The following is a 56,623-nucleotide window of genomic DNA, read 5'->3' on the forward strand; positions in this document are numbered from 1 at the left end:
GCTTCTAATTTTGTTTTTAGTAAATATTTAGACATAAGAAAACCCCCGAATTGGAATCTTTGTCCAATTCCGGGGGTTAACTTCATTCGCAAGAAAGAATTAGGATTTTTTCTTATGTTAACAGCCAAACGGCACGACCAGAGTGCATTCTGCTGCATCACCGCCTATTAAAATTTAACCATGATAATCTAAATTAACGTAAACTAGCAAAGCTTGCCCCATCTTCTGTGTTTAACTAGCAATATACCTAGTTTTATTGAATTTTATTTTAAAAACAGTTTAGCACTTATTGCTATTTAACTTATTTCATTTATAATTGCATTAACTCAATTCAAAGAAGGTGTCTCAATGGAAAAATTACGTTATACTCCCAAATTTTAAATAAATTGAGGAGGATAAAAATGAAGTACATTACAACACAAAATATTAACCAAAAACAATTAATTAATTTATATAACAGCGTTGGTTGGACCGCATACACTAAAAACCCAACTGAGCTAGAGGCAGCGATTAACAACTCGCTACTAACCATTGCAGCAATTAATGAAGACAAACTTGTCGGACTAATTCGCGTTGTTGGTGATGGTGTCTCAATTATCTATATCCAAGATTTGCTTGTTCAGCCATCATACCAAAAACAAGGTATTGGCACACACTTAGTCAAGTTGGTTCTTACTAAGTTTCAAGCAGTTCGGCAAAAAGTACTCTTGACTATCGACGAACCAGAAACACGCTTTTTCTATGAAAAATGTGGTTTTAGATCGTGCGATCAAGGGCAGCTAGTTGCTTTTTATCAAGAATTTTAAACTAAAAAGGGTTGACCATTTATGGTCAGCCCTTTTTAGTTTAACATACTATCAGCATACGGTAATTCTAATGACGGATCAGCATTTAAAGTCAAGTCTGCAAATTGATGATCTTGGTATAAGTTGTAAGCTGCAGCACCGATCATCGCCGCATTATCACCGCAGAGCTTTAAGTCTGGCAAGATTACTTTCGGCTTGATGTTATGAGGCAAATTAGCAATTTCTTCCTCCATCCGCTCCCGCAATCCGCGATTCGCTGCAACACCGCCACCCATAATAAAGGTACGTGGCTGATACTGTTTAATTGCTCGGATGGTTTTATGTGCCAAAACATCAACAACGGCAGCCTGAAAACTTGCGGCTAAATCAAATTTATTTAATTCTTGGTGAATTTGGTCAGCATGGTGACAAGTGTTGATAAAGGCACTCTTTAAACCGGAAAAAGAAAAATCATAATCATCATCTTCCATCATTGCACGAGGAAAATGAAAAGTGTCATTACCCTGGTGAGCCCATTCATCAATCGTTTTACCAGCTGGATAATTCACGCCTAAAACACGGCCGATTTTATCATAAGCCTCACCGGCAGCATCATCACGTGTATCACCAACAATTTCAAAATGAGTCGGATCTTTCAATAAGACGATTTCAGTGTGACCACCAGAAACTTGCAGTGCAAGCGCTGGGTATTCAATCTCAGCAGTTAACTGTGCCGCCATTATATGCCCCATTATATGATCAACACCAATCAAAGGAATGCCCGTTGCCATTGAGGCCGCTTTCGCTGCGCTAACACCAATAAGTAGCGCACCAACTAGTCCTGGACCATAAGTGACAGCAATCGCATCAATATCATTCCAAGTTGCATTTGCTTTTTGCAACGCTTCTTTCGTAATCTGGCTGATTACTTCAATGTGATGGCGACTCGCAACTTCGGGAACCACTCCGCCGAAACGTTGGTGACTCTTAATCTGAGTAGCCACAATTAAACTTTCTACTTCACGGCCATTTTTAACCACTGAAGTCGAAGTTTCATCACATGAACTTTCATAAGCTAAAATACGGATATCTTTTTTACTGTCCAAAACTAATCACTTTCTTTATCATCAGGTGCCAAAGTAAGCACCATGTTTAACCCATCTTTATGTAAATCTTGGTAATAATTTGGTCTAACAAAATTAACGGTAAAGCCAAGACCTTGATACAACTTTTTAGCCACTTCGTTATCAATCCGAACTTCTAAAGAAATCGAATGACATCCTAATTTGCGAGCATAATCAATCATTAATTGCATCAAATAAGTACCTAGACCCTTTTTCTGCCAGGCGGGATCAACAGCAAGATTGGTTATATGTGCTTCAACCAAATTTAGCCTCATCCCAATGACCGCAATCAGTGCCGTCTTATGGTAGACGACTAAATATAAAGAGTCCTTTTTTTGCAATTCAAGTTGAAAAATTTCAGCTGCCCACGGCGTACGACCTTCGTAAGTTTTAGTCTCTAAAAAAAGAAGATTGGCAATATCACTTTCTTTAGCACGCATTACCTGCAAAACATGTTTATCTAGTGTAAACATAAACGGTCTAAATGTAGGTTGAACCAATTTATTGCCTACGCGAGAAAAATGGCAAAATTGCTTAAACCTCTTCCACATAATTACTGTCTGCTTCAAACGGCTTGCCAGTTTTCTTATGCCAATCTACTTCTGCTTGTGTACGCCGCAAATACCTTGGTAGCAACTGATCCGGCTCAACAGGCTGCTCATCAATTGCCAATTTGCCAATAACTCCTGCATGGATTACATTTTGCTCATCAGTACCAAAACTAACCGGTAAATCTAACTTATTGATAGCTTCTTCTTGCTTTTCAAAGCCCGTCCCGACAAAAACTACCTTTTCCAGTTTATGAGCTAGAGCATAATCCTTAACGGCTTTTAGTAATTTATCAATATGATAGTGACCGTCTTCGATAATATTAACTAATTGACCATTTTCTCTTAAATAAGCCCCTGCAAAAAAATTGTCATTTCGGGCATCAATACCTGCTACAATCAACGTATCTGTGTCTTGACAATTTGCCGCTAAAGCCTTCATAGTTGATACACCAACTGCTTGTTTGGCCAAAATGCTGGCAAACATCTTAATTGTTGTAACCCCAATCCGTAATCCTGTATAAGAGCCTGGTCCAATTGCCACCGCAAAGCGGTCAATGTCTTTGAGCTTAAGGTGATTCTCGGTTAAAATTTCAGCAATTAACGGATCAAGGTGTTCACTATGATTTCGTTTATCGTGTTCACTTTTTTCAACCATCACAGTAGTATCTTCATTTAAAGCTACACTTAACTGATTAGTTGCTGTTGATACACTTAAAATTTTCATTTCAGATCATTTATCCCTTTCTCAAAACTACCTTCTAATTTTAACACGAGAAAGAGCCCGTAAAACAAAGTAGGTAATAATCATTTCCAGCCAAGGCGCAATTGCTTCTTTAGGAACTCGTTGAATCAAAGCCACCTTGAAGTCCATGCCATACAAAAAGTGCAACCACAAGGTATTCATCCCTAAGTTAACTATTACCGTTACCAGCAATGTCGCCAATATAATCCGCCAGATTTTTACCGGTTTTTTATACAGAATTAAACCGTAAATAAGCGGGCCAACCATAGCACTTAAAGTGAAGCCAATAAAAAAGCCCCCCTGGTTAGCAAATAAGGCCGATGAAACTAAATCGCTAATTCCGCCACCGACTGCACCCCAAACGGGACCAAACATATAACCTAATAAAACACTACCAATAAAGCCCAAACCAATATGAACAATTGTTGTACCAATCGTGAACCGACTTAGCACAATTTTAATGGCAACAACAAATCCCAAAAGGACTAGATCACGCAATTCGACCTTAAACATTTCCTTTGTAGTCATTTGCAGCACTTTCTTTCATTAATAAACTTGGTAATAGTATACCATTATCTCATTATAACTTGCGCCAAGTTAGTTCACAAACGGCTTTATCCTTTTTATCTTCATCGGCAATTGTGTGGTAAGACTTAATCTCATCATCAGTTTCAACCAGCTTAACGCAGGCAAACGGCTTTTGACCGTAACGAACTTCGAGATTAAACTTAATGTCAATTGCACTGACTACATGATTTTTGAGAAAATCACGATCAAGCGTGTCAATAAACCAGTTAAAGTAATGACCGTTAGTCAAATGATGATTAGTATCTAGGTCATCATAACGAACACGGTACTGTCTCTTAATTGGATAATCTTCTTGCAACCGAATCCGCGGAAAACGGGGTAGTTTCTTTAATAATGGTACCCCAATTTTAGCCATCATTTCCTTGTCTGTCGAAACTAGCTTCCGCTTAGCTAAGTCAAATAAGACCCATTCACTCTGAGCAGTGATCAATTCATTACCTTCCTGATCACTGAACGAATAATCACGATATTCCAAAAAACGATTATAGCCAACCGGATCGGTTGTTAAGGTTATGTTTTCATTTGGCTTCGGCCAGCGCTTGATATCAATATGATATTGGGTAACTACCCATCCGAGTCCACGTTTATTCAACTCTTCAGTACTACCCGCACCATTATCCAATTGATGCTCGGACACGCTCATCATTAGATCAATCATTGCGGGTATTTTTAAATGCTGATTTTCATCACATTCATAAAAATTTACTTGATGTTGTTCACTATACTTCATTTTTTGCATCCCCATTATTTCTGATGATAACGATCATATAATTCATTTTTAGAAACTTGGTTTGCCTGCGCAACTTCTTTAATGGCAGATTTTTTACTTTCTCCCTGATCAACACGCTCATCAACGAGTTCAATTAATTCAGGCCAAGACAATTGCTCAGTTTGCTCAGTATTGGGCGAAACCAAAATAACGAATTCTCCTCGTGGCTGGTTTTCAGAAAAATATTGACTTACCTCTTGAACAGTTCCCCGAATAAATTCTTCGTGAATTTTAGTCAGCTCTCTGGCAGCAACAATTTCACGTTCTGGTGCAAAAACAGTTGCCATATTACTTAAAGTTTTAACTAATCGGTGCGGTGCTTCATAAAAAATAGAGGTGCCATGAGCTTGTTCCATTTGAACAAAATACGGTTTTTGTTCTCCAGCTTTTCGCGGTAAAAAACCATAATAGGTAAAAGGCTGCGCGTCAAAACCGGAAGCAATCAGTGCAGTTGTGAAAGCTGATGCCCCCGGTAACGGGACAACCGGGATGTCATTTTTAATACATTCCTGAACCAATACAAATCCGGGATCTGAAATAACCGGCATTCCGGCATCACTAATCTCAGCGATGACGGCCCCATCCTGCATCAATTTAACTAACTCCGGAGCGCGCTCTTTGGAATTATATTTATGAAACGACAGCATATGATTATGGACACCGATTTTTTCTAACAGAATACCACTAGTTCTAGTATCCTCAGCCGCAATATAATCTGCTTCTTGCAGAATTCTTTTTGCCCTGATTGTAATATCTTCCAAATTACCAATCGGAGTCGGTACTAAATAAAGTTTCCCCTCATTTTGAGCATAACTACTTTGCCGCTGCATTATATCATTCCCTTAATGTGCTTTCTTTTTTTCGCCAAAATTATCAAGAATATCCAAACAAAACATGCAATCCGAACTTGGATCACGGTGTGAGCCGTAATACATATTGCAAATATGATAGCCCGAATTATATATTTTGCGTAAAGACTCAAGACCGCTCTGCGTTTTGATTGCGTTATTATGTGCGTTATTCATCTTATCCATTTTTTCACGTAATAACTGATTTTCAACTTTCAGCTCTGTATTTTCTTTGAGCGTTTCTAAAATACTATTTTCTAAGCTCTCGATTGTCTTAGTCATACTGACCATTGAATCATGGAGCTGCTCTAACTTTGAATAAGAATCTACCATAAAAACACCTACCTTTTCCATTGCAGAGCAAGATAATCAAGCAGATTGCGAAAACCAACATTGCTATAGCGCATCTTGTCAACTTCCAGTAAATGCTTCAACATTCTTGCCCCCGCCTGCTGGCTACCATTATTTAAATCCTGTTGAGCCATCTTTTTTAACAAAAGCAAGAGATAATTTTGCTCCGCTTTCCCCTTAGCTAAATCAGCGAGCTTGTGCGCGCTAACAAGTGCTAAAGAATTATATTCAAGCATTTCTTGGTAAAAATACTTACCTGCTTTATCCAAGTTGGTTGTATCACCTAATTCAGCAATTTCTTCCTGGTTAAAGCCATTTGCTAATAAAGCCGCCGTCCTGCCATCAGCTTTTTGCCCAGCAGAAAAATTAATAATCTGTGTTCGTGACCGCACGGTCGGTAATATTTGATCTGCATTATTAGTAATCAGAATTGTTACCACCGGTGCAATGGGCTCTTCTAGCAAATTAAGCAGAGCATTTGCAGCTGATAGCGTTAATTTTTGTGCATCATTAATTATGAAAAAACGGACGCTGCTTTGCACGGGACTTTTGGCTAATTCTTCTTTTAAAACACGAATCTGATCAATCCCTAGGCTTTGTTTGCCCTCAGTTGTAACTAATAAGACGTCAGGATTATTACCAGAAATAATTTGCTGGCAATTTTGACACGAACCATCTGGCTTATTTTCACCCGTACAATTAAATAGACAGGCTAGCCAATATGCTGTATTTAGAGCCTGCAATTCGTTAGCATCGACAAATAAGTAGCTATGCGCTAACTTTTTTTGTTCGAATGCATGCCGTAAAAATTCGGCCTGTTTAACGCCTCTTTGTGAAATATCAATTTTCATTAAAACTGTTTAAACTCTTCCACTGATAGCACAAAACAGGTTGCTCCCCCAACGGTAATCTTAACGGGCTGACTGCTGACATCAAAGCCAGTCATTGCCAAGTTAGGGTTTAAGTATTCCTCACGCCCCTGTGATTCGCCCTTAATAATTCGCATTACTTTTTTGACAAATTTATCTTCAATTCCAATTAAAAAGGTAGTATTTCCTTCACTTAAGAATCCACCAGTGGTTGCTAATTTCGTTGCACGAATACTTTCTTTGGCAAAAGCGTGCTGCAAACGGTTAGCATCTTCTTTTTGAACAATCGCAATTATCAACTTCATTTTAAATCAGTCCTTTAGCAATTCTCTTGGTATACAATTTTCAATAATTCTAACACATGCTTTTACCACATCATTAACCGGTTGATTGGCATCCACAACTTTGATCCGGTCAGGATGACTCTGATTAATTTCTTGGTAACCCTGGTAAACTTTTTGATGAAAAGCTAGTTTTTCTTGCTCCAAACGGTCTTCTTGACCAGCTCGCTCTTTAGAAATCCGCGCTAACCCGACTTGAGGCTTAACATCCAAAAAGATGGTCAAATTGGGCTCAATCCCGTTAGTAGCAAACTCATTAATCTGCTTCACGGCCGCAATCCCTAGGTCTCTGCCTGCCCCTTGGTAGGCCAAAGAACTATCGACAAAGCGATCAGAAAAGATGACTTTACCAGCCTTTAAAGCAGGAATAATAGTTTCCTTCATATGTTGGCTTCGCGAAGCAGCATACAGTAATGCTTCAGTTTTTGCACTCATTTTTTCATTAGCAGGATCTAAAATAAACTGCCGAATTTTTTCAGCGATTACTGAACCACCTGGTTCACGAGTCACTAGATATTGTGTTTTCAATTGTGGTGCAATTTGGGCAACCACTTGTTCTAAAACTGTGCTTTTACCGGACCCGTCTGGCCCTTCGAAACTAATAAAATAACTCTTCATAAAACTCTCCATGAGTCTATTTTACAAGAGTTCGTCCTATATGAACACCCCAACGTACTTTTAATTTTTAGTGAAAATAAAAAAGCCCTTAAATAAGAGCTTTTTATTCTGAAATTGCATTGGTAAAACCACTAAATCTTGTATGTCGGTGACGGGCTTCTTGATACAAAAAAGCATACTTGGCTAGCAAAATTTCATTTGCAATAATATTTTCTTCTGACATGTCGAGCGTGGTAGAATTAAGATTTTTTTCAATTGCAATCTCTTCTTGCAATTTTTCAATCGTTTCTGTTAGCCACTCATCGCCCATTTTTTTAACTTGATTGTGCGCCATTAGATCGAAGTTCTCCCTTGCACTGCACGTTTTAACGTAATTGAATTTGCGTATTCAATATCACTACCCACAGCAAGTCCCGCAGCTAAACGGGTCACCTTAATTCCAGCAGGCTTAATCAACTTGCTAATATACATTGCCGTTGATTCACCTTCCGGAGTAGAATTCAATGCCAAAATTACTTCTTTCACTTTATCCTGTTTTTGTAAACGAACAATTAGTGACTTAATGTTAATTTCTTCTGGACCAATACCATCCATTGGTGACAAAACACCGTGCAGAACATGATATAAGCCACTGTACTCGCCCATTTCTTCAAAGGCCATGACGTCTTTGGGCTGCTCAACAACCATAATAGTTGATTGTTCACGACTTGGATTACTACAAATTACGCAGGGATCCTGCTCAGTAATATTACCGCAAATAGAGCAGCGGTGAAGCTTTTCTTTTACTTCATTTAGAGCAGTACTAAAATCATGAACATCTGTGTCTGGCATATCCAAAGTGTAGAAAGCCAAACGAGTAGCTGTTTTTTCACCAATACCAGGTAATTTCATATATGAATCAATTAAGTGCGCAATTGGTGCTGGATATTGCAATTAAATCATACCCTTCGTATATTTACCTAAACTTGCTTGAGTTGCTTGATCAATTTCTGACAAACCTTTATTAACCGCATCAATAATTAAGTCTTGCAACATATCTGGGTCATCAGGATCAATTGCTTCTTTATTAATATCGATCCCCTTAAGTTTACGATCTCCGCTGAATGTGGCAACAACTAAATCATCGGCAGACTTGCCAACAAATTCTTGCGCAGTAATATTTTCTTGCTCTTGCGCCATTTGCTCCTGCAGCTTTTTAGCCTGCTTCATCATCTGTTGCATATTCATGCCGCCCATTCCACCAAAATTAGGTCTTTTACTCATTGTTTTCTCCTCTTTATTTTAATCCTTTACGTTTACTGTATCACCAAATAGGTCTTTCGCTTTCTTAACAACCTCGTTTTCCTTGTCGTCTACTGGGTTGTCAGCACTAGAGTCCTGTTTACGCTTTAACATTTCTTCACGGTGTGTTTGCAAAAATTCTTTGCGAACCGTAAACCAATCGCTATCTGGTACCAAAACAATTTGGTAGTCACGTTTGGTAAATTTAGCAATCTGATCCGTCAGTATACCTAATAAATCTTCATCAGAACTGGCTTTTTCAAACCACAAAGCATATTTACACTTCATTACAACCTGATCGGAACTGGCAGCAACTGGTTCTAAAACGTCTAGCAGTGCCCGTTGCGAAACAGCTAAAACTGACTGCAAGTCAGGCCAAACATCTTTAATTGCCTGCAAATCCTTCTTGGTGGCATTTTCAAGCACATGATAAACCTGTTTACGATTTTGTTCATCAGCATGCTTATTATTTCTGACTTTCTTAGGTTTCTTTTTAGTTTTAGCAGTTTCTTGCGTAGCTTTAGCAATCTTGCCACCAGAAACTGCGTTATCAAGATGAAAAATCCGGTCACTATTACTTGTTTGTTTTTTACCTAAACGAGTAACCTTTTCCGTTAAACTAACGATTTGCTTCTTTAAAGCCGTAACTTCGGCCTGTAAGTCAGAACCGTTTTTAGCTTGCTGATTATCATTAGTTGCTGAAGCCGGTTCAGTTTCCTGAATAGTTGGCGCACTTAATTGCTGACTATCCGTACTTTCAACCAAAAAGACCTCTAACGGAATCTGCTGCTGGTTAGTATACCGCAAATCATTCAAAGCGGTATTGGCAGAAGCGATTAATTGGAAGTAACGCTGATCAGGCACGTCCTTAATTTTAGCAATAAAATCTTCTGTTAAAAAATTGCTTTGATTGTCACTGCCAGCTTTAACGATCATTAAAGCTGCCGTTGCCATATCAATTAATTCATCCAAAATGTTTTTTGAACTAGCACCATTTTTAAGCTCCGCTTGCGCCAAAGTTAAGGCTTGGCCAGCGTCTCTATCCAAAATCGCCAATAATATTTGCTCAATTTTTTCTTTTGCCGCAAAGCCAGTTATTTCAAGCGCAGCATCGTATTCGACCTTATCTTTTTCATAACTTAACAGTTGATCAAGGATGCTTAACGCATCACGCATTCCGCCATCGGCAACTTGCGCAATGACCGCAATCGCCTTATCGTCATAGCTGATTTTTTCTTGATCTAGAATATACTTCATTCGCTTCTCAAGGTCAGTCTGCGAAATACGTTTAAAATTATAACGTTGTGTTCGCGAAATAATCGTCGCTGGCACCTTTTGCAATTCGGTAGTTGCCAAGATGAAGACCACATGCTCTGGCGGTTCTTCAAGCGTCTTCAGTAAAGCGTTAAAGGCACCCATCGAGAGCATATGTACCTCGTCAATAATGTAAACTTTGTATTTACCCTGCGTGGGTGCATATTTAACCTTATCACGAATTTCCCGGATCTCATCGACACCATTATTAGAAGCAGCATCAATTTCCATAATATCGGACATTGCACCCTTATCGGCAGCAAGACAATTTGCGCATTGATTGCATGGTTCGCCATCCTGCAAGTTGGTGCAGTTTAAGGCCTTGGCAAAAATTTTAGCACAAGATGTCTTACCGGTACCACGCGGACCTGCAAAAAGAAAAGCATGAGAAATAGTGCCGCGCTTAATCGCATTTTTTAAAGTATTGGTAATATCTTCCTGGCCGACAACACTGTCAAAAGTGCGCGGCCGCCATTTGCGGTATAACGCTTGATAAGCCATTAATATTTCTTTCCTAGTAAAAAACTCTTAACTCTTCGAAAGAGTTAAGAGTTTGTAAATGTCTAATAAAAGGCACATGCCTGAGCGACCTTAGTGCTGCTACCTTCCGGTCCTGACACGCTTCAGAGGTCAAACATTGCCCAATAGATATACTAACTTATTTTGCAAAATTTTTCCACTAATTTGCGGAATCTTTTCCGATTTCCTGCTCATTTTTTAAAGCTTTTTTGGCTAATTTTTGTTTACGACGAATTGCCCGGAAAAATTCCTTTAACATTTGACTAGCTTCTTCGCGGTACAAGCCGCGAATAACCTGGGGATGATGATTAAATTTACTGACGCTAAACAAGTCAACCACACTGCCTGCCGCACCAGCTTTGGGATCCAAGGCGCCAAAGTAGACGTTTTTTATTCTGGAATTGATAATTGCTCCAGCACACATTGGGCACGGTTCGAGCGTGACAAACAAGCTACAATCGATTAATCGCCAAGTATTTAGCTCAGTGCATCCCTGCCTAATTGCCATCATTTCGGCATGTTGCGTAGCATCTTGATCAAGTTCGCGCCGATTATACCCTCTACCAATAACTCGACCATCTGGATCCACCAAAATTGCACCAATCGGAACTTCACCTTTTTCTTGCGCTTTATTCGCCTGCTCAAAGGCTAATTGCATGTACTTTTTCTTTTCTTCACTTGAAAAAGACATTAATTATTCACCGCCTGCAAAATATAGTAACCCTTGTCCCGGTCCAAGATAGTGCAATTGCCAAAAGTAGCTTTTAAAAGCTTACGTGCGCTTGGCTCACCCTGCTTTTTTTGGATGACAACAAGAATTTTGCCATCTTTAACCAGGTGATTTTTAGCACCCGATAAGATACTGGTAACAACACTTTTACCAGCACGAATTGGTGGATTAGTCACAATTAGCCCAAATTTTTTGTCATCTGCTATCTTCTCATAAACATTAGACTGATAAATTGCCACATTGCTTATTTGATTCATGGTGGCATTTCTCTTTGCTAGCGCCAAACCGCGCTCATTGACATCGGTCATCTCCACGGTTTGCTCTGGCCAAAATTTCGCAGCAAAAAGGCCCAAAGGACCATAACCTGCTCCGACATCTAAAATTCCTTTGGCGGGAAAAGAAACTTGGGCCATCTGCTTAATTAAAACGCCTGAACCATAGTCAACCCGCATTTTTGAAAAAACACCTGCATCAGTAGTGAATTTCAGGTCTATTCCAGCAACATGATAGTCAACTACGTGTTCATCATGCTCCGTAGTTGGATTAGCCGCATAATACATTTGATTTTTTTGCTCAGTCATAATTTTCTCGTTTCCTAAAACAGTCTGTTCTAGATAATTTTAGCGAACACAACGCTTTTTGCAAACAGGTTTACTTGATCAATAATAAAAAAACTAGTTGACTTATGCTTCTACGCCTAAGCAAACTAGCTAATTTTTTAATTTTTCTCATAACTGTTACTTTAAATAATAAAAAGAAGCCAATTACTCTATTCAAAAGCGATTACCCAATTGACGCTTCTGATAACTAAATTTTAGCTTTAATAAATTACTTTATATGTCAGTTTGTCCTAATTTACGAGCTTCATTATGATGACTAGCAATGCTATAATTGTTGTAAGTTAAATGCTAAAAAATATAACACAGTACTCATAAGAATTAGAGGATTGCTTGTTTGGCATAATGCAATAATTTAAAAATAAAAATTCAGTAATCTAGTTACTTCGTTGACAATTAAAGGAAAAAATAATAAGATGAATGAGAGAAAGAAAAGCGGCGGGATCTCTACGGGGACCGCTACGGAGACAAAAGCTCCTCATCATATTGGTGAGGAGCTTTCTCTTTCTAAACCTCACTTTAAGAACATTGATAAACAAATCAAAATACTTAAGCAAAGGGGTTTAACTTTTGATGATGAGAAAAAGGCCAAAAAGTACCTTTTAAGTAATAACTACTACAATATTATAAATGGCTATAGTAAGTATTTTCAAAAATCCCCCGATTCTGATGAATATCGTGAAAATGCACAGTTCGATGAAGTTTGTAATCTTTATTTTTTTGATAAAGAAATAAAACAGCTTCTTTTAAACGCTATTTTAACTGCGGAACACCATTTAAAATCAATATTGGCTTATAGATTTGCTGAAAAATATCCAGACAAGCGTTACGCATACTTAGACATAAACTGCTATGATTCGAAGCAAACACTTTGTGTAATTAAGACAATTTCTAAAATAACGAAAATTATTAATACACATGTAGCTATTGGTAAAAAACATAGGGGTAAAGTTAAAAATGATATAAAAAATAGAAAAGAAAAAGATATAAAGGTTGGTAATAATTCGATTTTTTACTACGTTGAAAAGTATGACGATGTACCAATTTGGGTTATTGTAGATTACTTAAATTTAGGTGATCTATATTATATCATTTATTGTTTACCTACAAATCTTCAAAATAAGATTGCATTTGATTTATGTGGTTTTATTAGTGAAAATATTCCTGATTTTAATAAACCTTTTCAACCTGAAAAAATGCTTTCTTTTATCCGCAATATAAAAGAAACAAGAAATATTTGTGCGCACAATAATCGCCTACTTGATTTTTATTGCAATGCAAGCTCCAAATACTTTAAGCCATTACACAGCAAATATGAAAAAGGTTGCAATATTAACAGAAAAAGCGTCTATAGTACATTTTTAAGTTTACAATGTTTCCTTAGTCAAACTGAATATAATATTTTGCATAATTCAATAAGGAAAAGAACTAGAAACTTAAAAAATAAGTTAACGTCTATAACGATAGATGAAATTATGCAGCTACTCGGCTTTCCTGATAATTGGTATGAAGGAAAAAAATTAGAACAAAAGCATTAGAACTTTTTCAACTTTCACTAGTTCACCAATTCAAGCTATTCTCATGCGTAATTTGATGTGAATTTTAACGTTAATATTTGTTAGTAATCTACTTGCAGCAACTTTGTTTTTAATCTTATACCAGCATTAGTTTCGGTTACATCGTCATTTTTATGATTCGTCTTCAATTTACGTTGCTTTCCTATTATTATATTTAAGTTGTTTAATTACCTTTTGATATTAAATCATGACGCACCACAAAGATTAATAAAAACCCCGGAGTTAGGACAACTTCGAGGTTTTTTATAATGGCTAAATTATGTTCAATATTGTTTAATTTTTTTCATGAACACTAACGGTTTTAGTTATTGGGAAAACCCGCTTAGCATAGTAATACCGTTTAAAGTTAGCTGGCCAAACCGTTACCCCAGCTCCTGGCCAAGAATGAAGAACTTTATTTTTACCAAGGTAAATCCCGATATGATAGCAAGCTGGCTTTGGCCGACCATAGAAAATCAAATCTCCGCGTTTTAAGTGCTTTAAACTCACTGTTTGCAAAGTCTTGCTTTTAACGAAGGAACGGCAACCCCATTCATGTGTTGCATGCCACCGCGGATTAGCTGGCGACGGATCAATTCCGGTTGCGTACATGCATTGCATAACTAATCCAGAGCAATCAACGGAAGTACCTGGCTGTTTAGTCGTGAAATTAACCCACGCAGTTTTCGCTTTCTTATACTGATATCCGCGCTTAATAAATGCCTTTACGTAATCCTCTCTAGTTGAAGCATAATTGAGGCTTTTGTCAAGGGGACTTGAGTAAAAGCCTTTAATGTGGAGATCTTTCATATGCAATTGACGATATTTAGCTGGAATTTGATAACGGCGAACTGTCGAAATCGTAATTTTATCACTTGTCGCTGCAGTTGCATCATTTGTTGCAGGAGCATATAAACGCCAAGTTGTCTTCAATTTACGATACCAGTTAGAAGGAAAAGTTAACTTAAAACTACCGGTTTCATCAGTTGTAAAAGTTTGGCAATTAACGTATTTTTTGCCGTTCCATTTTTGTAAATAAACCGTTCTTTTTTCTGGTGTATTTAGCATAACCTGATCAGTGATGTTGTCACCCGCAGTCCATTTATACTTAGTTGCTAATTGCTTAAACTCAGTCTCTTTGTTAGTTTCCTGATTATTGTTTGACTGCGTTGCGGACGGCTGATCATTGGCAGTTTCAATATCCGCAGCCATCACGGTACTTGTAGTCATGTTTGCTACTAAAAAAATGGCGGCTAGGCTGGCAAAAATACGTCTTTTATTTTTCATTTTTTCCTCTTTTTATTTCATTACTCTAACATTTACCAAAACCTATCATATCATAAATTAAGTATTTATAAGCTATGGTTTTAATAACTTAATGCCCGATAACCATCACCACGCCAATGTTTAATAAAATTACTTGTATTAATTGATGCTTTTTTTCCAGTCCATGGATCATTGTAATAAAGTCGTTTCTTATAATATCCAGTTAACGTTAATGCATGATTGGAAAACCCATCAATGCCACTAACCCACACGACGACTAAATGTGAGCGCAAAAGCTTATTCTTTATTGCTGTTAAACTTGCCCCAGTCATTACTTTTGCCGTTCCAAGATATTTTTTAACAACTCCTTTAATACCATTAGGCGCTACCCAATATCCTGCTGGATATTTTTTATATGGTGAGCCAATAAACCCTTTATTTGGATTACTGCTTCTCGGTGTTAAATTAGCAACTTCAGTTTTCGAAACAGGAACACCCGCAAAATTAAGCATCATTGTAACAGCCGTCATTTCACATCCAGTTGGTAATTGTGGTCTCTGCGATATTGCAGCTGCCTTGTTTTTTACACCAATAATATTGCCGTTTTTAATCAAATATTGGGTTTTAGGTGTTGCAATAGACGTCTCGCTTCTTTTGCCATCATCTAAATAATAACTGTAACTTGCTTTATGTGGTGTCTTTCTTACACCACTCAAGCGCTGACCGTTTTTATTGAACAAATAATATGAATTACCGATTTTAATTTGTCCAGTTACCTTTTTGCCATCTTGATAATAAGATGTTGCACCATTTTCCGTTACCCAGCCTTCTAAAGTTTTAGATGACTTTGAACCTAAATTAGCTTGTTTTTTTTGCGTTTTATTAGCAACTACCTGCGTTTTTGGCGCCTGAGGCTTATTTGTTGCGGCACTTACAGAGTTAGCCGTACCAAACTCAAAAGTCGTAATTGCTGTTAATAATAGTAGCCAAAATCCTTTTTTCATTTGTTTACGCTTTCTATTTATCTAAATTACTTACATTATAAAGGATGACCAATAGTAATTGTAGCTATGTAAATAAAAAAAGTAATTTTGCCTGTTACTCAAATTGATTTATTTGCTCTATTATTATCCTGATAAAGCTTGACGAAAGACTTGATTAGTTAAGTTACCAAATAGAAGAGAATGTTGGATTAATTGCATCTGTCTTACTTCCAATCTTTTTTATGAATTTGTTCTCGACAGTCAACTTCAAGTTCTGCCGGCGCAAGTAATCATTTTCTTTTTTCAGACGTTAAATTTCTGGATCCTGTTTGGTCATCAAAACGTAGCCTTTTCTGCTTCTTACTCGTTTTTGTGATACTCACGTAGTCAATTGTGGAGCATACCGCGATTTTAAAGCCTAAATCAAGCGATACTTGATAGGCAGTTTCATGTCAAATTAATATGCGCTGAAGAGCCTGTTTCTTAAAGTCATTAAGGTAATTAGTGTAAGGTTAGTCTAAAATTACTAAGCTGTAACGCTTAATGAGAACAAGTAAATATTTAATGTCAGCCGTACTAGTACCATAACGTTGACTGAATTTTTCAGGCCTGATAATTCCACCGAAGATTTAAATTTTATCTTGTTTAGATAATTTAGCCATAATAAAAACCTCGAAGTTGTCCTAGCTTCGGGGTTCATATCACTTAAAGCTGACTATCGAGAACGAATTTGTAAAAAAATTGTGCGTCTTAGTCGATCAGCGGACCAAGAACCGCAAGTCCCGGAAATAGCCCAGGCAGTTACTCAACTAGGACGTGAGCTTAAAGTCAGCGTAACTTTTATTCTTGCTACTATTAATGCCAATTCCAATCTACCCCATCTATCCCGTAGTAATTACTACTACACTTTAAAGAAGAAGGACAAAGATCGGGATAACCAAGAAATAATGGCTGAAATCAAAGCTATCTACGAAGAACACAAGCACCGCTATGGCTACCGGCGCATTACTGTAGAGCTTAGACGTCGTGGTTTATTAGCCAATCATAAAAAAGTGCAGCGCTTAATGAACAAACTGAAATTGTGTGGCATAGTCAGTAAACGCTGGCGCAAATATAATAGTTATCGCGGTACCCAAGGTCTAATTAAGCCTGACCTGATTAAACGTAGCTTTAGTACGATTTATCCCAATCACAAATGGTATTCAGATATAACTGAGTTTAAGCTCAATGGGCAAAAGACCTACTTATCACCGATCATTGATGGGTGTACCCAAGAAATTATTTCCTATACCATTTCTCGCAGTCCTAATCTTAAACAGACCATGGATATGTTAAAAAAGGCCTAGCACAAGTATCCAGCACTGAACGGCTTGATCTTCCATACCGATCAAGGCTGACAATATCAAAACTACAGATTTCAAGCATGGCTGGAAAATCATGGCATTAGCCAATCAATGTCACGCAAGGGTAATTCGCTTGATGATGGTTTAACGGAAGGTTTCTTCGGCATACTTAAACGAGAAATGTTTTATGGGTTTGAAAAGCAGTTTAAGAATCTCAATGAACTGGAAGACGCAATCAGAGACTACATTGAGTATTACAATCAAAAAAGAATCAAAATCAAACTAAAAGGACTAACTCCGCTTGAATATCGGAAGTTAGTCCTCAGTTAGCAGCTAATATAAAGTGTCCTAATTTTAGGGTTCACATCAAAGAGTGCTTATTATCTATTTTTCTTTAACATCATTCGAAATATAATTTAATAGTGAATTGCCAGCATCAGAAATATAGTACTCAGTTTCTTTTGGTTCATAAAAATTATTAAAATCCAAATTTGTAATTTTTTCTTTAATTAACCCGTTAGTTATATTATTTTGTAAAATATCCTGCTCACTTAGTTGAGTTGAATACTTTTTCTTTAGTTCTTCAAAATCCTTAGATAATGACTCGGATTTTTCTATTTTTCCTGATTTGCTATATTTTCTATATAAACCTAGCAATTCAATCGAAATATCAGGAATAAAGGTTAAAATGGTATTAAAAAAGCTGTTCTGTTGATAATCCTTATTTTTTAAAGTAGCGACATTTAATATAGCATTTGCTAAATATTCCCTTCTTTTTTTATAAGCAGCTTTCAAATATAAATTAATTAATTTTTCTAAGTCATCTTTTATTAGTAAAGAATCATCTACAGGAAGATTTTTTAATTTTTCCAGATCTTCCTCTTTGATATTTCTTAATTTTCTCTCTAACGGGTCAAACCTGTCCGAAATTTCTACATCACTTATAGTTTGATTGGAGGCTGCCAATATAGCTCCCCAAACAGGAACATAATTTTCCACAAATTTGTTAAGTAAGTTTTTTGTAAACCCACTTAAAATTTCTTTTTCTGATTTTTTGTTTTTCATATAAGAAAGTCTCCTGCATATTTGCTTTAGAATAATAAAAGTACAAAATTGCTTATTAAATATAAAAGTTATCTTGTCATTCAATTATATAAGAATATTTTTTAAAGTCAATTTATGACAAAGAAGTAAATAACCATTAGTTATAAAAATAGTATTGAATTAATAACTAATCCATATCAGCCCAAAAATTCCACTGGATACCATAAAATATCCAAAAGAACGTTACGGGAATCGAACCCGATGCTAATAGGTCTAATCCTATCTAATTAATTCTTTGATTTCCTTTTTAGTATGCTGTACCAAGAGCTTAACAACTTAACGCTCTGACACGCTCGCTACGTTTCCCGGGATGCTGGCACTCTTTAAAATCAACCCATAGATCATTGCATGTCTATTGCGGCGTCGGGAATCGAACCTAGCTACAGCCATTACCGCAACTATCGCCAATGATATCTACTCAAATTTTCACACACACATAAATGGGTGGTTTAATAATGATAAAAATTTTAGTTTTGCTGTCATTTCGGACGAAAACTTAATAGCTAATTAAGAATTAGCCTAATCTTTCGACTATATTTATTTTGGCATTTTTCAATCTTATTGCGTTCCTCAAGATTTTGTCAAATCTTCCTTGTAAATTCTTCCAGAATTTTTTGATATATTATCAACTTAACTTTATCATCAAAACCGAATTTTTCTTGTGCATTATTCCAGCTTTCAACAAACTCATACAGTGCTTTTCCCAATATTTAGAATAAGCATTATGACCGATATGAATGTCTTGTCTGACTTATCACTCTTTTTTAAGTTCTAAATACTTACTAATTAGTAATTGTGGAGAGACTCCTCTAGTATGGAGCATTGCATATTTAATCGCTTGCAGTGCAGTTAATGCAGCTAAGCTATTAACCATGCCTACTTCTGCGTGATTAACCCCATTAGTATGCATCGGAGCCTCTGACAATTGTGGGCTTGATAGACTAACACCAGCACGCAAGCTCAACTTTTGGCATTGCTTATAGAGAAATATATTGGCATTCTCCGCTGTAGCTTTAATATCTGGATCTGTCCAGAAACCCATTTGCTCCATCTAATCTAATCCTTTCGTGATAATCTTACGGTGTGAGATGTATTGATAACCATTTTCAAGCTTTCTCCACGGCATTAATTCTGGTAACCGTTCCAATTTATACCCTTCGTTTTTCAGATAACGTCTGGTATATTCAAAGCAATCACAGCCATGATGCATTAGCATGCCTTAATTTCGATAATTTCCAGAATAAATTAGCTGTCCTGTCTTGCTTACTATTACCTTATATTTGAAATGTGGTTTTGCGCTAATGTGTAGCTTTTTAGCTATGTACCGAACCTTTTTAATTGGAAGCCCAATTTGGCCAACAATTTTGTCAAAACCATATCCTTCATTCAGCATATCTGCAACTAATTTCTCGTCTATAATCAGTGAAAGCCGTTTACTTTCAGCTTCTGCAGCAAATATTAATTGCCTTATCTTTTTTAGAGTTAGATTACTCTCTGGCACATGAGTAAGCGATCCAAATTGGTTTTCTAATTGGTGAATTAGATTATAAAGTAATTGTTATTTTCTTTCTTAAACAAGCTCTTTAATTTATTCAACAAAGTCTATTTAATTAGCGTAAAGATAGACCAATTTTAGCAGGACTACACTTTAAAGCTGAAATAGATACAGGTTTGGGAGACGATACCATTTAAGTTCTATCGTTAGTTGCATATTTAACTCCCCATTCTTTTGTTAAAATTATTTATATGAAAGTAGGTAATTAAATGACTGAAACTATCAGAACTGAACGCATTCTTCTAAAAAAACTAGCCAAACGCAAAATAATAAAACCTAATGATCCAATAATTACGAAAGACCCTTATTTAATCAAAGACCTTCAAAATAAGGGGCTTGTTAAAATCGTTTCGAGTACAGCAATTAGAACCCTTACTACATATACGAATGATTACGCTTACGCTCTTACTCCTGAAGGAGAACACTATTTTCAAAAAAGGCATGAAGAAATTAAAAACTTTCTATTTAAAAGCGTTTTAGTTCCCATTGTTGTATCTGTTTTAACAGCTTTATTAACTACCCATTTAATCCCATTTATTTAACGTATATTACAGCCAAGTTAAGTAAAGTAGCGATTACGCTTACGAAAATTGGAATTAAATAATTACCAATAACTTTTCTATCAAACATTTTGATTTTCATCTAAGCTAATGTGTGATTCTTGTTTTTTCGACAATCTTAAAATTCGACATTATTTGTCACTCCATTCTAAACAATTGCTTCAAGCCACTTTTAATTGTCCACAACACCTGCAACATGAAACCTACGGTAATTTAATTTTTAAGAGAAATAAATGAGAAACAAACTAATAATGGCAACAGCTGTTGTTTTACCAACCACTAATTTAACAGCTTGTAGCGGAGCTAACAATGATACCCAAGGTGGCACTACAGTAACGAAAAGTTCGAAAAGAGCTAGCAGACTAAAAATTAAATTACTACAAAATTGGCGACACTATAAAAGTCAGCAAGTTTGAATATACGCTCCAATCTGCTGTTACTAGCACTGAGCGTAATCAGTTTGAAGAAAGTAAACCAAAAAATGTGATTAATATTACCTATCATGTGAAAAATGATGGCACGGAGTAACCTACCTATAGGCAGTAAAGTGGAGGCCTAAGGACCAGACAATATCAAGCTAAAGAGTTGCCCAGTTGATCACACATCTCTTGATTCAATTGCGCTGGGTAAAGAGGCCATTGTCTTTGAAGGATTTGGTTTGAAAACATTAGGTACATTTGAGTTTCGACTTAAGCCAATTGGGGATTTTGATTCTAAATCCGCAAAATTCAAAGTTAATATTAAATAGAAAATGCAAACAAAAAAGCTCTTAAGAACTGGTCTGGAAAATTCATTCTTAAGAGCTTAATGAAAGTGACTTCAGGTTTACGCCTTTAGTCTATTTAATTTTAATACAAACTGGGATAATTTCTAAATATGGCTAGAGCAAAACGATGCAAAACATGTCAAGCTCGTTTTTGAGAAAGGTAGTGCTAACATAAGACATAGCAAAACTAAAGATGGGTTCAAAACAAAAGCAGGAAATACAGACTAGATACCTGAAGCTAGATCTAAGCATAACTCAGGTATTAATATCGTTTAAAATCCCGTATTTGCATAATGTTTCTGAAATTGGTATAAGATATATTGAGAAAAATCAATCCGTCCAAGCACTAAAATGAAATACAGAGCCGCATATCATCATCTACAAAGATACTGGACTAATAAGAGTATTACTCGTAATGATTGGCAAAGGTTTATAAATCACTTAGATGAAACCATATCAGCCGGTACGATCAACAATAATTGTACTTACTATAAGGCTAGCGTATGAAAAGCCGTAAAAGATGGCTTATTTACAATTGATTTTACGTATGGCACTAAAATAGTTGGCAATAACAAAAACACTCGAAAAGACAAAACTCAAATTCTACCTATTTCAGAAATTAATGAAGTGAAAAAAAGAGAATGAACTAAAAGTTGAAGAGAAGTTGAATGATTTATTTTTTTAAAAAGTTGAAATACAAAAAACGCGCATCTGCAATTCGCAGATACGCGTCTTTTTATTTAGCTTGTCCAGTTGGACCGTAACTATTTCAAAGTTACTGAAGCACCAACTTCTTCAAGCTTAGATTTAATGTCGTTAGCTTCGTCTTCAGAAACGCCTTCCTTAACGTTCTTAGGAGCGCCATCAACAAGATCCTTTGAGTCCTTAAGGCCAAGTCCAGTGATGTCACGAACAACCTTAATAACCTTAACCTTTTCTTGACCAGCTTCAGTCAATTCTACATCGTAGCTTGACTTAGCAGCTGCGTCACCACCAGCAGCACCTGCAGCAGCAACTGGAGCAGCAGCAGAAACGCCAAATTCGTCTTCAATAGCCTTTACAAGGTCATTTAATTCAAGAATTGAAGCATTCTTTAAGTCTTCAATAATCTTTTCAGTATCTAAAGCCATATTTATATATCCTCCGAAATATTTTTATTAGATATAAATTACTATATTTTATTCAGCAGATTCATCTTTTGAATCAGCAACAGCTTTAACAGCGTATGCGACGTTGCGTACAGGAGCTTGTAATACAGAAACAAGCATTGATAGCAAGCCTTCGCGTCCAGGAATAGCAGCAAGAGACTTAATGTCTTCTTTAGAAGTCAACTTGCCTTCTAGCATACCACCCTTAATGTCGATTACATCAAAATCATCTTCATATTTTGAAACAATACGAGCTGGTTCTGTGATGTCATCAGCATTATCAGTATAAACAACAGCAGTAGGGCCAACAAAAGCGTCATCAAGACCTTCAATGCCAGCCTTAGCAGCAGCACGTCTTAAGTATGTGTTCTTAACAACCTTCATCTTAACGTCGTTTTCACGAAGTTCCTTACGCATGTTAGTAACTTCTTCAACAGTCAAACCAAGGTAATTAATTACTAAGATAGCTTTTGCAGATTTAAGTTCTTCAGCAAATGCGTCAACGAACTTTTCTTTTTCAGCAATAGCAGCTTTACTCAATCGAATTCACCTCCATAAAATTCATTAATAAATTCCATAAGGCCTAAAAAACTCCATGCCAAGCAAGACATGGAGCATTAAAATCTTCATTATCTTCCGGCCTCGGCGGGAAATTAAGGCGTTGTGCCACCCGAGTCTTAGGTAGAATTTACTTTATTAACTATAACAGGATTAATATTTAATTGCAAGACAATTATTCCTTTTTAGTCTTGCTATTTTTCTTAGTCGTTGCTTTAGCCTTAGTAGTTTTTGTCCTTTTTTTCGCTTGTGTTTTTTTCTTATCAGCACTAATTAGTTCAAAAAGTTCACCGGATGATTTGTAAATTACCCAACTTGCTAAGTTGACAATGTGATCGCTAATCCGCTCTAACAATCTAATAATGACAAAGTAACTGGCTGAGGCGACGGCAACATTTGGATCTTGCTCAACACCATCAATAATCATTTGCCGGGCTTTGCGGTAATCTTGGTAAACATCTTCATGTCCATTAAGCATTGACCGAGCAGTGTTTTCATCATCTTGAACATAGGCAGTCAAAACTTGAATTAACATTGTCCGAACTTGATGAGTCATGCCAGAAATGATTTTTTCAACTTCGGAAATCCGTGGGTTACCTTTAACACGAACAGTTTCAACCGCAATACTATTGGCATTTTCACCGATTCTTTCCAAATCAGTTGTGGCCTTTAAAATACTAATTACAACGCGAAAATCTGTAGCGACAGGTTGTTGTAATGCCATTAGGTCGAGTGCTTTTTTCTCAATCTTAATTGCTTCTTTGGCCACAACCTTATCTTCTTCAATCATTTCCTGCGCCATCTTTTTATCGTGATCGACGAATGACCGGGTTCCCTGGTCAATTAAATCATTAACTTGGACACCCATTTCCATAAATTGCGTGTTTAGCTTTTTCAGTTCGTCTAAAAATATTTCGTGCATAATCCACCTCCATAATTAGCCAAAACGGCCGTTAAGATAATTACTAGTTATTTCCTTTTCTGGTGCCAGGAACATCTGCTCAGTTGTACCAGATTCAATCAATTCACCATTCATTAAAAAGGCAACTTGATCAGATACCCGACTGGCTTGCTGCAAATTGTGCGTAACCATGATAAAGGTATATTTTTTCTTTAACCCCATCAAGGTTTCCTCAATTTCTGAGCTAGAAATTGGGTCTAGTGCCGAAGTAGGCTCATCGAGTAAAACCACTTCTGGTCTTACCGCTAAAGCCCGCGCAATACAGATTCGCTGCTGCTGCCCACCAGAAAATGCAAAAGCATTTCGTTGCAAGCTGTCTTTGGTTTCCTCCCAAATGGCTGCTTGTTTCAAGCTTTCTTCTACTCGCTGTTCAATCAGCTCTTTGTCTTTGATGCCAGCGACACGCAAGCCATAAGCAACATTATCAAACACCGAAAACGGAAACGGTGTTGGTTGTTGAAAAACCATGCCTACTTTTTTTCTTAAAGCCACTAGATCCAAATGAGTTCGATAAATATCTTGCCCTTCCAGCAAAATTTTGCCAGTGATCTTAATATTTTCAATATCATCATTCATCCGGTTCAAGCACCGTAAAAAAGTTGACTTACCACAACCCGATGGGCCAATCAGTGCCGTCAGCTTCTTAGTTGGAAAAGCAAGCGTAATTCCGTGCAATGCTTCAAAATCGCCGTAACTTAATTTAACGTTCTCGGCTTCCATGATATTTGTCATTTTACCGCTCCTTTAGCCAAAACTACCCTGAATATACTTCTCAGTGATCTCGCCTTGCGGATTAGTGAAAATGTTAGTAGTCGTATCGTATTCCAGTGCATGTCCCAAATGGAAAAACGCGGTATACTCACTAATTCTAGAAGCTTGCTGCATATTATGCGTAACCATCACCATTGTGTATTTTTTCCGCAACTGCTTTAACGTATCTTCAAGCTTAGCAGTTGAGACCGGATCAAGCGCACTTGCTGGCTCATCTAAAAGCAAAATTTCTGGTTTTAACGCAATTGCACGTGCGATACAAAGTCGCTGCTGCTGTCCACCTGACAAAGCTAAGGCACTTTTATCCAATTTGTCTTTAACTTCGTCCCATAAAGCAGCAGCCCGCAAGCTTTCTTCAACTATCTGGTCTAACTTTTGCTTGTCCTGTTGGCCATTTGCTTTTAAAGCGTAAACAATATTCTCCCGAATTGATTTCGGGAATGGATTTGGTTTTTGGAAAACCATCCCGATTGCCTTACGTAATTCATAAACATTAATCTTTTTCTGGTTAACATCAAGATCATGAAACATAATCTTACCGTCTACCCGAGCAACCCGGTCATTCATCCGGTTCAGAGAACGTAAAAATGTTGATTTACCAGAGCCCGAGGCACCAATTAAAGCAGTAATGGTATTTTTCTTAAATCCAAGACTAACATCAAACAACTTTTGAATTGTACCGCCATAAAAGACACTTAAGTCCTCTGTGTATACGGCACAATCTTCTTCAGGAAAAGTCTTAATGTAAGTCTTTTGCGTTTGCCAATTTTCCATAAAAAATTCCCTTATTTAATTTTAGCGGCCGTTAACCGATTATAGAGCCAATTACCAAGAGCCCGTGCGCCAAAATTAAAAATAATTACAACAATTACGAGCAAAGCTGAAGTGGCGGCTGAAACAACATTAACGTCGGGAATAATTCCTTCCGTATTAACCTTCCAAATATGAACAGCCAGAGTTTCAGCAGGACGCATTACGTTTAAAAAACTGGTTGGACTGAACATATTCCAATTAGAATAATCAACCGTTGAGCCACTTTGACCTGCCGTATAAATTAGGGCAGCCGCTTCACCGAAGACACGACCAGCACTAAGAATTACACCAGTAATGATCCCTGGAAGAGCAGCAGGTAGAACAACTCCACGAATTGTTTTCCAATTAGATAGCCCCAGTGCCCAGCCAGCTTCACGCTGCGTTTGCGGCACACCTTTTATGGCTTCTTCAATATTGCTAGTTAAAATAGGTAAATTGAAAAAAGTTAGTGCCAAGGCACCAGCAATAATCGAAAAGCCTAAGCCAAATTGAACTACAAACAGTAAATAACCAAATAACCCAACAACAATTGAAGGCAGTGAGCTCAAGATTTCGATTGTTGTTCTGATTAGTTGCGTTAACCAGTTATCAGCTGCATATTCGGCCAGGTAAATTGCTGCTCCCAAAGCAATGGGAAGAGAAATTATTAGCGTCAGCAATAGCAAATAAAGTGAATTAAATAATTGGTCTCTAATCCCACCGCCTGCTTCAAACGATGAAGAAACGGAAGTTAAAAAGTGCCACGATAGGTGCGGAACACCAGAAATTAAAATATTTCCGATAATACCGGCCAAAAGTAAGATTACGATGCCTACTAAAAAGTAAATTACACAAGTAGCAATCCGATCATTTCTTTTTGAATTCATAATGCCACTAACTCTTCTTTCCAATTAAGTGTACTAAAAAGTTGAACACTAACGACATAATCAAAAGCAGCAATGCCAGTGACCACAAAGCATTATTAGGTAAAGTGCCCATAACGGTATTACCCATTTGACTAGTCAGCTGACTGGTTAAAGTGGCAGCTGGACTCACTAGGTTATATGGCATTAATACGGCATTTCCGATTGCCATTTGAACTGCTAAAGCTTCACCAAAGGCCCGTGCCATTCCAAAAATAATCGCTGTCATAATTCGTGCGCGAGCAGCCCTTAAAACAACATGAAAAATGGTTTGCCATTGGGTTGCACCAAGTGCAGCGGATGATTTGCGCAATTCTTTTGGCACTGCCTTAAAGGCATCAACAGTTAATGACGTAATCGTTGGTAAAACCATTACGAATAAGATTAATGTTGCCGTTAAAATACCAAATCCAGTTCCACCAAAAATTGTCCGAATAGCTGGTACGACCACGGTTAATCCCAAAAAACCATAAACAACTGATGGAATTCCAACTAGTAATTCCATTACGGACTGAAGAAAGTTAGCCTTTTTACCAGATTCATATTCTGTCATAAATAAAGCAACGGCAATTGCAAAAGGCGTCGCAATTATTGCTGCCAGTAAAGTTACTGCAAATGAAGTAACAATCATTGCTGCCGCACCCACGTGCTCAGGACCGGCACTAGGATTCCAATCCGAAGAAAATAAAAAGTGGAAGATATTTACTTTATCTGTAAAGAAAGTGGCAAGACCATGCATTCCAACAAAGCCGATAATTGCCACAATCAAGACTCCGATTAAGACGATTGCCAAAGCGGTCAAGCCTTTGCCCCAGCGCTCCTGCCTAGTTTCTTTGGATGGCTTAGTCAAACGCGCAATATCGATATTACGGGGATTAATGCCCTTAATCTTAACATGAGGAACTTTTTGCTGAGCAATCGCTTGTTCAACAACCTCTTGCAAATCTTGTTCTTTTTTAGCCATATTAATTACCTAATTTCGTAATTTTATTTTGACTATCACGATAAACTTTCATTTCATGAATACTAAGATAGCCAATCTTTGGAACCAAATCTTTTTGGACCTTTTTGCTCAATACATATTTAATAAAGGCAGCCGTTGCTTTGTTAGGCTCTCCTTTAGTGTACATATGCTCATACGACCATAATGGCCATTTGTTAGTAGGAATGTTCTTATTAACTGGCTGTACATGGTTAATGCTAATTTTTTGAATGTTTTCATCATTAGCATACGGGAAGGAAATATAAGAGATGGTTCCCGGCGTCGAATTGACGATTTTCTTAACCGTACCGTTAGAATCCTGTTCTTGTGAATTAATGGCATCCTTGCCCTTTAAAATCAAGTCTTCAAAGGTAGTTCTAGTACCACTACCACGAGAACGGTTGATGACAATTATTGGCAGATTTTTACCGCCAACCTGGCGCCAGTTTTTAATCTTACCGGTAAAGATATCTGCTAATTGCTGGTTAGTTAAATTTTTAACCCCTACACCCTTATTAGCAATAGGTACAATCCCAACGATTGCAACTTGATAGTCCTTCAGTTTCTTTTCGTCGATTCCCTTTTGCGTTTCAGCAAAAACATCCGACGTACCAACCTGGACGGCCCCCGCTTGTACTTGACTAAGTCCAGTACCAGAGCCACCACCTTGGACAACAATATTACTGTCAAGATGGGCTAAATGATAGTCATTGCCAGCTTGCTCAATTAACGGCTGTAAAGCACTTGAGCCTACGATTGTGATTTTTTGGCGGTTTTGACTGCAACCAACTAAAAAAAGCGGCACAAACAAAAGGATTGCCAGCAATTTGCCCACATTATTTTTACGCATGATAATTCCCTCAATTAGACAATTGGATTATGCTTTAGTTTAACAAATCTTTTGCAATTGATAAATAATAAACATCAAAAAGTCGATAAAAAAAGCAACTCGCCTAAACGGCAGAGTTGCTCTTTAATTGTTATTTATTAGTCCAAGTTTAATGGATCAAGCTTGATCCCTGGGCCAAAGGTTGCAGCAACTGCAACACTCTTAATGTATTGACCCTTAGCTGCTGATGGACGTGCACGTAAAATAACGTCACGAAGTGCATCAAAGTTTTCAATTAATTGTTCATCAGTAAATGAAACCTTACCGATAGCAGCATGAATAGCAGCTTGACGATCAACACGGTATTCAACCTGACCAGCCTTAACATTCTTAACGGCCTTTTCAATGTCCATTGTAACAGTACCGGTCTTAGGGTTTGGCATCAAACCTTTAGGTCCTAATACACGACCCAAACGACCAACTTTAGCCATCATTGTTGGTGTTGCAACAACAACGTCAAAGTCTAAGTAACCATTTTGAACTTTTTCAACTAATTCGTCTGAACCAACTTCGTCAGCACCGGCAGCCTTAGCTTCTTCAGCTTGTGCACCTTCAGCAAAGACAATAACCTTTTGGGTCTTACCAGTACCGTTTGGCAAAACAATTGAGCCACGGATTTGTTGGTCAGCTTGCTTAGGATCAACGCTCAAGTTGTAAGAAACTTCAACTGATGCGTCAAAGCCAGCATATGAAGTTTCTTTAACAAGCTTCATTGCTTCAGCAACTGAATATAATTTCTTTGAATCTACTTTTTTAGCAGCTTCTACATATTTTTTACCATGCTTTGGCATGTGATTTCCTCCTTAATATGTGGTCAAGCGAGCCAATGGCTCTCCCACCTAAATTGTTATAAATAACAGGATTAGTCTTCGACTTCGATACCCATGCTTCTAGCAGTACCTTCGATCATCCGCATAGCAGCTTCGACATCAGCAGCGTTAAGGTCCTTCATCTTAGTTTCAGCGATTTCCTTAACTTGATCCTTGGTTACCTTACCAACTTTCTTGGTATTAGGTTCACCAGAAGCCTTGTCAATTTTAGCAGCTTGCTTCAGAAGTACTGGAGCTGGTGGAGTCTTAGTAACGAATTCGAATGAACGATCTTCGTAAACTGTAATGACTACAGGAATAATCATGCCTTTTTGGTCAGCAGTTCTAGCATTGAAGTCCTTAGTAAAACCAACAATGTTAATACCTGCTTGACCCAAAGCAGGACCAACTGGAGGTGCGGGTGTTGCAGCACCAGCTGGTATTTGTAATTTGACAACGTTAATAACTTTTTTTGCCACGGTCAAAACCTCCTTGATTCCGTGCGTGGTTAGAATGGAAAAGTTACCTACTTTTCCTCCCACAATAATAAAAGTACCTTAATATGGTACCATCGATTAATTAGATTTGCAATATCCGACGAAATTTTAGCTAATTTTCTTTACTTGATCGTAATCAAGTTCTGTAGTGGTTGCCCGGCCAAACATATCAACAGAAACAAACAACTTATACTTATCTGGTTGAATTTCCGTGATCTTACCTTCAACACCATTAAAGGCGCCGTCAATAATTGTCACGGTTTCACCAACTTCATAGTCAATTTGTGGCCGTTTAGCTGGCTCACCTTGTTGACGCAATAAGCGGTTAACTTCTTCATCTAGTAGAGGCGAAGGCTTGGAGCCACCACCATGTGAACCAACAAAGCCAGTTACATTAGGTGTATTACGAACAACAAACCAGCTTTCATCGGTCATGACCATTTCAACTAAAACGTAACCAGGAAAGATTTTTTCTTCGACTTCTTTTTTCTTGTCGTTAACTTTCTCGATTTTCTCTTGTTCTGGAACCATTACCCGAAAAATGTAATCTTGCATTCCCATGCTTTGAGCACGAGATAAGAGGTCAGATTTAACCTTGTCTTCATAGCCTGAATAAGTGTGAAGTACAAACCATTGCTTTTTAGTTGTTTCAACCATTACATAAATTCTCCTTTTAAATTTGGCAAACAAAAAAACCTCCAAGTAAGAGGTTCTTCTTAATTAATTTCATTATATCACGAATAGAAAATCATTGCTATTTACATAAACATCTGCGTCAAAATACTGAACAAGTAGTCCAGTAATCCAAGGAATAAAGCGAATAAGACAGAGGTAGTAATTACAATGCCTGTATCATGACGGTTTTGCTTAGCACTTGGCCAAGTGACTAACCGCATTTCATGTCCTACACTCTTAAAAAACTTAATCATTAATCTTTACCTCGTTTCCTTATGCACCGTCATTTTACCGCAATGCTTACAGAATTTCTTTAATTCAAGCCGCTGGGTGCGATTCTTGCTTGCGGTGATTGAGTAGTTACGCGAGCCGCAAATGCTGCAGGCTAATGATGCTTTTTTCACTGCCATAATCTCACTTCCAAACTATTGTATTTTAACAAAAAAAGATAATGTACGCAATTAAGTACAAATTAAAATTAAATAATTAACTAGCCATTTAGTCAAGATATCTGCTTTTAATGCAATTAAACAAAAACAGTTGCCCATCATCGGACAACTGCTTTTAAGTGGTCAAACAAAGCGTGACCACTGGGCGTAGAACATTGTATAGTCGGATTTACTTCTTAAGATTTTCATTTACGAAGGATTCGATTTTATCGTCAGAATAATCGAGAAACGGAAGCATTTCTTCTTCCGTCTTCATGGTATCTCTACCATTCTTTTCCATGAAGTAGTCCCAAAGGGCATCTCTAACTGGAATATCTGAATCACTCCAGTCAAAAACTTCTTTCATGTGACGATCTAACAATGCAGTCTTTATTTCTTCTGCCATCTTAATCTACCTCCTAAAATTATTCTACATTAAAGATTATATCCTATTTCCAAAGCCATAGCTATTAAAATATTATTTTAATAGGCTTGCGCGCATTTTTCTAACCAAGCGCGAACGCGCCCGAACTAAGGTAAGTTGACTTACTTTTAGATAGTTGATTACCTCTTCTTGCCGATATACGCCAAGAATAATTAATAAAGTCCATATTTCTAACAACGAGAGATTACTAATGGCTTCCTCTACGCTTTCAGATAATGGCACACAAGAAACTAAAACTGCTGGACGGCGAACAGGCTTCAGCCCATTGGTAATTGCCGTTTCCAGTGAAATTGCTTGTGTCGAAGCTCGTCTACGATATGCCATGTGATAACGTAAGACAGAGCGAACACGGTTAAGCAGACGAACTTTATAATAACTGCCGAATGTCCCTTTTCCTTCTTGATATTTTAGTGCTGCTTCGTGACACACAATCAAGGCTTCCTGGTTCCAATCCTGCTCATCATAATAACGAACATAATATTGCTGCTTAACATGGTTTATTAATGGGCGATATAAATTGTAGAGTTCTGGTAATGCATCTTGGTCTCCCGCTTTGATTTTTCTAATTAAAATTGCTTCCTGTCTCATTTTACTTGCTCAACCTTCATTTTGATTCTATTTTCAGAGCATTTAGTTATGCCCAAGTTCAAGAATAGAAAAAAATGGTCATAAACTTGACAGAACCTATGTTTATTTGGCACGAGCAAGTTGAAATGTCGAAAAGGCGCATTGCAAAAAAATCATTCTGTCATTTGCTAAGTAAAAATAAACAAAAAAAAATTCTACTATCTCAGTAGAATGCTTTTTAATTAATTAAGTGGATTACGACTATTGAGCATCTGGTAGAGCAGCACACCGGTTGCGACACTGGCATTGAGCGATTGGACGTGACCAACCATTGGCAAAGTTAACATTTGATCCATCTGTTCTTTAAGCAGACGCGAAATTCCTTTACCCTCGTTTCCGATGACAAGCACGGTCTTACCGTTACTGTCCCACCGACGATAATCCGTTCCCTTCATATCTGTTCCAAAAAGCCAGTAACCACGTTTTTTTAGCATTTGACTTGTCTGAACTAGGTTATTAACGCGAGCAACTGGCACGTGATCAATTGCCCCAGTTGAAGTCTTGGCTACAACCGAAGTTAACCCAGTCGCATGCCGTTTAGGAATAATGATAGCGTCAACTCCGGTAGCGTCGGCTGTCCGTAAAATTGAGCCCAAGTTATGCGGATCTTCAATTGAATCGAGCATTAACAGAAATGGCTCTTTTTCGTCACGATCAAATTGAGCAAGCAAATCATCTAAAGCGGCGTATTCAAAGCTAGCAACAGTTAGAACCAAACCTTGGTGATTGCCACCTTGAACCAACCGATCAAGTTTGTTTTTAGGGACTGTTTGAACAATAATGCCCTTCTTTTTCGCTAACCCAAATACTTCATTAGCAAAACTTTCCTGGACTCCCTGCTGTAAAAACACCTTATTAATGCGGTCAGCGTCTTGCGTTTTGAGAAAATCAAGCCCTGCATGCTTACCAAAAACAAAATCTTTATCATTTGAAGTCATATTGATCAATGCCACCTTCCTCTACTGTCTTAATGCACCATGCATTTAATTCGGCAATGCGGTCCGTTTTATTCAATAATTCCAAGTAGCCCCAAACAGCTTCAAAACCAGTGGACAATTGGTATGTAGCTAAACTAGTATTTTTGGCTTTAGTATACGTTTTCGAATTGCGTCCTCGCTTAAACGTTGCAATTTCATCGCTACTAAGTAAATTTTCATCTTGCAGTTTTGTAATTAATGCCGCCTGAGCTTTCGCAGAAACATAATGAGTTGCCTGCCGTTGTAAAACCTGCGGTTTAACAATTCCACCTTTAATTAGGTGCTGGCGGATTGCAATTTCATAAACTGCATCCCCTAAATAAGCCAGTGTTTGGCCATTTAACGTATCCGGATTCACAGTACTTTCGACTAACTTCTTTACTTTATTCACGTATCCACCTTGTTCCTTGTGGGGTGTCCTCCACTGTAATTCCCATTTCTTTTAATTGCGCGCGCAGCTGGTCGCTTTTAGCCCAATCCTTATTTTTCCGCGCTTGTTCGCGTTCTTTAATCAACGCGGTAATCTCATCTTCGTCTTCAGCAGCAGTTGTTGCGGTTAACTGCGTCGTTTCAATACCAAAAACCGCCAGCCAATCATGCAGCAATTGTTTTACTTCTTTTAAAGCCTCTTTATCAGCATTTTCTGCAGCAATATTAGCATTAACAACTGGCAATAAATCATAAATTGCAGCTAGCGCATTTTGCACGTTAAAATCGTCATCCATAGCCGTGATGAATGCCGTTTTCGTTTTCTTAATTGCTTCTTCTAAAGCAGCTGCCTGAACACTGCTCGTCTGATCGCTAAGTCGATATTCCAAGTTATTCAGTGTGTTTTTGAAGCGTTGCAAAATAATTTCTGCTTGCTGCAGGTTTTCCTTGGAATAATTGATTTGGCGGCGATATTGCACGCTAGCCATCAAGAAGCGCAGAACTTGCGGGTCAACTGTTTTCAGCAAATCATGCACCGTCACAAAATTATGCAGCGATTTCGACATTTTTTCTGCTTCTGCGCCAACAGTTACAAACCCATTATGCATCCAATAATGAACAAATTTTTTGCCAGTTGCGGCTTCACTTTGTGCGATTTCATTTTCATGGTGCGGAAATTCTAAATCTTGCCCACCGCCATGAATATCGATTGTCTCGCCTAAGTACTTTGTAGCCATCACGGAACACTCAATGTGCCAACCAGGGCGGCCTTTGCCCCAAGGCGAATTCCACGCAATTTCATCTGGCTGCTTCTGCTTTTTCCATAATGCAAAATCGATTGGATCCTGCTTTCTTTTTTGTTCCTCTTCGTTGATGTGCTCGGAGGCACCCTCTTCCAGTTCAGCGATGTTCTGACTGCTTAATTCGCCATAATGCGCAAATTTTTTAGCATGATAATAAACATCCCCGTCGGCCTCATAAGCATAGCCTTGAGCAATCAGTTGCTTAATAAAATTGATAATTGCCGTTATTTCATGAGTGGCACGCGGATTTTTGGTTGCTGGCTCAATATTTAAGGCTGCAGTATCTTCTTGATAGGCTTTAATGTACCGCTCTGCTAATTCAGGCACCGTGGTCTTTTCGCGCCGTGCTTCATTAATCATCTTGTCGTCCACATCGGTAAAGTTAGAAACAAAGTTAACGTGATAACCCCGATATTCAAAATAGCGTCTGATAGTGTCAAATGCAATGGCACTACGGGCGTTCCCAATATGAATGTAGTTGTAGACAGTGGGGCCACAGACATACATCGTAATTTGTCTAGGGCGAATCGGCTGAAATTCTTCTTTTGTTTTGGTCAGAGTATTATAAATTTTCACGATGGCCAGCTTGCCTTTCTAAAAAACATTTATCTTCATTTTAACAGAAAGTGGCGCATATTCTAGCATGGACTATGAGAAAATAGCGGATTGTGCCTGGCCAGCTTAGCTTTTTTACCTTCAAAAAACACGTAGTAACCATAAAGTGGCGCACTGCACACAAATTTGATGATGGCCCTCCTCCTTTTACCAACCTATTTTTTGCTAAATTAGACAAATGGTTCTTGCCTTCGAGTATGGTATAAGTCATAAAATAAAAAATAATCAAATTATTAAAGATCTTAAACTAACAGTAGCACTTCACATGCTACGCAGTGAATATTTGAAGGAGCCAAGATGGAAAAACAAGTAATGCTAGTTGTTGGTGCAGGGCAAATCAGTCTTGCGATTGCACGAAGATTAGGGGCTGATTACCAAATTATTGTTGGTGACAAGAACTTAGAACATGCCCAAAAGTTCGAACAGACTTTAACAGAAGCCGGCTTTAATGCTAAAGCAAGCGAAATGGATTTAGCATCACGAGATTCAATCAAAGAAACCATTAAATTTGCTACGACCTTTGGTGAAATAAAAGCTTTAGTTAATGGTGCCGGATTATCACCAAGTCAGGCCAAGACCGAAGATATTTTAAAAGTTGACTTGTACGGCACAGCGGTCCTACTTGAGGAAGTAGGCAAAGTTATTGCGAAAGGCGGCGTTGGGATTACTATTTCTAGTCAATCTGGTCACCGTCTTCACGCCTTAACAACTGAGCAAGATCGTCAACTCGCTACCACTCCAACCTGTAAATTATTGCAATTGCCAATCCTGCAACCAGAAAACATCGCCGATACGCTCCAAGCATACCAGTTAGCAAAAAGGTGTAATGAAAAAAGAGTGATGGCAGAAGCAATTAACTGGGCTAAAAGAGGGGCTCGACTGAATGCAATTGCTCCCGGAATCATCGTAACACCTCTTGCTCTAGATGAATTTAACGGCATCAGGGGCGACTTTTACCGAAAAATGTTTGCCCAGTCCCCTGCTGGACGTCCAGGAACTGCAGATGAAGTAGCGAATGTAGCGGAGTTGTTAATGACACAGCAAGGTGCATTTATTACCGGCTCAACTTTTCTAATTGATGGCGGAGCTACGGCAAATTACTTTTATGGCCAGCAAGCTGACAATTAATTCCAGTCGAAAACCAAATTACCGCTAAAACGCAAAAGCACACCACCTCGTTTCGAGATGATGTGCTTTTTATTTCTATTATAAGCCGTTTTCGCTCATTTGCTTCAAGGTTAAGTCCAAGTGCTGCATCACTCTTTGCTTACCTAAAAGTTCCATTGCTTCACCAATGCCAGGGCCAACCATTGATCTAGTGGTTGCAATTCTGATTGGCATAAACAGTCTTCTACCCTTAATGCCCGTTTCTTGACGTGTTGCTTGAACAGCATTCATGATTTGGGGAGAAGTAAACCGTGGAATCAGATCAACTTGCTTCTTAAATTCTTCGATTACAGGTCTAGCTTCGTCTTTGCGAATTTCATCGATTTCTTCTTCACTCAAGTTCTTCGGTGCATCAAAGAAAATTTCGGCCAAATCCACAATTTGCTTAGTGTATGACATTTGCACTGAGTAAATATTTACCAGTTGCCGAACCCATTCCATCTTTTCTGGATTTGGATCTTGTTCCACTAGCCCAGCTTCTTGTAAGTTATTCAAAGCCAAATCAAGCAAGGTGTCACGATCGGCCTTCTTAATGTATTGGTTATTGATCCACTCAAGCTTCTTTTGGTCAAAAGCAGCAGGAGAATTTGATAACCGTGCTGGGTCAAATTGTTTAATCAATTCACGTTGAGTGAAAATCTCATTTTCGCCCACAGGTGACCAACCAAGAAGAGTAATAAAGTTAAACATGGCATCTGGCAAATAGCCCATATCACGGTATTGCTCAATAAATTGCAAAACTGATTCGTCACGCTTGGAAAGCTTCTTACCAGTTTCAGAATTGATAATCAATGTCATGTGACCAAATTTTGGTGGTTCCCAGCCAAGCGCTTCATAAACTGCTAATTGCTTTGGCGTGTTGGAAACATGGTCATCCCCACGCAGCACGTGAGTAATTTCCATCAAGTGATCGTCAATAACAACTGCAAAGTTATAAGTTGGCATACCATCACGTTTTTGAATAACAAAATCGCCACCGATCGTGTCTGATTCAAAACTCAGATGGCCCTTAACAATATCTTCCCAGGAATAAGTTTCCATTTCAGGAATGTGAATCCGAACAACTGGCTTCAAGCCCTTGGCCTTAGCTTCTTCTTGCTTTTGCGCAATTTCGTCAGCTGTCAGGCCCTCATATTCATAGGTGTAGTGCGGTGCAATCCCCATTGCGCGCTGCTCTTCACGTTGCTCTTCAAGCTCTTCTTCAGTTTTATATGAATAATAAGCTTTACCTTCATCAATTAATTGCTTGATGTACTTATTGTAAATATCTTTACGTTCTGATTGCCGGTAAGGACCAAAGTCACCGCCCTTATCAGGACCTTCATCCCAATCAATTCCAAGCCAGCGAAGATTATCCATCTGAGACTCAGAGCCACCTTCAACGTTCCGCTTTTGGTCGGTATCTTCAATTCTTAATACAAAAGTACCTTTATTATGGCGCGCAAATAGATAATTAAATAATGCAGTACGCGCGTTACCGATATGCAAATGTCCCGTTGGACTTGGGGCATATCTTACCCGAATTTTTTGTTTTGCCAAAATTCATGCCTCTTTCAAAAAGTAAATCTCAATAAACTAAGTTTAACGGTTGAACCATAAAAGTTCAATGGTTGCTTATCCTAAAACCAATTTCAATGCCTGCGGGATGCTAGCCACTGGTATCACTTCAATGCCAAGGTTCTGCAGGCTAGCCCGCATGTTGTGTTTAGGAATAAAAATGCGCTTAAAACCTGTTTTAGCGGCTTCTTTAATGCGGGCATCGATTTGATTGACCCGACGCACCTCACCGGTTAAACCAACTTCACCAACAAAACAATCTGTCGGTAAAATTTCTTCATTTTTATAGCTGGAAGCAATTGCCATTACTACTGCTAAGTCGACAGCCGGTTCATTTAACCGAATACCACCAGTAGCTGTTAAGTAGACATCCTGGTTTTGGAGCATTAAATTGCCCCTTTTTTCTAGCACCGCTAATAATAAGCCAGCGCGGTTAAAGTCAATTCCAGAAGTTGTTCTTTTCGCATAACCAAAGGCTGTTGGTGTAACCAGTGCCTGAATTTCAGCTAATATTGGGCGAGTACCTTCTAGTGATACGACAATGGCCGAACCTGTTGAATTTGGCAAGCGCTCATCAAGAAAGATTGCTGACGGGTTGGTTACTTCTTGCAGCCCCTTATTGACCATTTCAAACATCCCGATTTCATTGGCAGCACCAAAACGATTTTTAACCGAATGGAGAATTCGGTACGCGTGATGCTCATCGCCTTCAAAATACAGAACTGTGTCAACCATATGCTCAAGAATCTTGGGACCCGCAATGGCACCTTCTTTGGTAACGTGCCCGATCACAAAAACCGTAATCGCATCCATTTTCGCTATTTTCATTAATTCACTGGTGACTTCACGTACCTGCGAGGCCGAACCGGTCATTGAATCAAGACTAGGTTCATTCATCGTTTGAATCGAGTCGATTACGACAAAATCGGGTTTAATGGTGTCAATCTGTTGCCTAATATCCTCCATATCAGTTTCTGGATAAAGCATCATTTCATTACCACTAAGACCCAACCGGTCCGCGCGCAATTTGATTTGATTAGCAGATTCCTCACCGGATACGTATAAAACCCGGTAGGTTGCGGACAATTCACTCATGATCTGTAACATTAAAGTTGATTTCCCGATTCCGGGATCTCCACCAATTAAGACCAATGAGCCTGGTACTATTCCACCGCCTAAAACACGGTTTAACTCACCCATGCTCGTTTTGATCCGCTCTTCTTTTTCAGCCTTAACAGCGGTAATCTTAACTGGTTCATTAATCCCAGTTTTCTTAATTAACCGGCTCGGACTGCCCTTAGTGGAACGAGCTTGGACTGTTTCAGTCTCTTTTTCAAACTGATTCCAAGCACCGCAATTAGGACAGCGGCCCAAATAACTGGCAGAAATATAACCACAGGAATGACATTTGTACTTAGTTTTAATCTTCGCCATTAGTCCTCCTTGTTTGTTGAACCAAATCCGTTTGCTCTAATCCGGCTAACTGGAAGGTCATCATCAGCTTTTTGGTATTTCATAAAAATCCCTTGGGCAATCCGGTCGCCTTTATGAATCTTAATCGGCCTAACCCCATAATTAATGAGCTGTGCAAAAATTTCGCCCTCGTTAGCTTCATTATTATAATAATCAGAATCAATTACACCAATGCCATTAGGCAAACTCAAGCTACGCTTAAAAGTATTCGATGAGCGGTTTGCCAGCAGCAAAAATTCATCTTCTGGCATGTAAGCTTTGACCCCAGTCGGAATAAGAAATGGTTTTAAAACCTGCTCCGCCATTTCATAATCTGGTTCATATAATTGGTGCCCGTTTCTAATTAAACGAAAAATCCGCACAAAATTCAGTCGCCAAATGCTGGGAATCACCATATCTTTAGCCGCCGCAAAATCATACCCAGCGCTCGCAATTGTCTGCCGCCTAGGCAAAATAATATTTTGATCTTGATACTTAGATACAACTTCAAAGCCACGTAATTTAGTCATTTTATCTCCTTTAAATCAACAAGAACTATTTTACCTTAATCGCAATGATTTATCCTTAATTTGCGTAAGTTCAAAGAATTTATTAACTTATTTTTTAAAAAGTGGTACCTAGCTATTTTAAATAATCCGTTAGTTACTCTTTACCTACCTAGTTGAGGCTGACCACCTAAACTTTTTGCTTTTTTTTAATGCAGATATTCTATAATAAGATACGCAAAAAAAATATGGTTGTTTTTTAAAAGGAAAATTTATGTTTAATGTTAATAACCCGCACCAATTCTTTCAAACCGATGATGATAACGGCGTTATGGTATGTCGCTGGACGATGGACAAAATCAAGCGCAAAGATGGCAAAGTTTGGTTAATGAACCACTTTTTTATCAATCCTAGTGCAAATAAAGCTGAAGTCTTAGATCAAGAAATGCGCATCGCAATGCTTGTTGCCCAAGAATCCAACTTAAAAATCTGGCCACTTGATCCTTTAATCATCGCATATTTTGCTGAGCATCCCGCATTTGACCAAATTTGGTATCACCGACCTTGTGCTAACTAATTAATGCAAGAAAAATTAAGTTGAACAAGCCAAAACTGTGCACTTTTTACTAATCTTAATTAGACTACTCTACTGAGTTAAGCTAAAATGGTAGTTATTAACTTAAGGAGGAATATATAATGACTAAAGAAATTACCAATGACGCTATTGCCAATTACACCGCTGATTTGGCTAAGCATCCTAGTTTTAATATTGCCAGTCATGCTGCTCAAGAAAACGGCATCTACAAGGCAAGTCAAAACCTGCAATCAAAGATTGATTTAAACCCAACTTTTTCAGTAGAAATTGAAACTGGTAAGCCAGCTGATCAAAAGCAATCCGGTCGTTGCTGGATGTTCTCTGCCTTGAACACCATGCGCCACCCATTACAAAAGGAATATAAAGTTAAGGACTTTGAATTATCGCAGAACTACACCAACTTCTGGGATAAATTCGAAAAATCCAACTGGTTCTTTGAAAATGTGATTGCTTCAGCTGATAAGCCACTTGGTGACCGTAAAGTTAGCTTTTTGTTCACTACCCCACAACAAGATGGTGGTCAATGGGACATGCTATGCGGTTTAATTGAAAAATATGGAATTGTGCCAAAATCAGTTTATCCAGAAACTGCTAACGCAACAAATTCTAGCGCTTTGAATGACACTTTAAACACTTTATTGCGTAAAGATGGGTTAGAACTGCGCGATTTAGTTAACAGTGGCAAGTCCGAAGATGAAGTTGAAGCACGCAAGAACGAATTCTTAAACGATGTTTTCCGGATCTTAGCAATTTCACTTGGCGTTCCACCAAAGAAATTTGACTTTGAATACAAAGATGACGATGGCAACTACCACCGTGAAGCTGGAATTACACCAAAAGAATTCTTTGATAAATACGTTGGCATGAACCTGGAAGACCACGTTTCAATTATCAACTCACCTACAGACGATAAGCCATACCACAAGGTCTTTTCTGTTGAATACCTGGGCAATGTTGTTGGCGGCAGACAAGTTCGTCACCTTAACTTAACCATTAACGAAATGAAAGACCTAATCATCAAGCAATTAAAAGCTGGTGAAGTTGTTTGGTTTGGTTCAAATGTTGGTAAGGATTCCGAAAGACAACTCGGTTTACTCGACACTAACATTTACAAGCGCGATGAATTATTCGACGTTGATTTCTCAATGACTAAGGCCGAAAGACTTGATTCTACTGAAAGCATGATGGATCATGCCATGGTCATCACAGGTGTCGACTTGGTTGACGACAAGCCAACTAAGTGGAAAATCGAAAATTCATGGGGTGAAAAGCCAGGATTTAAGGGTTACTTCGTTATGAGCGACTCATGGTTTGACTCCTTCGTTTACCAAGCTGTTATCAACAAGAAATTCTTGCCAGATGACATGAAGAAAGAATTTGACGACGGTGCTAAGAACCCAATTCAACTTCTTCCTTGGGACCCAATGGGTGCTTTAGCTTTTAAGTAAAATAAATGGTTAAAAAAATGCGTTACTGCAATTAGTAACGCATTTTTTATTTACCGTAAAAGCTTAATTCATGCTAAGCCAACCTCATTAACAAAACGCATGAATGCGGCCTGCCCAGCAGGTGTTTGCTTAAAAACACCTGCATCTTCTAAAACGCGAGCAAAAACTTGACCTAATTCATCTTGCAATATCTGGTTTACGTTAGCAGCCTGAATTCGCTGCCGTTCTTTAATTTCTTGTGCCCACTGCAGGTGAATCTGCTTAATAGCATTAGGCTGCCCTAAAAGATATTTCTTAACCTCGTTCATCTCTGGTACTAGGCGCGGTGGCAAAATCGCTAGTCCTAATACTTCAATTAAACCAATATTTTCTTTTTTGATGTGCTGCACATCGGGATGCGGGTGAAAAATCCCAGCCGGAAAGGCAGCTGAAGTTTGGTTATCACGTAAAACGAGGTCAAGGACATAATCACTGCCCTCTTTACGCGCTATCGGCGTAATGGTGTGGTGCTTTTCGCCGGCACTGACGGCACGCACATTAACCGTTTCATCCGAATATGTTCGCCAAGCAGTAAGAATTTTGGCAGCTAAAGAAACCAGTGCTTCCTTGTCTATGCCGCGCAATCGAATCACCGACATGGGCCACTTAACTAGTCCAGCTTTGACGGTGGGAAAGCCAGCAAACTGCAGCTTAGTTGTAATTGGAGCCTCATCCATAGGAAAACGGTGCTTGCCGCCTTGGTAATGCTCATGTGACAATATTGAACCGCCCACAATCGGCAAATCGGCATTGCTCCCCACGAAATATCCGGGAAACTGATCAACAATTGTCAATAAGTTATTAAAAGTTGATCGCGCAATTGTCATCGGTTCATGTTTGGCTGAAAGAAAAATACAGTGTTCGTTAAAATACGCATACGGTGAATACTGGAAGCCCCATAATTCACCATTAAGCTTAAAGCGAATAACGCGGTGATTTCTGCGCGCCGGATAATCCGCACGGCCCTCATAACCCTCATTTTCCAGACATAATTGACATAACGGGTACCCAGTTGATTGTGTTTTGGCTGCTTGCGCAATCTTCTTCGGATCCTTTTCAGGCTTGGCCAAATTAATGGTAATCTCTAACTTGCCATACTTACTAGGCGTAACAAAATAGCTATTTTTAGCAATTGCTCGCGTCTTAATATAGTCGCAGCGTTTGCTCAGTTCGTAAAAATTGTTAATGGCTTTACTGGCAGATTTTTGGTAAGTCTGCCAGAAACGCTTATTAACGACGCTAGGTCGTGGTGTAAGCAAAGCCATTAGATCGGCGCCAATAATTGCCCGTTCAGCGCTATCCCCTTTACATTTACCATTTGCCTGTGCAATTTGAACTAATTCATCTTTTAAATCAAGCAAGTCACTTTTGCTAGTTACCGCGCTGACAGCAGAATCGCCCACAATACTTAAAATTTGATTCCGTAAATATATTCGATCTAAGTCAGTATAATCGCTATTGGCAATTACCTGCGTAATAAATGCTTCAACTAGCTTTTGTTCAGCCATTTTTTATCCTATTCATGTAAAATCTTGGTGCCATCAGAGGTGGCAGCTAAATAAAATGATGGTGCATAACCAATTTGGTGCTGGTAGACCGCTGCCACATTTTCCTGAAAGGCTGTCACTTGTTCCTTAGCTACGAGTGCAATCGCACAACCACCAAAGCCGGCTCCCGTCATTCGCGCACCTAACACGCCAGGCTGCTTCCAAGCAGTGTGAACCAGTGTATCCAGTTCCTTGCCAGTAACTTCGTAATCATATTCGAGTGAAAGATGCGAAGCATTCATTAACCGGCCGAATTGAGCTAAATTGCCTTTTTGTAAAGCCTTTTCTGCTGCCAGTGTCCGCTGATTTTCCCATACAGCATGTCGGCACCGCTTTAACAGCATTTCATTAGGTAGCAAGTAGCCGTATTCATCAAGTAAATGACCGGTAAGTTCCCCCAAGGCTCTGATATTAAGTTCTGTTTGAAGTATTTTTAATCCTTCTTCACTTTCCTTACGCCGCTCATTATATTTGGAATCCGACAATTCCCGCTTCTTGTTAGTATTCATGATAACAATTAGATTGTTATTTAACTTTAAGGGCACCATTTTATAATGCAATTTACCAGTATCAAGCAAGATAGCCTGATCACGCTGCCCCATTGCAACGGCAAACTGATCCATGATACCTGAATTAACCCCGATAAAATTATTTTCGGTTTTTACGCCAAGCTTGACTAGCTCTAAACGGTCAATGGTTAAATTAAACTGATCCTTCATTATGAGACCAATTAACATTTCCAGCGCTGCCGACGAAGAAAGACCGGCTCCATCAGGAATGTTGCCACTAATGTAAATGTTTAATCCGTGATCAAAGTGTGCACCACTTTTAAGCAAATAATGCAGCATCCCCTTGGCATAATTAACCCAGGAATCCTTTTTGACGTATTTTAGCTGTGCCAAATCGACCGTTACAATACCAGTTTTAGCAAAATTAGCCGAATAAAAGTTAAACTGTTGATCTGTTCGCGGACTAACTGCGCCATAGATGCCTAACGAAATCGCACACGGAAAAACATGACCGCCATTGTAATCAGTATGCTCGCCAATCAAATTAATGCGCCCAGGAGAAAAATAACAGCCTGAGGGTTGGTCATGATAAATATTGGCAAAATCTTGTTTTAATTCTTCAATTTTCATTGCTCCCGCCTTCGCCAAATAATAAAGCGTTATCATTTTTACATTCTAATTATACGGTTTTCCGTTGAGCTCAACAAGTGAATTAATTAGCACAACATTTTCATTTATTCACCACTCAAATACCAAATAAAAAACGACTTTGCTGTAAGTTGCAAAATCGTTTCTTTTGTTTTTACCAAATATGTAACAGCCGGTCGGGCTGCAGTTTGGTTAAATTAAACTGGTGAACATGCTGCGGTTTACTTTGCGGAAATATTTCCATAAAATCGGCCAGATTCACTAAGCCGGTCGAATATGTCCACACACCCTTTACCTTTTTTATTGGATCAAGCATTTCGTTCCTGATTGGACAAGCAGAAATTAAGAAATGCTTGTGATGAAATTTAAAAACAAAATACGGTAACCGAAAGTCATTAATAATTTCTTCTTTTGTCTTACCAATTGTAACCACATTTCGGTATGTACCATACATTTCAGTAAAACGGTCATTAAACGAAAAATAAAAATTTGAAATGTGAACATGCGGAAAATCTTCTTCCGCTACCTGGTCAGGAACTGCAACAACGTGAGCAAAATGATCTAAATTACTTTCACGCTGTGATAATGCTTTCCCCAATTGGTTAGGACTAATAACGTGTGCCCATTCCGGAACCGCCAAATTTTCCTGATAATTAATATACATTTGCCTGACCACTTCAGGCTTAACCCAATCATATTGCCTGCGAATTTCATTGCGGTTCAACAAATTGCGCAAGTTCTTATGATACATCAAATCAACGATAAACAATTCATAGCGATAGCACTCAACCCACGGCTTATAATGCTCAATGCTTTCTTCAACGATGTGGGTACTATCGACAATTACTGTTTCGCCACGTTTCATCTTCTCTTCTACGAGGTAGTCCACCACTTTTTCCGTTTGTTCATTTGCATATCGCGGAATTACTTGATGTAAGCAATCGGTATCTTCTTCATAATAGTAAGTTAAATTCGCCAATAATAGCCTTATTTGATCACGACTAATCGCATAGGGCTGCAAGTGATGACGAGCAATAAATGAAGATTTTCCGGAGCCGGGTGCGCCTCGTAATAAAAATATTTTACGCATACCTATTCTCCAAACTAAGAATGTAAAAACTCTATTTAGTATCGTAATAAATTTTAACATACATCTAGAAGATTCCTCACATCTAACTAAAAATGCGTGGAAATTTTAGCGCAAAATTTCTTTTTTCGTGATTTGTAAATGCTCATCAAAGGTGTAAATAATTGGCTGTGCATTAGGTACTTCAAGCTTAAGAATGTCATGATTGTCAATATACTCAAGTTTTTTAATTAATGCCCGCAAGCTTGATCCGTGAGCAACAATTAATTGATCCTCACCCTTTAACAACCGGCTTGCAACTTGATCATGATAATAAGGCAGCAACCGCTTTTGCGTCTGGTAAAGGCTCTCAGCCCGCGGCAACCGTTTCCGATCACATTGATCATAGCAAGCCGCTGTTACCTCATCACCTGCTGGCGGAACTTCATAAAACCCGCGGCGCCATCTTCGCACTTGTTCTTCGCCAAAGATTGCCCGGGAAAGATCTTTATTGATCCCCCGCAATTTACCATAATGCCGTTCGTTTAACCGCCAAGTCTTGGTAATTGGCAAATATAAAAAATGACAAGTTTCCGCCACAATATTAGCGGTAATAATTGCCCGTTGCAAAACCGAGGTGTGAATGTGGGTGGGGTAAAAGTCGGGAACCTGCTTAAGCAATTCTCCCGCCGTCTGAGCCTGAATCCGCCCCTTGGCAGTTAATGCAACATCATTCCAGCCCGTATAAACATTAGCAAAATTAGCGGTACTTTCACCGTGTCTAAGAAGCACCAATTTGACCATTTTAGCCCATCCAATGTCTAATTAATAAAAAAATACCAAAAACCGTAAAGATAATGCCTAAAATCATAAAGGGGCCAAAACTACGGCCATTATTTTTATACCGGCGATTAAAGGCATAAGCCATATCATATAACCCAACGATTAAAACAATAATCGCGGTAAATAAACTCACTTCAAACTTCATTTGTTATTCTTCCTCTTCTTGATTGCGATCCGAAACAATCATCTTGTTGTTACGCCCACGCTCACATTCAACCTGAAAGTTGGTGTGATTAATGCCCAAAACCTGCAATTTTCGGCTAATCTGCTGGTTAATCTGTTCAATCTGCCTAGCTGTTAAGTCAGGAGCAACATTTACGTGAGCATCCAGCATAACGTAACGGTCGCTATAACGCCACAAATGAACGTGATGAATGTTCTTGATTTCGGGAAAAGACAGGACAATCTTATTAACTTGGTCAAGATTAATATCAGGATTAGATTCCATCAAGACGTTAGCGGCCTTCATAGTTAACTCCCAAGCCTCATGAAAAATAAAGAGGGAAACTAGTAAAGTCATTAACGGGTCAATCCAAGTAATGTGCCAAAAGTAAATAAAAATTGCACCGACAACGACCGCAACACTAGATAAAGCATCACTCATCATGTGAATAAAGGTGGAGCGGACATTAAGATTCTCTTGGCCGTCTTGGTGCATAACGAGCATCGAGATCACGTTGGCCACTAAACCGATAATGGCCACAACCAACATAATTTGCCCACTAATTTCCGTTGGGCTCCAAAAACGTTCGATTGCCTCAATAAATAAAACAATGCTGATGAGCAGTAAAACGATCCCATTGGTAAAAGCAGCGAGCGTTTCAGCGCGATCATAGCCAAAGGTCTTTTCTTTGTTGCTACCCCGATTACTAATTAAATGCGCCACAAAGGAAATGATAATTGCACCGACGTCACTTAAATTATGCACCGCATCAGATAACAGTGAAAGTGACCCGGAAACAAAGCCACCGATAAACTCCGCAGCAGTGATAATAACATTAAGTGCCGTAACGTAGGCATAACGCTTAGTTGTGTGATCTTTCATATGTTTTTTTCCTCATGTAATAGTGTAACAAAAAGTCCTACTTTTGACAGTAGGACCTTACATATCTTCTGCGGCAACATTATAATCGATTATTTCGAATTTGCCATTATTATAGAGTATGCCCCTAGTAACGCTACCGTTATCAGGGAAAATAATATCATGGAGCCCATCGCTTTGGTTCCAATATTTAATTGCTAAGGTTTTAATGAAATCACCGTGCGAAACGATTAACACTCGCTGTTCGTTTCTAGTTAAATCGCCCAAAACCGAAATTGCCCTGACCATCCGGTCATCAAGTTCTTCCTTGTTTTCAGCTAAATGACGGGGATCAGCCTTTTTAGTTGCTTCCCGAAATTCATAGATTCCAACTTGGTTAATAATCTTGGTTACATCCTTTTCGGGACCAATTCCGGCGGCTAAACTAACCTGTTCCCAGGTATTTTGAATATCATCGCCTTCAAAAGAACCGAAGAAAACCTCCCGAAACTCGGGTAACTTTTTTATTTTACCGATTTCTGATACCTGATTGGCATCCTTCATCAAGTGGACTGTATCAATCGCACGTTTTAAATCGGAAGAATACATATTGTCAAAACGAACTTGACTAAGCGCCTGCGCTGTTACCTTCAGGTCATTAATACCCTTAATTGTTAATGGGGAATCACACCATCCCTGCACTTTGTCCAATTGGTTGAACATTGTTTCGCCATGACGTACTAAATAAATCTCTGTTGCCAACTTGCATTCTCCTTCCATTTAAATAATGTGCATAAACTATAACATATATGCCTTATAAAAGAAATAGGCAGCCTGAATGAAAGCCAGTGCAGCAATGAAGACGCGGACATATTTGGCCGGAACAACCTTCAAAATATCCATGCCTAAATAACCGCCAATAAACATACCAACTGCAAGTGGAATTGCCTGCAGCCAATAAATATGCGAAGTAAAGGCAAAGACGATTAAAGCGACCAAGTTAGCTAGACCACACACCACATTTTTAATTGCGTTTACCACAATAAACTTTTCATTAGTGATATATGTTAGCAAAACTAGGACGATTACGCCACCAGCAGCTCCGAAATAGCCCGTATATACGCCCATTGCCAGCAAGGCAGCAATATAAAAAATTTCCTGCCAAAGTGGCCGTTTGTGCGGTTCTAAATTATGGTGCTTGGCAGAAACAATGACCATAACGCCAGAGCCGGCAATAAAAAACGGAACGACTTTTTCAAATACTTTGGAGGGAAAGGACAATAGCAAATAACAGCCTAAAATTGACCCTAAAACGGTGAACATGGCGTAAAAGGCAACTTGTTTCCAATGACCTTTGAGTTCTTTGAGTGAAGAAATTGTCGAACCAATCCCGGTCCAAATTAAGGCGGCGTCATTAGTGACATTGGCATACACTGGCGGAATCCCAACCGCAAGCAGCACGGGATATGAAGCCAGTGACGCCATGGATGCAACTGATGATAATAAACCGCCAGCAATTCCGCCAAAGAAGATAAAAATTATGGTAAAAAAAGATAACATTTAAATTAGGACTTCCTTTTTAGCATTGATATCTATTATAATGCAATTAATATCAAATTAAGAAGGGATTTTTAAATATGGGAAAATTTGACTCTTTAATCTTTGTACCTGAGGGAGCTATCCTCAATGAAGGAGTTGCTGAAAGGAATGCTCTCCGGCAAACATTAGATGAAGTCGCTAGCGGTTTTGGACCAAAACAAAGGATCCAATATGCTGAACTGCTCAGCCAAATCAAGTTTTTAACATTCAGTGATCGGATTGAACTAGTTTTACAGACTTTTTGTCGCCACGAATTGTATTCAGCAAGAAAAATCTTTTATCAGAAGATGAAAGAGCAAAAGCAATTAGTCAAAGATGTTGGGCTATTTCTTGGAGAATTAAGTGATATGGATGATCAAATCAAATTAATTCTGTGCTCCAAGGAAGACCGGGAAACAATCTCCTCGCGCTTGGACGAAAGTGAATTGCTCAATTGCTTTTCAGCTGTTTACACTCAGGATGACTTTGTGCAAAGGTTACCGAATGAAGAGGTTCTAACGACAATTGTTCAGGAACAAAATCTTGATCCTGCTACTTGTTTGGTCATTGGAACTGATCTTGCTGATGACATCCAAGGCGCAGAAAATGCTGGTTTAGCTTCTCTTTGGATTGCACCAAGAAATATTAAAACGCCAATTCATCCTAATCCTACTATTCACTTAACCACATTAAGTGATTTGTTGTTTTACCTTGAACTAAGCTAGTTTATAATAAACAATAAAACGGATTGTGAGGTTGCGAAAAATGAAAAAAGCTGCTGTAGTTTTTGCCGATGGCTGCGAAGAAGTCGAAGGCTTGAGTGTCGTTGATGTTTTACGCCGACTAGGCGTTCAAACTGATATGGTTGGACTTACCAGTAAACAAATTAATGGTGATCATCATATTCTATTGACTTGTGATCAAGTTGTAGATGAGCGCCTGCTTGACTATGATGTAGTTGCATTTCCGGGTGGTAAAACTGGGGCTGAAAACTTACGGGCTAGCGAACAATTGCGCGACCTAATGGTTAAACGGCACGAAAACGGCATGTGGGATGCAGCAATGTGTGCCGCTCCCATAGCTCTCGCAAAATATGGTGTCTTGGATGATGCAGATTATACTTGCTATCCTGGCTTTGATGAACAAACTAAAAAAGATGCCCCAACTGGACATTTTAAAGAAACGATCACGGTGACAGATAATAAACACAAAGTTATCACTAGCCGTGGTCCAGCAACGGCCTGGGCATATGCCTATGCGATTGCTGAAGCACTGGGAATTGATACCCACGAGATCAAAGAAGGCATGTTGTATAATTATTTAGCTGCAAATATTTAAAATTGCGACTAGTTAAAGACGGAACTGAATAGTTCCGTCTTTTTTTATAATAAAATTGCCAAGCCCCTACTTTCTAACTGTTTAGTAATTAATAACCGCAATTTCTTTTCAGAGCTAGCGTTAAAATATGCTAAGATTTACTTGCACGTAAAAATGCAAATAACTAAGCAGGAGGTAACAAAATGTGTACGAGTATTGCTGTGACGGCAGATAACGGAGATGTATTTTGGGGAAGAACAATGGATTTTACCTTTGATCCATTTAAGCCAAGTGCTGATAGCAAAATGACGGCTTATCCCGCAGAATATGAATTAAAAGGATTGCACCAAAGTTGGACAACTAAATATGCGTTCATGGGCATTAATGTTAATAACTCGCTCTTTTTTAACGATGGGATTAACAGTGCCGGTATTGTTGGCGATGCCCAGTACTTGGAAGAAGCTTCCTGGGACACGGCTTCAAACCTTGAAAAACGTGGTTTAAAACCGATTATTGGTGAAGAAGTCGTGAGCTACGTCTTGAGTAATTTTGGCTCTATTGCCGAAATAAAAGAGGCTTTCACTCATTTAGGTCAGGAAAAAACAACTTATCCTGATTGGGAAGAAGCCGATACCGGCATCCCTACCCCAATTCCCATGCACTATACTTTTAGTGATACTGAAGGCCATAGCGTTATTTTAGAACCGGTAAAACAAGGTGCATTTAAGATTTATGATGGTATCGGGGTCATGACTAATAGCCCAGAATATTCGTGGCACCTGGATAATTTGCGTAATTATTTACAGTTGACCAACCATAATTTGGGCCACCAACAACTGACTGAAAAGCTAAATATTAAGCAAATTGAGAGTGGTTCCGGCTTAATCGGCTTACCCGGCGATTATACTGCGCCATCGCGTTTTGTACGCGGAACCTATCTTTCCAAGTTTTTAGCGCCATTCCATTCTGATCAGGGTATTACCCAGCTATACAATGTCTTTAAAGCGGTGATGATTCCCCGTGGAATTGAACATCTACAAGAAAATAGCACTAAATGTGATTATACGGGCTACTGGGCAGGTTACGACGTCACTAACAGAAGTCTATATGTCCAGCCTGAAGACTGCCCTACGATGACAAAGTTTACCCTAGATCCAACAATCACCACTAAGGTAACTGAGCCTATTCAACATGATTTCCAGGTTTTAGAAGCTAAAAAATAATCGCTAAACCCCAAAAATAGCAAAGGAAAAAGGATTAATAGTCACAATTGACTAAATACTAATCCTTTTTTGCTTGCTAAAAATTAATTGCATAATAATTAATGACCAGCTATATTATTAGTTAACCGTCTACTTTTAATTAACGGAAAGAAGCTAATTTTATGCTAACAGATGCTCATTGCCATTTAGAAAATAATCAAGAACTGGCAAATTTGCTCGTCAAAAAACAGATTACAACAATCGTTAATTGCCAGACACCAGAGGAATGGCACATTAACCAAAAACTGACCCGGAACATGGAGCCCCTTAGCTTTGGCATACATCCATGGGATGCTAACAGACTAACCCTGCAAGAGGTATTGCCCTATCTTGAGCAAGCTGATGTTGTAGGTGAAATCGGGCTCGATTCCGTTTGGACAGAAAATAGCTTGGACTGCCAAAAGGAAGTTTTCACCGCACAAATTGAGTGGGCCCAAGCATCCAATCGCCCAGTTATTTTACATACTAAGGGATGCGAAAAGACCATTTTAGCTACAATCAGGCAATTTCCCAATCGCTATTTAATTCATTGGTACGATTGCAGTAATTACCAGCGTGAATATGTCGATCTTAACTGCTATTTCAGCTTCTGCCTAGCTATTTTAGACGATGCTAACGTAGTTAAGCTGGCAAAAAAGGTCCCCTTAAACCGCTTGCTAATTGAGACAGATGGCTTAAGTTCGGTTGAGTGGTTGGAAAATAAACCAGTAAAAGTCGAAGACTACCCTCTTATTTTAGACCAAACACTAACGGCCTTAGCGGACTTGCGTCAGGTTGATAAAAATATGCTGGCAAAGCAAGTCGCCGCTAATTTACAACACTTTTTAGGCAAGTAATAAACTTGCTTCATTAACTTCGAATTATTGTTTCAGACTTTTTCTGTTGGAACCGATCAAGAAATAAGGTAGCCACTAACAGAATTAAAGTACCAAGAAGCAAGGTGATTAAACCATGAGCAAAATTAACCCGCATATTATTAAGATCGTAAGCTGTAGAACCAGAAATAGCTCTGAGCGAGTTAAGGTAAGTGGTAGGTAGCCAAGCTGCAAGCGCCCTAATTGGCTCAATAATTACCGTCGCTAAACTGCCCACGGCAACGAGGAAAGTCGCCACCAGCATTGTCGGGAATAAATGCCGAAAAATTCGTGCCAGTAAGTTGACATAAACAGTAATCAGTAAAAATTCAAGTAATTGAATAATAATCGTCTGCGGAATTAGCTTAACTGCTGGAACAACATCCAGCACAGCTTGCCCATTTGTCATTTTGTGAACAATATAAGGATAGTTCATATTGCCCATCCCCAATATTAGGGATGAAACTAAGAATACTACTAGATTGAGACCAAGATAAATCAAACTGACGAGCAGTAAGCCCACCCCAATATTAGTTAAGAACTTTTTACCAGAACTAATAGGAATAATGGCGGAAATATCATCACCATCTTTATATGAACTAGTAAACAGATATGACAAAACAAAAATAATGACTAAATTAAATAAAACAGGCCAAAACTTATTATTTAGTTCTAGTAGAAGCTGAATACCCGTCATGTCACTTAAGTCCTCATGTGGAATTGGATGTTTTCCTAAATTTGCTAGAAATTGTTTGGTTTGTTTAAGCCAATCTTTTTCTTCATAATTGTTTTCACTCAGTTTTAGCTCATCAGAATCATTATTTGATACTTCATAAACCTGGTGCCAGTGTTTAGCCTGCTCATCCCTAGCTAGCCGGGAATCCTTAGTCGAAACTCTGGCTGCATTTTTTGATTGAGGCTCGGTTTTAGCCTGGTGAGACTTATTTTGAGCTTCTGCTGTTGGCTTGGAGTCATGAACGACAACGTGATTAGCACTGACGACGCAATTATTTTGTCCTTCAAATAAGGCGCCATTTGTCAGAAAATTCAGATCAAGATCAAGAAAACCAAAAAGCACAATTAACAACACACTAATAATGATTGTTTTGAGATTCTGTTTAACAATCTTTTTGAATTGAAATGAAAAGTACGAGTTCATTTCACCACCTCGTATATCATTTGCTTTTGAAAGACCATCTTATGCAAGTTCGAAACTTCGATGCCGCTGTCTTGATGTGAAGTAGCAATCACACACTTATTTTGCTCACTAACTTCTTCGTCAAGCCGCGCATAGACCTTCAAACAAGTTTCTTGATCAAGGTGATTAGTGATTTCATCCATTAAATAATAAGTAGCACCACTAATAAAATACATTGTAATCAGCAATTTTTGCTTCATTGCCTGCGTATATTTGTGAATAGGTACTTTGGCATATTCACTTATCCCTAAAAAAGCTAATTCATCGGTCAAATTGGCATGAGATTGCCACTGATGTTTAACAAACTTCAAATAATCCAAGCTATTAAAGTTTAAATTAAACCAATCGCAGCTTTCAAAGAAAAATACTTTCTCTTTTGCCACAGAGTATGGCTGTTCATCAATTAAGACCTCCCCTTTTGCAAAAGGGGTAATATTGGTTATTGCCCGCAAAAAGCTGCTTTGGCAAGTATAATTTTCGGATGTGATTTGATAAAACTGCCCTACTTGAAACTGATAGCTAAAATTAAGTAAGATTGGTTGCTGATAGTCAATTGATAAGTTATTAATCGTTAGCATTTAGGACTCCTTTAAAAGTAAAAATGATTGGAATAATAACTTGTCTTAGCATCAATTACTGTATTTAACGTTCTAATCAGTTAGACAACTTAAAATTACTTTGTTTTAAAATTTCCAAAGCATTTTTACTAAGTGCTAAAATTAATTGTAACTTATTAAGCAAATATAATCTGCAAAATTATCGTTTTTTCAAAATTTAATTAATAATAAAGTAATTTATTTATTAAATTTGATAGCAAAGATAGAAAGAAAAAAATGATATTTTAGACGTAAATATTATTATTCCGCTAATCATAAATTAAAAATAACAGTCTTAACTAGTAGGATTAGCTTATATTGCTAGAATATCAAAATTTCAAATTTCAGAAAAAAATCGTTCACTCTGTTGAACAAGTTTGGCATGAATTAGCTATAAGTGTACCATTAATACTGGTTTAGATTACTTTTTTGGAGTAGATCTTCTTAATCCGCTTAAAACTCTTTTTTAAGTCGGCTGCTAGTTGACCAATACCGAGATAATCCAAGCAGGGGAAGAAAACTTGTTGCATTCGAGTTTCATCACCCGTTTGGATGTAAAGCATAACCTCATGAGCAAATTTAAGACGAACTTTTTCAAACGTAAAGGAATAGCCCATATTGATGGTATCAAGTTCTGTAACTAATTTCTTTACCTTGGCAAATTTCCGATAAAACAAAGTGAAAACAGCATTTAAGCATGTATTCCATGCAGAATGCTGCCACTGGTCATAGGCTTTTTGCTGGTTTTGGCTAAGCTTCTTGATTAGTAACTTGGTCAAACCGTATATGCGGTTACTGGGGAGCAAGCTTAAAGTATTGCCAAAATTATAAACGTCTTCGTAATACCATTCATCAATTTGTGACAGCAACTCTTCGAGTTTCTCCAAATCTTGGGATGAAAATAGATTCTCACCTGTGGCTGCCATTAGATGATGGCAGGCAATTGCGGCTCGGATTAACTCACGCCGACTTGTTGGGCTTTTACGTCTTATTGTTAAATATTTTTTAGCAAGTGACCTTAGGACATCATAATTATTTTCTAGATAAGCAGTACTAATATCACTGATATCTAAGTATGCGTTCAGGCTATTTGCTAAGAACTCCTCCGGTCTGATATGCAACCGTTCAAGCATTTTAATAACTTTACTAAACGACATATCACCCATTCCCTTTTCCCAATAATAGAGTGATGATTTTGAAGTAATACCCCGAGAAGTAGTTTCTAAACTAGATCTTTTTTCTTCGCGTAATTGTTTAAATTTTTTACCGTATATTTTATCGTACATGGAGGGACCTCAGATGAAAAAGAACTTATTGAAAAAATTTGTAATGACGATTTTAATTGGTGACTCAGTTGTTACGATTCCAGCATTAATTATGCATGCAATCGCAGCTAGCAATATCTTCTTAGGCTAATTCAAGCTAACATCTAATTTTTAACAATGTTTAGGCCATTTATGTACTGACAATAAGCCTTTTGGAATTACCTTTGAAGTATAAATTGAAAAATCAGACATTAATTAAAATCAGTACAAATTTACTACACGATTCCGTTAACTTAAGGAATCGTGTTTTTTTGTAATTATTTCAATAAGCTAATTGATTAAAAAGTTTTTCCTAACTAATTATTATGTCATAAAACTAGGAGTTAAACATGTTAGCAGTCTGCCTGAAATGGCTCTAGAACAGCAAATTGAGCTAATACAAACAAAAAAGCCCTATACTTGGGGCTTTTTAATTTAGATTAAATTTTTACCAGATTTTACACCTACTAACAAATGATGGTCAAATAGAGAAATAGTAAAAAAAACTATTAAAGGCGCAAGATAATAGAATCGGTAATTTTTCACGTCTAACTTGAGTAAATAACTGTCCGATTAGTTTGTCTTCTTTTTATCTATATAGCACTTAACAAAAAAGATTTAGCGTTAATACCTGGGATATTCACCGATCAAAAGGGCGGGAATGTCTTTATATTCCATTGCACCTAGCCATTTCTGCAACTCCTTAACAGAAGTTTGGCCAATTGCCTTATCAGTGCCAGTTAGCTTGTTAGCAATTTTAGTCACTTTTTTCATCTGCTTTTTGGCTGCTTTCATATTCATAATATCGGCATAATCCATTACCTTAAGCTCGGCTTTAATTAATGGTCGCAGGCTCTTTTTCTTTGAATTAATATTGTACAGATCGCTCACAATATTAACCCAGCCTTGATGCTTGCCAGTCTGATCTACTAAATGAACTTGAACGCCATTACGTAAAGAACTAACTTGGTCAATTTTAAATAATACTCGGTCATTAATCAGTTGCTTTACTTCTTCTTTCGGCAGCGTGGCTGCCTTATGTGCATGAAGAGAAATCCTGGCATCTTGATTAAGACGAAAGACATAACCGGCCTTAGCCAATCTCTTTGAAGCCTGCTTATCAGTCTTTCCTTCCTGCTTTTGTTCAGTATTAGATGACGCATCAACAACCGCAGTAGCAAGTGCCCCAGTCGCAATTGAAAATAGTGTTACGGCAGCGGATATTCCAAGGAACTTTACGCCCTTTTTCATTAATAATTTCCTCCGATAAGTAAAAAATAGTTCTTACTATTGTAACATTTATCCTACAAATTCATTAATGAATTTTATTAATAAATAAAAATTTCGTACATAGTGTTAACTAAGTCCGCTAATCCTTTCGATGCTATTCCAGCCATAAGACTTTAAGAAAGAAATAAAAAAATAGTTTCTAAATCTAACATAATTTAGAAACTATCATTATTAATAATACTTATTGAGCATTATTTAGTTCAGCTTGTTTCATTGCCACGCGCTCCGAAATCTTGATAAACGGAATATAAAATAGTGTACAAACAGCCAAGATAATAATTTGTACTAAAACCACTTTCCAATCGCCACCACTAGAT

At 38.2% G+C, this 56,623-nt stretch carries 66 protein-coding genes, 1 other RNA gene, 1 pseudogene and 1 other annotated feature (1 of these 69 cut by a window edge); of the genes and pseudogenes, 12 read left to right on the top strand and 56 right to left on the bottom strand.

Going from position 1 to position 56,623, the window contains the following annotated elements:
- Nucleotides 1-401 precede the first annotated feature (401 nt).
- Complete coding sequence (locus J3U69_RS08740; RefSeq protein ID WP_220232177.1) at nt 402-806, top strand: GNAT family N-acetyltransferase; 405 nt, start codon at nt 402-404, stop codon at nt 804-806.
- A 35-nt stretch (nt 807-841) separates the two neighbouring features.
- Here J3U69_RS08740 and tsaD read toward each other — a convergent pair whose 3' ends face one another.
- From tsaD to J3U69_RS08825, 17 genes are all read right to left on the bottom strand, one after another.
- Entirely contained in the window at nt 842-1,891 is a 1,050-nt protein-coding gene (gene tsaD / locus J3U69_RS08745) for a tRNA (adenosine(37)-N6)-threonylcarbamoyltransferase complex transferase subunit TsaD (protein WP_220219988.1), read from the bottom strand.
- A 2-nt stretch (nt 1,892-1,893) separates the two neighbouring features.
- Nucleotides 1,894-2,460, bottom strand: coding sequence for a ribosomal protein S18-alanine N-acetyltransferase (rimI, locus tag J3U69_RS08750; RefSeq protein ID WP_220219989.1), 567 nt, complete (start codon nt 2,458-2,460; stop codon nt 1,894-1,896).
- Entirely contained in the window at nt 2,444-3,184 is a 741-nt protein-coding gene (gene tsaB / locus J3U69_RS08755) for a tRNA (adenosine(37)-N6)-threonylcarbamoyltransferase complex dimerization subunit type 1 TsaB (RefSeq protein WP_267413742.1), read from the bottom strand. The genes rimI and tsaB overlap by 17 nt, the downstream gene beginning before the upstream one ends.
- Before the next feature lie 27 nt (nt 3,185-3,211).
- Nucleotides 3,212-3,730 (bottom strand): folate family ECF transporter S component, encoded by a 519-nt coding sequence (locus tag J3U69_RS08760; RefSeq protein WP_103752475.1) that lies wholly within the window; start codon nt 3,728-3,730, stop codon nt 3,212-3,214.
- Between the two features lie 52 nt (nt 3,731-3,782).
- Nucleotides 3,783-4,520 (bottom strand): acyl-[acyl-carrier-protein] thioesterase, encoded by a 738-nt coding sequence (locus J3U69_RS08765; protein WP_267413743.1) that lies wholly within the window; start codon nt 4,518-4,520, stop codon nt 3,783-3,785.
- Between the two features lie 14 nt (nt 4,521-4,534).
- Nucleotides 4,535-5,389, bottom strand: a complete 855-nt coding sequence (gene rsmI / locus J3U69_RS08770) for a 16S rRNA (cytidine(1402)-2'-O)-methyltransferase (protein WP_267384214.1) — start codon at nt 5,387-5,389, stop codon at nt 4,535-4,537.
- 12 nt (nt 5,390-5,401) lie between these two features.
- Nucleotides 5,402-5,740, bottom strand: coding sequence for a DNA replication initiation control protein YabA (gene yabA / locus J3U69_RS08775; RefSeq protein ID WP_103752472.1), 339 nt, complete (start codon nt 5,738-5,740; stop codon nt 5,402-5,404).
- 8 nt (nt 5,741-5,748) lie between these two features.
- Nucleotides 5,749-6,609 carry a DNA polymerase III subunit delta gene (locus J3U69_RS08780; protein WP_220232181.1) on the bottom strand — a complete coding sequence of 287 codons (861 nt, stop codon included), beginning with the start codon at nt 6,607-6,609 and terminating at the stop codon, nt 5,749-5,751.
- A complete protein-coding gene (locus J3U69_RS08785) occupies nt 6,609-6,932 on the bottom strand; it encodes a cyclic-di-AMP receptor (RefSeq protein ID WP_103752470.1) in 324 nt (107 codons plus the stop codon). Before J3U69_RS08785 ends, J3U69_RS08780 begins: the two co-directional genes overlap by 1 nt.
- Before the next feature lie 6 nt (nt 6,933-6,938).
- Nucleotides 6,939-7,586: a dTMP kinase gene (tmk, locus tag J3U69_RS08790; protein ID WP_220219994.1), complete on the bottom strand. Its 648-nt coding sequence runs from the start codon at nt 7,584-7,586 to the stop codon at nt 6,939-6,941.
- A gap of 103 nt (nt 7,587-7,689) precedes the next feature.
- Complete coding sequence (locus tag J3U69_RS08795; RefSeq protein ID WP_103752468.1) at nt 7,690-7,920, bottom strand: YaaL family protein; 231 nt, start codon at nt 7,918-7,920, stop codon at nt 7,690-7,692.
- Nucleotides 7,920-8,519 (bottom strand): recombination mediator RecR, encoded by a 600-nt coding sequence (gene recR / locus J3U69_RS08800; protein ID WP_103752467.1) that lies wholly within the window; start codon nt 8,517-8,519, stop codon nt 7,920-7,922. The genes J3U69_RS08795 and recR overlap by 1 nt, the downstream gene beginning before the upstream one ends.
- A complete protein-coding gene (locus J3U69_RS08805) occupies nt 8,520-8,849 on the bottom strand; it encodes a YbaB/EbfC family nucleoid-associated protein (protein WP_103752466.1) in 330 nt (109 codons plus the stop codon). It lies immediately after the preceding gene.
- Nucleotides 8,850-8,867: 18 nt separating this feature from the next.
- Complete coding sequence (dnaX, locus tag J3U69_RS08810; protein ID WP_267413744.1) at nt 8,868-10,682, bottom strand: DNA polymerase III subunit gamma/tau; 1,815 nt, start codon at nt 10,680-10,682, stop codon at nt 8,868-8,870.
- A gap of 53 nt (nt 10,683-10,735) precedes the next feature.
- An RNA gene (gene ffs / locus J3U69_RS08815) (signal recognition particle sRNA small type) lies at nt 10,736-10,835 on the bottom strand.
- Between the two features lie 25 nt (nt 10,836-10,860).
- Nucleotides 10,861-11,391, bottom strand: coding sequence for a tRNA adenosine(34) deaminase TadA (tadA, locus tag J3U69_RS08820; RefSeq protein WP_267413746.1), 531 nt, complete (start codon nt 11,389-11,391; stop codon nt 10,861-10,863).
- Nucleotides 11,391-12,011, bottom strand: coding sequence for a class I SAM-dependent methyltransferase (locus tag J3U69_RS08825; RefSeq protein WP_267392275.1), 621 nt, complete (start codon nt 12,009-12,011; stop codon nt 11,391-11,393). The genes tadA and J3U69_RS08825 overlap by 1 nt, the downstream gene beginning before the upstream one ends.
- 452 nt (nt 12,012-12,463) lie before the next feature.
- Between J3U69_RS08825 and J3U69_RS08830 the strand changes: the two genes are divergently transcribed.
- Entirely contained in the window at nt 12,464-13,585 is a 1,122-nt protein-coding gene (locus tag J3U69_RS08830; RefSeq protein WP_267413748.1) for an Abi family protein, read from the top strand.
- A gap of 312 nt (nt 13,586-13,897) precedes the next feature.
- Here the strand turns inward: J3U69_RS08830 and J3U69_RS08835 are convergent, their stop codons facing one another.
- Together J3U69_RS08835 and J3U69_RS08840 are read right to left on the bottom strand one after the other, a co-directional pair.
- Nucleotides 13,898-14,890: a C40 family peptidase gene (locus J3U69_RS08835; RefSeq protein WP_220268314.1), complete on the bottom strand. Its 993-nt coding sequence runs from the start codon at nt 14,888-14,890 to the stop codon at nt 13,898-13,900.
- Between the two features lie 80 nt (nt 14,891-14,970).
- Nucleotides 14,971-15,873, bottom strand: coding sequence for a C39 family peptidase (locus J3U69_RS08840; RefSeq protein ID WP_267413751.1), 903 nt, complete (start codon nt 15,871-15,873; stop codon nt 14,971-14,973).
- Nucleotides 15,874-16,541: 668 nt separating this feature from the next.
- Between J3U69_RS08840 and J3U69_RS08845 the strand changes: the two are divergent.
- A pseudogene (locus J3U69_RS08845) lies at nt 16,542-17,525 on the top strand (IS3 family transposase); the annotation flags it as partial.
- 54 nt (nt 17,526-17,579) lie between these two features.
- Here J3U69_RS08845 and J3U69_RS08850 read toward each other — a convergent pair.
- The 3 genes from J3U69_RS08850 to J3U69_RS08860 form a co-directional block, all read right to left on the bottom strand.
- Nucleotides 17,580-18,260 (bottom strand): hypothetical protein, encoded by a 681-nt coding sequence (locus J3U69_RS08850; protein ID WP_267413753.1) that lies wholly within the window; start codon nt 18,258-18,260, stop codon nt 17,580-17,582.
- A gap of 793 nt (nt 18,261-19,053) precedes the next feature.
- Nucleotides 19,054-19,341, bottom strand: coding sequence for a hypothetical protein (locus J3U69_RS08855; protein WP_267413755.1), 288 nt, complete (start codon nt 19,339-19,341; stop codon nt 19,054-19,056).
- A gap of 177 nt (nt 19,342-19,518) precedes the next feature.
- Nucleotides 19,519-19,800, bottom strand: coding sequence for a hypothetical protein (locus J3U69_RS08860; RefSeq protein WP_267413757.1), 282 nt, complete (start codon nt 19,798-19,800; stop codon nt 19,519-19,521).
- A gap of 263 nt (nt 19,801-20,063) precedes the next feature.
- Here J3U69_RS08860 and J3U69_RS08865 point away from each other — a divergent pair, with 263 nt between their 5' ends.
- Nucleotides 20,064-20,396 carry a hypothetical protein gene (locus tag J3U69_RS08865; RefSeq protein ID WP_267413759.1) on the top strand — a complete coding sequence of 111 codons (333 nt, stop codon included), beginning with the start codon at nt 20,064-20,066 and terminating at the stop codon, nt 20,394-20,396.
- Between the two features lie 251 nt (nt 20,397-20,647).
- A complete protein-coding gene (locus J3U69_RS08870) occupies nt 20,648-20,830 on the top strand; it encodes a hypothetical protein (RefSeq protein ID WP_267413762.1) in 183 nt (60 codons plus the stop codon).
- Between the two features lie 1,114 nt (nt 20,831-21,944).
- On the opposite strand, the gene rplL is transcribed toward J3U69_RS08870, so the two are convergent.
- The 18 genes from rplL to cysS form a co-directional block, all read right to left on the bottom strand.
- Complete coding sequence (gene rplL, locus J3U69_RS08875) at nt 21,945-22,310, bottom strand: 50S ribosomal protein L7/L12 (RefSeq protein ID WP_103752459.1); 366 nt, start codon at nt 22,308-22,310, stop codon at nt 21,945-21,947.
- 48 nt (nt 22,311-22,358) lie between these two features.
- Complete coding sequence (gene rplJ, locus J3U69_RS08880) at nt 22,359-22,868, bottom strand: 50S ribosomal protein L10 (RefSeq protein ID WP_103752458.1); 510 nt, start codon at nt 22,866-22,868, stop codon at nt 22,359-22,361.
- A 35-nt stretch (nt 22,869-22,903) separates the two neighbouring features.
- Nucleotides 22,904-23,028 (bottom strand) — a sequence feature (ribosomal protein L10 leader region).
- A 33-nt stretch (nt 23,029-23,061) separates the two neighbouring features.
- Nucleotides 23,062-23,808 carry a phosphate signaling complex protein PhoU gene (phoU, locus tag J3U69_RS08885; protein ID WP_103752457.1) on the bottom strand — a complete coding sequence of 249 codons (747 nt, stop codon included), beginning with the start codon at nt 23,806-23,808 and terminating at the stop codon, nt 23,062-23,064.
- 15 nt (nt 23,809-23,823) lie between these two features.
- Nucleotides 23,824-24,579 carry a phosphate ABC transporter ATP-binding protein PstB gene (gene pstB, locus J3U69_RS08890; protein ID WP_267413765.1) on the bottom strand — a complete coding sequence of 252 codons (756 nt, stop codon included), beginning with the start codon at nt 24,577-24,579 and terminating at the stop codon, nt 23,824-23,826.
- Nucleotides 24,580-24,591: 12 nt separating this feature from the next.
- Nucleotides 24,592-25,392: a phosphate ABC transporter ATP-binding protein PstB gene (gene pstB, locus J3U69_RS08895; RefSeq protein ID WP_103752455.1), complete on the bottom strand. Its 801-nt coding sequence runs from the start codon at nt 25,390-25,392 to the stop codon at nt 24,592-24,594.
- A gap of 11 nt (nt 25,393-25,403) precedes the next feature.
- Nucleotides 25,404-26,297, bottom strand: coding sequence for a phosphate ABC transporter permease PstA (pstA, locus tag J3U69_RS08900; RefSeq protein WP_103752454.1), 894 nt, complete (start codon nt 26,295-26,297; stop codon nt 25,404-25,406).
- Nucleotides 26,298-26,304: 7 nt separating this feature from the next.
- Nucleotides 26,305-27,297, bottom strand: coding sequence for a phosphate ABC transporter permease subunit PstC (gene pstC, locus J3U69_RS08905; protein ID WP_103752453.1), 993 nt, complete (start codon nt 27,295-27,297; stop codon nt 26,305-26,307).
- Between the two features lies 1 nt (nt 27,298).
- Nucleotides 27,299-28,165 (bottom strand): phosphate ABC transporter substrate-binding protein, encoded by an 867-nt coding sequence (locus J3U69_RS08910; RefSeq protein ID WP_103752452.1) that lies wholly within the window; start codon nt 28,163-28,165, stop codon nt 27,299-27,301.
- Nucleotides 28,166-28,302: 137 nt separating this feature from the next.
- Complete coding sequence (rplA, locus tag J3U69_RS08915) at nt 28,303-28,995, bottom strand: 50S ribosomal protein L1 (protein ID WP_103752451.1); 693 nt, start codon at nt 28,993-28,995, stop codon at nt 28,303-28,305.
- Between the two features lie 71 nt (nt 28,996-29,066).
- Complete coding sequence (gene rplK / locus J3U69_RS08920; protein ID WP_034980336.1) at nt 29,067-29,492, bottom strand: 50S ribosomal protein L11; 426 nt, start codon at nt 29,490-29,492, stop codon at nt 29,067-29,069.
- A 126-nt stretch (nt 29,493-29,618) separates the two neighbouring features.
- On the bottom strand, nt 29,619-30,167 hold the full coding sequence (gene nusG, locus J3U69_RS08925; RefSeq protein ID WP_103752450.1) for a transcription termination/antitermination protein NusG: 549 nt from the start codon (nt 30,165-30,167) through the stop codon (nt 29,619-29,621).
- A 101-nt stretch (nt 30,168-30,268) separates the two neighbouring features.
- On the bottom strand, nt 30,269-30,439 hold the full coding sequence (gene secE / locus J3U69_RS08930; protein ID WP_103752449.1) for a preprotein translocase subunit SecE: 171 nt from the start codon (nt 30,437-30,439) through the stop codon (nt 30,269-30,271).
- A 6-nt stretch (nt 30,440-30,445) separates the two neighbouring features.
- Complete coding sequence (gene rpmG, locus J3U69_RS08935) at nt 30,446-30,595, bottom strand: 50S ribosomal protein L33 (protein ID WP_103752448.1); 150 nt, start codon at nt 30,593-30,595, stop codon at nt 30,446-30,448.
- A gap of 208 nt (nt 30,596-30,803) precedes the next feature.
- The gene (locus J3U69_RS08940; protein WP_103752447.1) at nt 30,804-31,019 is read right to left on the bottom strand and encodes a hypothetical protein; all 216 of its coding nucleotides are present in this window, start codon (nt 31,017-31,019) and stop codon (nt 30,804-30,806) included.
- 72 nt (nt 31,020-31,091) lie between these two features.
- Nucleotides 31,092-31,646 carry an RNA polymerase sigma factor gene (locus tag J3U69_RS08945; protein ID WP_103752446.1) on the bottom strand — a complete coding sequence of 185 codons (555 nt, stop codon included), beginning with the start codon at nt 31,644-31,646 and terminating at the stop codon, nt 31,092-31,094.
- Nucleotides 31,647-31,867: 221 nt separating this feature from the next.
- Nucleotides 31,868-32,623: a 23S rRNA (guanosine(2251)-2'-O)-methyltransferase RlmB gene (gene rlmB, locus J3U69_RS08950; RefSeq protein WP_220232189.1), complete on the bottom strand. Its 756-nt coding sequence runs from the start codon at nt 32,621-32,623 to the stop codon at nt 31,868-31,870.
- Nucleotides 32,610-33,053, bottom strand: a complete 444-nt coding sequence (locus J3U69_RS08955) for a Mini-ribonuclease 3 (RefSeq protein ID WP_267413767.1) — start codon at nt 33,051-33,053, stop codon at nt 32,610-32,612. Before J3U69_RS08955 ends, rlmB begins: the two co-directional genes overlap by 14 nt.
- Nucleotides 33,046-34,470, bottom strand: coding sequence for a cysteine--tRNA ligase (cysS, locus tag J3U69_RS08960; RefSeq protein WP_267413769.1), 1,425 nt, complete (start codon nt 34,468-34,470; stop codon nt 33,046-33,048). Before cysS ends, J3U69_RS08955 begins: the two co-directional genes overlap by 8 nt.
- A 336-nt stretch (nt 34,471-34,806) precedes the next feature.
- On the opposite strand from cysS, the gene J3U69_RS08965 reads away from it, so the two are divergent.
- A complete protein-coding gene (locus J3U69_RS08965; RefSeq protein ID WP_267413771.1) occupies nt 34,807-35,637 on the top strand; it encodes an SDR family oxidoreductase in 831 nt (276 codons plus the stop codon).
- Nucleotides 35,638-35,715: 78 nt separating this feature from the next.
- Here J3U69_RS08965 and gltX read toward each other — a convergent pair whose 3' ends face one another.
- From gltX to J3U69_RS08980, 3 genes are all read right to left on the bottom strand, one after another.
- Nucleotides 35,716-37,215, bottom strand: a complete 1,500-nt coding sequence (gltX, locus tag J3U69_RS08970) for a glutamate--tRNA ligase (protein ID WP_267413773.1) — start codon at nt 37,213-37,215, stop codon at nt 35,716-35,718.
- A gap of 75 nt (nt 37,216-37,290) precedes the next feature.
- Entirely contained in the window at nt 37,291-38,667 is a 1,377-nt protein-coding gene (radA, locus tag J3U69_RS08975) for a DNA repair protein RadA (protein ID WP_103752440.1), read from the bottom strand.
- Nucleotides 38,667-39,215, bottom strand: coding sequence for a dUTP diphosphatase (locus tag J3U69_RS08980; RefSeq protein WP_220220007.1), 549 nt, complete (start codon nt 39,213-39,215; stop codon nt 38,667-38,669). The genes radA and J3U69_RS08980 overlap by 1 nt, the downstream gene beginning before the upstream one ends.
- Nucleotides 39,216-39,465: 250 nt before the next feature.
- Here J3U69_RS08980 and J3U69_RS08985 point away from each other — a divergent pair, with 250 nt between their 5' ends.
- Both J3U69_RS08985 and pepC read left to right on the top strand, forming a co-directional pair.
- Nucleotides 39,466-39,768: a hypothetical protein gene (locus J3U69_RS08985; protein ID WP_103752438.1), complete on the top strand. Its 303-nt coding sequence runs from the start codon at nt 39,466-39,468 to the stop codon at nt 39,766-39,768.
- Between the two features lie 119 nt (nt 39,769-39,887).
- Nucleotides 39,888-41,234: a C1 family peptidase gene (pepC, locus tag J3U69_RS08990; RefSeq protein WP_220234723.1), complete on the top strand. Its 1,347-nt coding sequence runs from the start codon at nt 39,888-39,890 to the stop codon at nt 41,232-41,234.
- Nucleotides 41,235-41,302: 68 nt separating this feature from the next.
- Here pepC and galT read toward each other — a convergent pair whose 3' ends face one another.
- From galT to J3U69_RS09030, 8 genes are all read right to left on the bottom strand, one after another.
- The gene (gene galT / locus J3U69_RS08995; RefSeq protein WP_267413777.1) at nt 41,303-42,781 is read right to left on the bottom strand and encodes a UDP-glucose--hexose-1-phosphate uridylyltransferase; all 1,479 of its coding nucleotides are present in this window, start codon (nt 42,779-42,781) and stop codon (nt 41,303-41,305) included.
- An 8-nt stretch (nt 42,782-42,789) separates the two neighbouring features.
- On the bottom strand, nt 42,790-43,959 hold the full coding sequence (locus tag J3U69_RS09000; RefSeq protein WP_267413779.1) for a galactokinase: 1,170 nt from the start codon (nt 43,957-43,959) through the stop codon (nt 42,790-42,792).
- A 172-nt stretch (nt 43,960-44,131) separates the two neighbouring features.
- Complete coding sequence (locus J3U69_RS09005) at nt 44,132-45,067, bottom strand: AAA family ATPase (protein ID WP_220220012.1); 936 nt, start codon at nt 45,065-45,067, stop codon at nt 44,132-44,134.
- 105 nt (nt 45,068-45,172) lie between these two features.
- Entirely contained in the window at nt 45,173-45,847 is a 675-nt protein-coding gene (locus tag J3U69_RS09010; RefSeq protein ID WP_267413781.1) for a 2,3-bisphosphoglycerate-dependent phosphoglycerate mutase, read from the bottom strand.
- A 1-nt stretch (nt 45,848) separates the two neighbouring features.
- A complete protein-coding gene (locus J3U69_RS09015; protein WP_103752432.1) occupies nt 45,849-46,031 on the bottom strand; it encodes a DUF308 domain-containing protein in 183 nt (60 codons plus the stop codon).
- Between the two features lie 3 nt (nt 46,032-46,034).
- Nucleotides 46,035-46,931, bottom strand: a complete 897-nt coding sequence (locus J3U69_RS09020; RefSeq protein ID WP_103752431.1) for a cation diffusion facilitator family transporter — start codon at nt 46,929-46,931, stop codon at nt 46,035-46,037.
- Between the two features lie 57 nt (nt 46,932-46,988).
- Nucleotides 46,989-47,669, bottom strand: a complete 681-nt coding sequence (locus J3U69_RS09025; RefSeq protein WP_103752430.1) for a histidine phosphatase family protein — start codon at nt 47,667-47,669, stop codon at nt 46,989-46,991.
- Between the two features lie 36 nt (nt 47,670-47,705).
- A complete protein-coding gene (locus J3U69_RS09030) occupies nt 47,706-48,467 on the bottom strand; it encodes a sulfite exporter TauE/SafE family protein (protein ID WP_103752429.1) in 762 nt (253 codons plus the stop codon).
- A gap of 77 nt (nt 48,468-48,544) precedes the next feature.
- Here J3U69_RS09030 and J3U69_RS09035 point away from each other — a divergent pair, with 77 nt between their 5' ends.
- From J3U69_RS09035 to J3U69_RS09050, 4 genes are all read left to right on the top strand, one after another.
- Nucleotides 48,545-49,210, top strand: a complete 666-nt coding sequence (locus J3U69_RS09035; protein ID WP_103752428.1) for an HAD family hydrolase — start codon at nt 48,545-48,547, stop codon at nt 49,208-49,210.
- A gap of 40 nt (nt 49,211-49,250) precedes the next feature.
- Nucleotides 49,251-49,823 carry a DJ-1 family glyoxalase III gene (locus tag J3U69_RS09040; protein WP_103752427.1) on the top strand — a complete coding sequence of 191 codons (573 nt, stop codon included), beginning with the start codon at nt 49,251-49,253 and terminating at the stop codon, nt 49,821-49,823.
- 182 nt (nt 49,824-50,005) lie between these two features.
- Complete coding sequence (locus J3U69_RS09045) at nt 50,006-51,025, top strand: linear amide C-N hydrolase (RefSeq protein ID WP_267413785.1); 1,020 nt, start codon at nt 50,006-50,008, stop codon at nt 51,023-51,025.
- 161 nt (nt 51,026-51,186) lie between these two features.
- Nucleotides 51,187-51,900 (top strand): TatD family hydrolase, encoded by a 714-nt coding sequence (locus J3U69_RS09050; protein WP_267413787.1) that lies wholly within the window; start codon nt 51,187-51,189, stop codon nt 51,898-51,900.
- A 13-nt stretch (nt 51,901-51,913) separates the two neighbouring features.
- Here the strand turns inward: J3U69_RS09050 and J3U69_RS09055 are convergent, their stop codons facing one another.
- The 5 genes from J3U69_RS09055 to J3U69_RS09075 form a co-directional block, all read right to left on the bottom strand.
- A complete protein-coding gene (locus J3U69_RS09055; protein ID WP_267413789.1) occupies nt 51,914-53,077 on the bottom strand; it encodes a hypothetical protein in 1,164 nt (387 codons plus the stop codon).
- Complete coding sequence (locus J3U69_RS09060) at nt 53,074-53,694, bottom strand: ATP-binding cassette domain-containing protein (protein ID WP_267413791.1); 621 nt, start codon at nt 53,692-53,694, stop codon at nt 53,074-53,076. Before J3U69_RS09060 ends, J3U69_RS09055 begins: the two co-directional genes overlap by 4 nt.
- Nucleotides 53,695-54,128: 434 nt before the next feature.
- The gene (locus tag J3U69_RS09065) at nt 54,129-54,998 is read right to left on the bottom strand and encodes a hypothetical protein (RefSeq protein WP_267413793.1); all 870 of its coding nucleotides are present in this window, start codon (nt 54,996-54,998) and stop codon (nt 54,129-54,131) included.
- A 642-nt stretch (nt 54,999-55,640) separates the two neighbouring features.
- On the bottom strand, nt 55,641-56,267 hold the full coding sequence (locus J3U69_RS09070; RefSeq protein ID WP_267413795.1) for a hypothetical protein: 627 nt from the start codon (nt 56,265-56,267) through the stop codon (nt 55,641-55,643).
- Nucleotides 56,268-56,487: 220 nt separating this feature from the next.
- A protein-coding gene (locus J3U69_RS09075; RefSeq protein ID WP_267413797.1) for a PTS sugar transporter subunit IIC crosses the window boundary here: on the bottom strand, nt 56,488-56,623 show its end. The gene runs 1,199 nt beyond the window's last position; only the last 136 of its 1,335 coding nucleotides appear in the window; the start codon falls outside the window, past its right edge; its stop codon occupies nt 56,488-56,490.

Source organism: Lactobacillus sp. B4026, assembly GCF_026535825.1.
In the GTDB taxonomy this organism is placed as follows: domain Bacteria; phylum Bacillota; class Bacilli; order Lactobacillales; family Lactobacillaceae; genus Lactobacillus; species Lactobacillus panisapium.

Excerpts from the sequence above, each read along its gene's own strand:
- J3U69_RS08740 (WP_220232177.1), top strand. The coding sequence starts at position 402 with ATGAAGTACATTACAACACAAAATATTAACCAAAAACAATTAATTAAT.
- rimI (WP_220219989.1), bottom strand. The coding sequence starts at position 2,460 with ATGTGGAAGAGGTTTAAGCAATTTTGCCATTTTTCTCGCGTAGGCAAT.
- tsaB (WP_267413742.1), bottom strand. The coding sequence starts at position 3,184 with ATGAAAATTTTAAGTGTATCAACAGCAACTAATCAGTTAAGTGTAGCT.
- J3U69_RS08760 (WP_103752475.1), bottom strand. The coding sequence starts at position 3,730 with ATGACTACAAAGGAAATGTTTAAGGTCGAATTGCGTGATCTAGTCCTT.
- J3U69_RS08765 (WP_267413743.1), bottom strand. The coding sequence starts at position 4,520 with ATGAAGTATAGTGAACAACATCAAGTAAATTTTTATGAATGTGATGAA.
- rsmI (WP_267384214.1), bottom strand. The coding sequence starts at position 5,389 with ATGCAGCGGCAAAGTAGTTATGCTCAAAATGAGGGGAAACTTTATTTA.
- yabA (WP_103752472.1), bottom strand. The coding sequence starts at position 5,740 with ATGGTAGATTCTTATTCAAAGTTAGAGCAGCTCCATGATTCAATGGTC.
- J3U69_RS08780 (WP_220232181.1), bottom strand. The coding sequence starts at position 6,609 with ATGAAAATTGATATTTCACAAAGAGGCGTTAAACAGGCCGAATTTTTA.
- J3U69_RS08785 (WP_103752470.1), bottom strand. The coding sequence starts at position 6,932 with ATGAAGTTGATAATTGCGATTGTTCAAAAAGAAGATGCTAACCGTTTG.
- tmk (WP_220219994.1), bottom strand. The coding sequence starts at position 7,586 with ATGAAGAGTTATTTTATTAGTTTCGAAGGGCCAGACGGGTCCGGTAAA.
- J3U69_RS08795 (WP_103752468.1), bottom strand. The coding sequence starts at position 7,920 with ATGGCGCACAATCAAGTTAAAAAAATGGGCGATGAGTGGCTAACAGAA.
- J3U69_RS08805 (WP_103752466.1), bottom strand. The coding sequence starts at position 8,849 with ATGAGTAAAAGACCTAATTTTGGTGGAATGGGCGGCATGAATATGCAA.
- dnaX (WP_267413744.1), bottom strand. The coding sequence starts at position 10,682 with ATGGCTTATCAAGCGTTATACCGCAAATGGCGGCCGCGCACTTTTGAC.
- tadA (WP_267413746.1), bottom strand. The coding sequence starts at position 11,391 with ATGTCTTTTTCAAGTGAAGAAAAGAAAAAGTACATGCAATTAGCCTTT.
- J3U69_RS08825 (WP_267392275.1), bottom strand. The coding sequence starts at position 12,011 with ATGACTGAGCAAAAAAATCAAATGTATTATGCGGCTAATCCAACTACG.
- J3U69_RS08830 (WP_267413748.1), top strand. The coding sequence starts at position 12,464 with ATGAATGAGAGAAAGAAAAGCGGCGGGATCTCTACGGGGACCGCTACG.
- J3U69_RS08835 (WP_220268314.1), bottom strand. The coding sequence starts at position 14,890 with ATGAAAAATAAAAGACGTATTTTTGCCAGCCTAGCCGCCATTTTTTTA.
- J3U69_RS08840 (WP_267413751.1), bottom strand. The coding sequence starts at position 15,873 with ATGAAAAAAGGATTTTGGCTACTATTATTAACAGCAATTACGACTTTT.
- J3U69_RS08850 (WP_267413753.1), bottom strand. The coding sequence starts at position 18,260 with ATGAAAAACAAAAAATCAGAAAAAGAAATTTTAAGTGGGTTTACAAAA.
- J3U69_RS08855 (WP_267413755.1), bottom strand. The coding sequence starts at position 19,341 with ATGGGTTTCTGGACAGATCCAGATATTAAAGCTACAGCGGAGAATGCC.
- J3U69_RS08865 (WP_267413759.1), top strand. The coding sequence starts at position 20,064 with ATGACTGAAACTATCAGAACTGAACGCATTCTTCTAAAAAAACTAGCC.
- J3U69_RS08870 (WP_267413762.1), top strand. The coding sequence starts at position 20,648 with ATGAGAAACAAACTAATAATGGCAACAGCTGTTGTTTTACCAACCACT.
- rplL (WP_103752459.1), bottom strand. The coding sequence starts at position 22,310 with ATGGCTTTAGATACTGAAAAGATTATTGAAGACTTAAAGAATGCTTCA.
- phoU (WP_103752457.1), bottom strand. The coding sequence starts at position 23,808 with ATGCACGAAATATTTTTAGACGAACTGAAAAAGCTAAACACGCAATTT.
- pstB (WP_267413765.1), bottom strand. The coding sequence starts at position 24,579 with ATGACAAATATCATGGAAGCCGAGAACGTTAAATTAAGTTACGGCGAT.
- pstB (WP_103752455.1), bottom strand. The coding sequence starts at position 25,392 with ATGGAAAATTGGCAAACGCAAAAGACTTACATTAAGACTTTTCCTGAA.
- pstA (WP_103752454.1), bottom strand. The coding sequence starts at position 26,297 with ATGAATTCAAAAAGAAATGATCGGATTGCTACTTGTGTAATTTACTTT.
- pstC (WP_103752453.1), bottom strand. The coding sequence starts at position 27,297 with ATGGCTAAAAAAGAACAAGATTTGCAAGAGGTTGTTGAACAAGCGATT.
- J3U69_RS08910 (WP_103752452.1), bottom strand. The coding sequence starts at position 28,165 with ATGCGTAAAAATAATGTGGGCAAATTGCTGGCAATCCTTTTGTTTGTG.
- rplA (WP_103752451.1), bottom strand. The coding sequence starts at position 28,995 with ATGCCAAAGCATGGTAAAAAATATGTAGAAGCTGCTAAAAAAGTAGAT.
- nusG (WP_103752450.1), bottom strand. The coding sequence starts at position 30,167 with ATGGTTGAAACAACTAAAAAGCAATGGTTTGTACTTCACACTTATTCA.
- secE (WP_103752449.1), bottom strand. The coding sequence starts at position 30,439 with ATGATTAAGTTTTTTAAGAGTGTAGGACATGAAATGCGGTTAGTCACT.
- rpmG (WP_103752448.1), bottom strand. The coding sequence starts at position 30,595 with ATGGCAGTGAAAAAAGCATCATTAGCCTGCAGCATTTGCGGCTCGCGT.
- J3U69_RS08940 (WP_103752447.1), bottom strand. The coding sequence starts at position 31,019 with ATGGCAGAAGAAATAAAGACTGCATTGTTAGATCGTCACATGAAAGAA.
- J3U69_RS08945 (WP_103752446.1), bottom strand. The coding sequence starts at position 31,646 with ATGAGACAGGAAGCAATTTTAATTAGAAAAATCAAAGCGGGAGACCAA.
- rlmB (WP_220232189.1), bottom strand. The coding sequence starts at position 32,623 with ATGACTTCAAATGATAAAGATTTTGTTTTTGGTAAGCATGCAGGGCTT.
- J3U69_RS08965 (WP_267413771.1), top strand. The coding sequence starts at position 34,807 with ATGGAAAAACAAGTAATGCTAGTTGTTGGTGCAGGGCAAATCAGTCTT.
- radA (WP_103752440.1), bottom strand. The coding sequence starts at position 38,667 with ATGGCGAAGATTAAAACTAAGTACAAATGTCATTCCTGTGGTTATATT.
- J3U69_RS08980 (WP_220220007.1), bottom strand. The coding sequence starts at position 39,215 with ATGACTAAATTACGTGGCTTTGAAGTTGTATCTAAGTATCAAGATCAA.
- J3U69_RS08985 (WP_103752438.1), top strand. The coding sequence starts at position 39,466 with ATGTTTAATGTTAATAACCCGCACCAATTCTTTCAAACCGATGATGAT.
- pepC (WP_220234723.1), top strand. The coding sequence starts at position 39,888 with ATGACTAAAGAAATTACCAATGACGCTATTGCCAATTACACCGCTGAT.
- galT (WP_267413777.1), bottom strand. The coding sequence starts at position 42,781 with ATGGCTGAACAAAAGCTAGTTGAAGCATTTATTACGCAGGTAATTGCC.
- J3U69_RS09000 (WP_267413779.1), bottom strand. The coding sequence starts at position 43,959 with ATGAAAATTGAAGAATTAAAACAAGATTTTGCCAATATTTATCATGAC.
- J3U69_RS09005 (WP_220220012.1), bottom strand. The coding sequence starts at position 45,067 with ATGCGTAAAATATTTTTATTACGAGGCGCACCCGGCTCCGGAAAATCT.
- J3U69_RS09010 (WP_267413781.1), bottom strand. The coding sequence starts at position 45,847 with ATGGTCAAATTGGTGCTTCTTAGACACGGTGAAAGTACCGCTAATTTT.
- J3U69_RS09015 (WP_103752432.1), bottom strand. The coding sequence starts at position 46,031 with ATGAAGTTTGAAGTGAGTTTATTTACCGCGATTATTGTTTTAATCGTT.
- J3U69_RS09020 (WP_103752431.1), bottom strand. The coding sequence starts at position 46,931 with ATGAAAGATCACACAACTAAGCGTTATGCCTACGTTACGGCACTTAAT.
- J3U69_RS09030 (WP_103752429.1), bottom strand. The coding sequence starts at position 48,467 with ATGTTATCTTTTTTTACCATAATTTTTATCTTCTTTGGCGGAATTGCT.
- J3U69_RS09035 (WP_103752428.1), top strand. The coding sequence starts at position 48,545 with ATGGGAAAATTTGACTCTTTAATCTTTGTACCTGAGGGAGCTATCCTC.
- J3U69_RS09040 (WP_103752427.1), top strand. The coding sequence starts at position 49,251 with ATGAAAAAAGCTGCTGTAGTTTTTGCCGATGGCTGCGAAGAAGTCGAA.
- J3U69_RS09045 (WP_267413785.1), top strand. The coding sequence starts at position 50,006 with ATGTGTACGAGTATTGCTGTGACGGCAGATAACGGAGATGTATTTTGG.
- J3U69_RS09050 (WP_267413787.1), top strand. The coding sequence starts at position 51,187 with ATGCTAACAGATGCTCATTGCCATTTAGAAAATAATCAAGAACTGGCA.
- J3U69_RS09055 (WP_267413789.1), bottom strand. The coding sequence starts at position 53,077 with ATGAACTCGTACTTTTCATTTCAATTCAAAAAGATTGTTAAACAGAAT.
- J3U69_RS09060 (WP_267413791.1), bottom strand. The coding sequence starts at position 53,694 with ATGCTAACGATTAATAACTTATCAATTGACTATCAGCAACCAATCTTA.
- J3U69_RS09065 (WP_267413793.1), bottom strand. The coding sequence starts at position 54,998 with ATGTACGATAAAATATACGGTAAAAAATTTAAACAATTACGCGAAGAA.
- J3U69_RS09070 (WP_267413795.1), bottom strand. The coding sequence starts at position 56,267 with ATGAAAAAGGGCGTAAAGTTCCTTGGAATATCCGCTGCCGTAACACTA.